This window comes from Roseomonas aerilata DSM 19363, assembly GCF_000711725.1.
In the GTDB taxonomy this organism is placed as follows: domain Bacteria; phylum Pseudomonadota; class Alphaproteobacteria; order Acetobacterales; family Acetobacteraceae; genus Roseomonas; species Roseomonas aerilata.
The window spans coordinates 1-56,355 of sequence record NZ_JONP01000013.1 but is presented as its reverse complement, the minus strand read 5'-3'; the positions used below and the strand labels follow the sequence as shown (position 1 = coordinate 56,355).

General features: G+C 71.3%; 48 protein-coding genes and 1 pseudogene (1 of these 49 only partly in view). 20 read left to right on the top strand and 29 right to left on the bottom strand.

Going from position 1 to position 56,355, the window contains the following annotated elements; all coding sequences use genetic code 11:
* A protein-coding gene (locus tag BO39_RS16100; protein ID WP_245615197.1) for an SLBB domain-containing protein crosses the window boundary here: on the top strand, positions 1–1,871 show its 3' portion. 961 nt of this gene lie to the left of the window's left edge; the window shows 1,871 of its 2,832 coding nt (coding positions 962–2,832); its start codon lies off the left edge, out of view; the stop codon is at positions 1,869–1,871.
* A 70-nt stretch (positions 1,872–1,941) separates the two neighbouring features.
* Positions 1,942–3,033 carry a methyl-accepting chemotaxis protein gene (locus BO39_RS16095; RefSeq protein WP_156963712.1) on the top strand — a complete coding sequence of 364 codons (1,092 nt, stop codon included), beginning with the start codon at positions 1,942–1,944 and terminating at the stop codon, positions 3,031–3,033.
* A gap of 8 nt (positions 3,034–3,041) precedes the next feature.
* Here the strand turns inward: BO39_RS16095 and BO39_RS16090 are convergent, their stop codons facing one another.
* A complete protein-coding gene (locus BO39_RS16090; protein ID WP_043835173.1) occupies positions 3,042–4,274 on the bottom strand; it encodes an MFS transporter in 1,233 nt (410 codons plus the stop codon).
* 54 nt (positions 4,275–4,328) lie between these two features.
* Between BO39_RS16090 and BO39_RS16085 the strand changes: the two genes are divergently transcribed.
* Together BO39_RS16085 and BO39_RS16080 are read left to right on the top strand one after the other, a co-directional pair.
* Positions 4,329–5,138 carry an AraC family transcriptional regulator gene (locus tag BO39_RS16085; protein ID WP_043835170.1) on the top strand — a complete coding sequence of 270 codons (810 nt, stop codon included), beginning with the start codon at positions 4,329–4,331 and terminating at the stop codon, positions 5,136–5,138.
* A gap of 207 nt (positions 5,139–5,345) precedes the next feature.
* Complete coding sequence (locus BO39_RS16080) at positions 5,346–6,293, top strand: class I SAM-dependent methyltransferase (protein WP_043835167.1); 948 nt, start codon at positions 5,346–5,348, stop codon at positions 6,291–6,293.
* 29 nt (positions 6,294–6,322) lie between these two features.
* Here BO39_RS16080 and BO39_RS16075 read toward each other — a convergent pair whose 3' ends face one another.
* Positions 6,323–7,147 carry an IclR family transcriptional regulator gene (locus BO39_RS16075; RefSeq protein WP_052402182.1) on the bottom strand — a complete coding sequence of 275 codons (825 nt, stop codon included), beginning with the start codon at positions 7,145–7,147 and terminating at the stop codon, positions 6,323–6,325.
* Positions 7,148–7,300: 153 nt separating this feature from the next.
* On the opposite strand from BO39_RS16075, the gene BO39_RS16070 reads away from it, so the two are divergent.
* Complete coding sequence (locus BO39_RS16070) at positions 7,301–8,629, top strand: NAD(P)/FAD-dependent oxidoreductase (RefSeq protein ID WP_043835165.1); 1,329 nt, start codon at positions 7,301–7,303, stop codon at positions 8,627–8,629.
* A 32-nt stretch (positions 8,630–8,661) separates the two neighbouring features.
* Positions 8,662–9,690, top strand: coding sequence for an amino acid ABC transporter substrate-binding protein (locus tag BO39_RS16065; RefSeq protein ID WP_052402181.1), 1,029 nt, complete (start codon positions 8,662–8,664; stop codon positions 9,688–9,690).
* A 256-nt stretch (positions 9,691–9,946) separates the two neighbouring features.
* Here the strand turns inward: BO39_RS16065 and BO39_RS31155 are convergent, their stop codons facing one another.
* The 5 genes from BO39_RS31155 to BO39_RS16045 all read right to left on the bottom strand — a co-directional run bounded on the left by BO39_RS31155 (position 9,947) and on the right by BO39_RS16045 (position 15,947).
* Positions 9,947–10,072, bottom strand: coding sequence for a DUF2474 family protein (locus BO39_RS31155; protein ID WP_084698163.1), 126 nt, complete (start codon positions 10,070–10,072; stop codon positions 9,947–9,949).
* Positions 10,053–11,102 (bottom strand): cytochrome d ubiquinol oxidase subunit II, encoded by a 1,050-nt coding sequence (gene cydB, locus BO39_RS16060; protein WP_043835163.1) that lies wholly within the window; start codon positions 11,100–11,102, stop codon positions 10,053–10,055. Before cydB ends, BO39_RS31155 begins: the two co-directional genes overlap by 20 nt.
* Positions 11,103–11,107: 5 nt before the next feature.
* On the bottom strand, positions 11,108–12,712 hold the full coding sequence (locus BO39_RS33655) for a cytochrome ubiquinol oxidase subunit I (RefSeq protein WP_043835161.1): 1,605 nt from the start codon (positions 12,710–12,712) through the stop codon (positions 11,108–11,110).
* A 70-nt stretch (positions 12,713–12,782) separates the two neighbouring features.
* Positions 12,783–13,097: a hypothetical protein gene (locus BO39_RS16050; protein WP_245615195.1), complete on the bottom strand. Its 315-nt coding sequence runs from the start codon at positions 13,095–13,097 to the stop codon at positions 12,783–12,785.
* A 444-nt stretch (positions 13,098–13,541) separates the two neighbouring features.
* On the bottom strand, positions 13,542–15,947 hold the full coding sequence (locus BO39_RS16045; RefSeq protein ID WP_052402180.1) for a mechanosensitive ion channel domain-containing protein: 2,406 nt from the start codon (positions 15,945–15,947) through the stop codon (positions 13,542–13,544).
* Between the two features lie 165 nt (positions 15,948–16,112).
* On the opposite strand from BO39_RS16045, the gene truB reads away from it, so the two are divergent.
* On the top strand, positions 16,113–17,159 hold the full coding sequence (gene truB / locus BO39_RS16040; protein ID WP_084698162.1) for a tRNA pseudouridine(55) synthase TruB: 1,047 nt from the start codon (positions 16,113–16,115) through the stop codon (positions 17,157–17,159).
* 24 nt (positions 17,160–17,183) lie between these two features.
* Positions 17,184–17,456, top strand: a complete 273-nt coding sequence (gene rpsO / locus BO39_RS16035; RefSeq protein ID WP_043835158.1) for a 30S ribosomal protein S15 — start codon at positions 17,184–17,186, stop codon at positions 17,454–17,456.
* A gap of 331 nt (positions 17,457–17,787) precedes the next feature.
* Here rpsO and BO39_RS16030 read toward each other — a convergent pair whose 3' ends face one another.
* A complete protein-coding gene (locus tag BO39_RS16030) occupies positions 17,788–18,204 on the bottom strand; it encodes a hypothetical protein (RefSeq protein ID WP_043835156.1) in 417 nt (138 codons plus the stop codon).
* A gap of 274 nt (positions 18,205–18,478) precedes the next feature.
* Between BO39_RS16030 and sppA the strand changes: the two genes are divergently transcribed.
* From sppA to BO39_RS16000, 6 genes are all read left to right on the top strand, one after another.
* On the top strand, positions 18,479–19,540 hold the full coding sequence (sppA, locus tag BO39_RS16025) for a signal peptide peptidase SppA (RefSeq protein ID WP_084698161.1): 1,062 nt from the start codon (positions 18,479–18,481) through the stop codon (positions 19,538–19,540).
* Positions 19,541–19,600: 60 nt separating this feature from the next.
* The gene (gene ihfB, locus BO39_RS16020) at positions 19,601–19,921 is read left to right on the top strand and encodes an integration host factor subunit beta (RefSeq protein WP_043835153.1); all 321 of its coding nucleotides are present in this window, start codon (positions 19,601–19,603) and stop codon (positions 19,919–19,921) included.
* Positions 19,922–19,945: 24 nt separating this feature from the next.
* Positions 19,946–20,305, top strand: coding sequence for a lipopolysaccharide assembly protein LapA domain-containing protein (locus BO39_RS16015; protein ID WP_084698160.1), 360 nt, complete (start codon positions 19,946–19,948; stop codon positions 20,303–20,305).
* A 25-nt stretch (positions 20,306–20,330) separates the two neighbouring features.
* Positions 20,331–21,371: a phosphotransferase gene (locus BO39_RS16010; protein WP_043835151.1), complete on the top strand. Its 1,041-nt coding sequence runs from the start codon at positions 20,331–20,333 to the stop codon at positions 21,369–21,371.
* A complete protein-coding gene (locus BO39_RS16005) occupies positions 21,368–22,702 on the top strand; it encodes an aspartate aminotransferase family protein (protein ID WP_043835149.1) in 1,335 nt (444 codons plus the stop codon). The genes BO39_RS16010 and BO39_RS16005 overlap by 4 nt, the downstream gene beginning before the upstream one ends.
* A gap of 347 nt (positions 22,703–23,049) precedes the next feature.
* Positions 23,050–24,234, top strand: a complete 1,185-nt coding sequence (locus tag BO39_RS16000; protein ID WP_043835147.1) for a fumarylacetoacetate hydrolase family protein — start codon at positions 23,050–23,052, stop codon at positions 24,232–24,234.
* Between the two features lie 238 nt (positions 24,235–24,472).
* Here the strand turns inward: BO39_RS16000 and BO39_RS15995 are convergent, their stop codons facing one another.
* The 17 genes and pseudogenes from BO39_RS15995 to BO39_RS15925 all read right to left on the bottom strand — a co-directional run bounded on the left by BO39_RS15995 (position 24,473) and on the right by BO39_RS15925 (position 42,674).
* Positions 24,473–25,492 (bottom strand): apurinic/apyrimidinic endonuclease family protein, encoded by a 1,020-nt coding sequence (locus BO39_RS15995; protein WP_043835145.1) that lies wholly within the window; start codon positions 25,490–25,492, stop codon positions 24,473–24,475.
* A gap of 291 nt (positions 25,493–25,783) precedes the next feature.
* Entirely contained in the window at positions 25,784–26,152 is a 369-nt protein-coding gene (locus BO39_RS15990; protein WP_043835299.1) for an acyl-CoA thioesterase, read from the bottom strand.
* A 23-nt stretch (positions 26,153–26,175) separates the two neighbouring features.
* Positions 26,176–26,619, bottom strand: coding sequence for a 30S ribosome-binding factor RbfA (gene rbfA / locus BO39_RS15985; RefSeq protein WP_043835144.1), 444 nt, complete (start codon positions 26,617–26,619; stop codon positions 26,176–26,178).
* Positions 26,620–26,701: 82 nt separating this feature from the next.
* Complete coding sequence (infB, locus tag BO39_RS35225) at positions 26,702–30,178, bottom strand: translation initiation factor IF-2 (protein WP_420493642.1); 3,477 nt, start codon at positions 30,176–30,178, stop codon at positions 26,702–26,704.
* A gap of 89 nt (positions 30,179–30,267) precedes the next feature.
* A complete protein-coding gene (locus tag BO39_RS35140; protein ID WP_084698159.1) occupies positions 30,268–31,233 on the bottom strand; it encodes an RNA-binding protein in 966 nt (321 codons plus the stop codon).
* 7 nt (positions 31,234–31,240) lie between these two features.
* A complete protein-coding gene (gene nusA, locus BO39_RS15970) occupies positions 31,241–32,983 on the bottom strand; it encodes a transcription termination factor NusA (RefSeq protein WP_084698158.1) in 1,743 nt (580 codons plus the stop codon).
* Between the two features lie 5 nt (positions 32,984–32,988).
* Complete coding sequence (rimP, locus tag BO39_RS15965) at positions 32,989–33,657, bottom strand: ribosome maturation factor RimP (protein ID WP_084698157.1); 669 nt, start codon at positions 33,655–33,657, stop codon at positions 32,989–32,991.
* Between the two features lie 241 nt (positions 33,658–33,898).
* Entirely contained in the window at positions 33,899–34,663 is a 765-nt protein-coding gene (gene trmB / locus BO39_RS15960) for a tRNA (guanine(46)-N(7))-methyltransferase TrmB (protein ID WP_052402178.1), read from the bottom strand.
* 165 nt (positions 34,664–34,828) lie between these two features.
* Positions 34,829–36,016 carry a methionine adenosyltransferase gene (gene metK / locus BO39_RS34445; protein ID WP_043835142.1) on the bottom strand — a complete coding sequence of 396 codons (1,188 nt, stop codon included), beginning with the start codon at positions 36,014–36,016 and terminating at the stop codon, positions 34,829–34,831.
* Positions 36,017–36,451: 435 nt separating this feature from the next.
* Positions 36,452–36,679: pseudogene (locus BO39_RS34440) on the bottom strand (transposase); the annotation flags it as partial.
* Between the two features lie 167 nt (positions 36,680–36,846).
* Positions 36,847–38,304: a HEPN domain-containing protein gene (locus tag BO39_RS32640; protein ID WP_156963710.1), complete on the bottom strand. Its 1,458-nt coding sequence runs from the start codon at positions 38,302–38,304 to the stop codon at positions 36,847–36,849.
* A 34-nt stretch (positions 38,305–38,338) separates the two neighbouring features.
* The gene (locus tag BO39_RS32635) at positions 38,339–38,869 is read right to left on the bottom strand and encodes a hypothetical protein (RefSeq protein ID WP_156963709.1); all 531 of its coding nucleotides are present in this window, start codon (positions 38,867–38,869) and stop codon (positions 38,339–38,341) included.
* Positions 38,870–38,967: 98 nt separating this feature from the next.
* Positions 38,968–40,020 (bottom strand): Ldh family oxidoreductase, encoded by a 1,053-nt coding sequence (locus BO39_RS15945; protein ID WP_043835138.1) that lies wholly within the window; start codon positions 40,018–40,020, stop codon positions 38,968–38,970.
* A 94-nt stretch (positions 40,021–40,114) separates the two neighbouring features.
* Positions 40,115–40,690, bottom strand: a complete 576-nt coding sequence (locus BO39_RS34985) for a lipid-binding SYLF domain-containing protein (RefSeq protein ID WP_043835137.1) — start codon at positions 40,688–40,690, stop codon at positions 40,115–40,117.
* A gap of 118 nt (positions 40,691–40,808) precedes the next feature.
* Positions 40,809–41,375, bottom strand: a complete 567-nt coding sequence (locus tag BO39_RS15935) for a DUF7002 family protein (RefSeq protein ID WP_043835135.1) — start codon at positions 41,373–41,375, stop codon at positions 40,809–40,811.
* 11 nt (positions 41,376–41,386) lie between these two features.
* Entirely contained in the window at positions 41,387–42,139 is a 753-nt protein-coding gene (gene dapB, locus BO39_RS15930; protein ID WP_043835133.1) for a 4-hydroxy-tetrahydrodipicolinate reductase, read from the bottom strand.
* 103 nt (positions 42,140–42,242) lie between these two features.
* Positions 42,243–42,674: a PRC-barrel domain-containing protein gene (locus tag BO39_RS15925; RefSeq protein ID WP_084698155.1), complete on the bottom strand. Its 432-nt coding sequence runs from the start codon at positions 42,672–42,674 to the stop codon at positions 42,243–42,245.
* Between the two features lie 310 nt (positions 42,675–42,984).
* Between BO39_RS15925 and BO39_RS15920 the strand changes: the two genes are divergently transcribed.
* Positions 42,985–45,216 carry a hybrid sensor histidine kinase/response regulator gene (locus BO39_RS15920; RefSeq protein ID WP_052402177.1) on the top strand — a complete coding sequence of 744 codons (2,232 nt, stop codon included), beginning with the start codon at positions 42,985–42,987 and terminating at the stop codon, positions 45,214–45,216.
* A 426-nt stretch (positions 45,217–45,642) separates the two neighbouring features.
* A complete protein-coding gene (locus BO39_RS15915; protein ID WP_084698154.1) occupies positions 45,643–47,997 on the top strand; it encodes a hybrid sensor histidine kinase/response regulator in 2,355 nt (784 codons plus the stop codon).
* Between the two features lie 30 nt (positions 47,998–48,027).
* Here the strand turns inward: BO39_RS15915 and BO39_RS15910 are convergent, their stop codons facing one another.
* On the bottom strand, positions 48,028–48,843 hold the full coding sequence (locus BO39_RS15910) for a creatininase family protein (protein WP_043835131.1): 816 nt from the start codon (positions 48,841–48,843) through the stop codon (positions 48,028–48,030).
* Positions 48,844–49,207: 364 nt separating this feature from the next.
* On the opposite strand from BO39_RS15910, the gene BO39_RS15905 reads away from it, so the two are divergent.
* Positions 49,208–49,492, top strand: coding sequence for a DUF3072 domain-containing protein (locus BO39_RS15905; RefSeq protein WP_052402176.1), 285 nt, complete (start codon positions 49,208–49,210; stop codon positions 49,490–49,492).
* Positions 49,493–49,502: 10 nt separating this feature from the next.
* On the opposite strand, the gene BO39_RS30035 is transcribed toward BO39_RS15905, so the two are convergent.
* Positions 49,503–50,111, bottom strand: a complete 609-nt coding sequence (locus BO39_RS30035; protein ID WP_169742774.1) for an FkbM family methyltransferase — start codon at positions 50,109–50,111, stop codon at positions 49,503–49,505.
* A gap of 387 nt (positions 50,112–50,498) precedes the next feature.
* Here BO39_RS30035 and BO39_RS15895 point away from each other — a divergent pair, with 387 nt between their 5' ends.
* Positions 50,499–51,761, top strand: a complete 1,263-nt coding sequence (locus BO39_RS15895) for an AmpG family muropeptide MFS transporter (protein WP_043835130.1) — start codon at positions 50,499–50,501, stop codon at positions 51,759–51,761.
* Between the two features lie 75 nt (positions 51,762–51,836).
* A complete protein-coding gene (locus BO39_RS15890) occupies positions 51,837–52,088 on the top strand; it encodes a hypothetical protein (RefSeq protein WP_043835129.1) in 252 nt (83 codons plus the stop codon).
* A 251-nt stretch (positions 52,089–52,339) separates the two neighbouring features.
* Here BO39_RS15890 and BO39_RS15885 read toward each other — a convergent pair whose 3' ends face one another.
* A complete protein-coding gene (locus BO39_RS15885; RefSeq protein WP_043835127.1) occupies positions 52,340–52,780 on the bottom strand; it encodes a DMT family transporter in 441 nt (146 codons plus the stop codon).
* 210 nt (positions 52,781–52,990) lie between these two features.
* Here BO39_RS15885 and BO39_RS15880 point away from each other — a divergent pair, with 210 nt between their 5' ends.
* A complete protein-coding gene (locus tag BO39_RS15880) occupies positions 52,991–55,072 on the top strand; it encodes a methyl-accepting chemotaxis protein (RefSeq protein ID WP_052402174.1) in 2,082 nt (693 codons plus the stop codon).
* Between the two features lie 15 nt (positions 55,073–55,087).
* On the opposite strand, the gene BO39_RS15875 is transcribed toward BO39_RS15880, so the two are convergent.
* Positions 55,088–56,068: a hypothetical protein gene (locus tag BO39_RS15875; protein WP_156963708.1), complete on the bottom strand. Its 981-nt coding sequence runs from the start codon at positions 56,066–56,068 to the stop codon at positions 55,088–55,090.
* Positions 56,069–56,355: the final 287 nt, after the last annotated feature.

Here is a 56,355-nt window from a genome sequence, read left to right as displayed (position 1 = left end):
CGCCGCTCGGCGGCGTCGTCGCCCTCGGCGGGGACATCACCCGCCCCGGCATCTACGAGCTGCCCGCGAATTCGGCCGGCGCCTCGGTCGCCGCCATGCTCGCGCTGGCTGGCGGCACCCTGCGCCCGGCCGGCAACCGCCTCCTCTCCACCGGCACCGATGCGGGTGGCCGCCGCGCCATGGCCGAGCTCTCGCCCCGCTCCACCGTCCGCCGCGGCGATGCCCTCATCATCTCCCCCGGGGTGGACGCGGTCTCGGGCGGGCTGCGCCTCGCGGGCCATGTCGTCGCCCCCGTCACCCGCGGCGTCGGGCCGCGCGGCGCCGGGCTGCGCGCCCTGCTCTCCGACCCCCGCGTGATCCGCCCCGACCCCTATGTCCGCATGGGCGTCGCCTGGCGCATGGACGAGCGCACCCGCGTCCGCCGCTTCATCGCCTTCGACCTCGGCCGCGTCATGCGGGGCGGGGCGGAGCTGCCGCTCCAGGAAGGGGACGAGGTCATCCTCCTTTCCCAGGCCGATGTGCTCTGGCTCGCGGCCCCGCCGGTCCAGCGCGCCCTCCGCGGCGAGGTTGCGGCAGCGCCGGCCATGCCGATGCCGGGCACGACAGCCGCGGCGGCCCCTGGCGTTGCCGGCAGCGCGAACCCCGGCATGGCCCCCGGCGCCGTCCCGATGGTGCCCGCCCCCGACTGCCCCGCCCTCACCGCCCTCGCGGTTGCCGCGCGCTCCAGCCCGCTCCGCTTCGCCCATGCCCGCAGCGCCGGCTTCCCCGACCTCGGCGCGGGCGGCTGCCCGCAGGTCTTCGTGGACTACCCCGCCCTCCTCCCTTTCCTGCTCGACCAGGCCGTGCTGCTGGCGGGGGAGGTCCGCCTGCCCGGCCTCTACCCCGTGATCGAGGACACCGGCCTCGACATGGTCCTCGCCGCCGCCGGCGGCACCGCGGACACCGCCGACCTCTCCGTCGTCGAGTTCGCGCGCGAACCGCTGGAAGGCGCGGGCGCGCTCCCCCTCTCCCGCGTCCAGCTCGATCTCCGCTCCCGCAACTTCGCGGCCATCCGCCTCTCCCCGCGCGACGCCGTCCGCGTTCCCCGCGGCTTCGGCGACCGCGACACCGGCCCCGTAGCCCTGGTGGGCGAGTTCCTCCGCCCTGGCACCTACGACATCCGGCGCGGCGAGCGCCTCTCGGAACTCCTCGCCCGCGCCGGGGGGCTGACCGCCCAGGCCTATCCCTACGGCGCCGTCTTCACGCGGGAAAGCGTGCGCCAGCGCCAGCAGGAGGGCTTCCAGCGCACCGCGCGCGAGCTGGAGACGAGCCTTATCCAGGTCGCCGCCGGCCAGGCCGTGGCAGGCAGCCGCGCCGGCAACCTCGACATCGGCGGCGCCATCAACGCGGGCCAGGCCCTCGCCGGCTCCCTGCGCGAGGCCCGCGCCGCCGGCCGCATGGTGGTCGAGGCCAACCCCGTGGTGCTGGCCGCCCGCCCCGACCTCGACGTGCTGCTCGAGCCCGGGGACCTGCTGGTGGTGCCCAAGCGCCCGAACGAGGTCACGGTCGTCGGCGCCGTGCTCAACCCGGGCAGCCTGCAATTCGCCAGCGGCTGGCGCGCCGTGCAGTACGTGCGCGCGGCCGGCGGCGAGCAGCGCTTCGCCGACATCTCCCGCGCCTTCATCGTGCTCCCGAACGGCCAGACCACCCCGGCCGGCCTCGGCAGCTGGCAGGCCGGCGGGCCGCCGATCCCGCCGGGCAGCCTTGTCGTCGTGCCCCAGGACCCCTCCCCCTACGAGACCTGGGGCTTCATCCGCGACATCGCGGGCGTCCTCGGCCAGCTCTCGATCAGCTCCGCCGCCCTCGCGGTCATCGCGCGCCAGGGGCGCTAGAAGCCGGGCGCATTCACCGCCCGTTCACCCCCCTGCCGCATCCTCGCGCCCTTCGAAGGAAGAGCGCGCGATGGACGGTTTCCCCCCTTCCGCAATGCGGGTCCCGCCGGGGCAGGCGAGCTCGCAGCCCGCCACGCCCGAGCGCGTGGTGCAGCTTGCCGATGCCGCCGCCGCCCTCGCCGCGGCGAAGGTGCGGGCCATCCAGGCCATCACCGGCCAGACCCGCATCCTCGCCCTCAACGCGACTATTGAGGCGGCGCGCGCAGGCGATCAGGGCCGCGGCTTCGGGGTCGTCGCCGGGGAGGTAAAGGCCGTCGCCACCGAGGTTGCCCGCCTCGCGTCCGAGATGGAGACCGAGCTGGGCGACGCGCTGGAGGGCCTGCGCGAGCTCGGCACCCGCATGGCCGCCGAGGTGCGCGGCCAGCGCCTGACCGATCTCTGCCTCAACGCCGTCGAGATCATCGACCGCAACCTCTACGAGCGCACCTGCGACGTCCGCTGGTGGGCGACGGACGCCGCCGCCGTCTCCCTCTGCGCCGAGCCCGACCCCGCCCGCGTGGCAGAGGCCGAGGCGCGGCTCGGCGTCATCCTCTCGGCCTATACCGTCTATCTCGACCTCTGGATCGCCTCGCCCGAGGGCCGCGTCCTCGCCCATGGCCGCCCCGACCGCTATCCCGGCCTGCGCGGCCTCGATGTCTCGAACGAACCCTGGTTCCGCCAGGCCCTCACCTCCGCCAGCGGGGACGACTACGCGGTAGCCGACGTCACGCGCTGCGCGGCCCTCGGCGGCGCGCCCGTCGCCACCTACGCCGCCGCCGTGCGGGAGGGCGGCACGGCGCACGGCCGCCCCATCGGCGTTCTCGGCATCCATTTCGACTGGGAACCCCAGGCCCGCGCCGTGGTGCGCGGCGTGCGCCTCTCGCCGGAGGAGAGCGCGCGCTCCCGCGTCCTCCTGCTGGACGCCCGCGGCCGCGTCCTCGCCGCCTCCGACGGCCGGGGCGAACTGTCGGAAATCCTCGCCCTCGACCGCCGCGGCCAGCGCAGCGGCGTGCGGGAGGCTCGGGAGGGCGGGCTCGTCGCCTTCCACCTCACCCCCGGCTACGAGACCTATCGCGGCCTCGAATGGGCGGGCGCCATCGTCCAGGCGCCGCCGGCCGGGTAGGCCGCGCCCTACTCCGCCGCCACGGCCACCGGCGCCCGTGCCCAGAGCTCCGGCCGCAGCTCCTCCGGCCGGTCGGGGAAGAGCAGCGCGCAGAGGAGGGTGATCAGCCCGAAGCCCGCCAGCACGACCATCACCGCGCCGAGGTTGCCCGTCGCGTCGTGCAGGTACCCGATCGCCGGCGAGGCCGCCGCCGCGCCGAGGAAGCCCACGAAGAAGCGGATCGAGTAGAGCTTCGCCCGTAGCGCCGGCGCCACGTAGCGCGCCGTCATCGTCTCGTTCACCGTCACCTGCCCGAAGATCGCTGCGGCCGACACCGCCGCCACCGGCAGCACCATCCAGCCCTGCAGGAAGGACAGCGCCAGCAGTGCCGGCACCAGCGCGAGCGCCAGGGGCAGGAACACGCGCTTGAGCGTCGTGCGGTCGATCAGCCGCCCCACCGTGAACTGCGTCAGCCCGCCGAACAGCGTGGCCGCGAAGGCGAGCGCGCCGACCAGCGGAAGCAGCCCCGGGCTGTCGGCCATCCGCTCCTGCATCAGCTTCGGCACCAGCAGGGTGAAGGCGTTGAACACGAAGCCTGTCGAGACCGCCATCAGCAGCAGCGAGACCACCGCCTGGCGCACCACCGCGCGCGGGATCTCGGGGAAGGGCCGGGCGCCCTTCGCGTGCAGGCGGGCATCATAGGGCGCCTCGCGCAGCCACATCACGCCGATCACAATCGAGGCGAGCCCCGGCACGATGAAGGCCCAGCGCCACCCCGCCTGCGCCACCAGCAGCGCCGTCAGGATCGGCGCGAAGGAGACGCCGAGATTGCCGAAGACGCCGTTGTTGCCCATCGCGCGCCCCACGCGCTCGCCGGCCGCCTCCACCAGCATCGCGGTGCCGATGGGGTGGTAGATCGCGTTGAACAACCCGGCCAGCGCCAGCGCCGCCGCCAGCCCCCAGGGCCCCGACACCGCCCCCGCCAGCACCAGCGACCCGCCGACGCCGAGGAAGAAAGCCGCCATCATCGCGTGCCGCCCCAGCTTCTCGGCCAGCCAGCCCATGGGCAGCGAGCCCATGCCGTAGAGCACGAACATCCCCGTGCCGAGCGCGAGGATCGGCCCGTACTCCGCCCCGAAGGTCGCGCCGTCATGCAGCACCATGCCGAGCACGGCCGTCGCCAGGATCAGCAGCATGTAGTGGCAGACGACATGGGCCGCGTTGATGAACCAGATCTGCCGCGTGGCCGGGTCCTGTGGCATTCGCATCTCTCCCTGGGTTCAGCCTATCCTGGCCGGAAGGAGACGTTCGGCCATATGCTGTCGAGAACCGGCCAAATCCCCTCTGCCCGCCACCCCCTGCCGCAAGACGCCGTGGACCGCCCGCTGGCCGCCTTCCGGCGCGACTACGCGGACGGCGAATCGACGGGCCGGCATAGCCACGCCCGCGCCCAGCTCCTCTTCTCCCTCAGCGGCGTCATGCGGATCGCGACCGACGCCGCGAACTTCGTCGTCCCCTCCGGCCGCGCCCTCTGGGTTCCCGCCGGGGAGCCGCACAGCGTCCTCGTCGCCGGCACCGTCCGCATGCGCGCCCTCTTCCTGCGCGAGGACGCGGCGCGCGCCGGGCCGCCGGGCGTCACCGTCATGGCCACCTCTCCCCTGTTGCGGGAACTCATCCTCGCGGCCTGCGAGGAACCCCTCGAATGGGACGAGCACGGCCGCGGCGGCCATCTCGCGGCCCTGCTGATCGATGAGATCCGCCGCGCCCCCGCCCTGCCCTTCGGCGTGCCCGAGCCGCGCGAACCCCGCCTTGCCCGGCTTGCGGCAGCGCTGCGGGCCGATCCCGCCTCCCCCCTCTCGCTCGAGGACTGGGCGGCCCGCATCGGCGCCTCGCCCCGCAGCCTCTCGCGGCACTTCCGCGCGGAGACCGGCCTCTCCTTCGGCGCCTGGCGCCAGGCGCTCCGCCTCGCCGAGGCCGCCGCCCTCCTCGCCCAGGGCGTGCCGCCGGCACGCGCGGCGGCCGCGGTCGGCTACGCCTCCGCCCCCGCCTTCGGCGCGGCCTTCCGCGCGGCCTTCGGGGTCACGCCGCGGGGAAGCGAAGGCAGGACGGCCCAGGATCGCCAGTAGAAGAAGTACAAGGCGGCACAACCTTCAGGAGTATCGCCGTCCTTTATTATAAAGTTGCAATACTTCCCTGGTGCGCGCGGCAGCGATGACAGCAACAGCCCGTCATGCTACGAATTCGCAACGATGTGACAGGACTGCGGCTTCATCTCCGTGGAAAACGCCGCGGCCGCGGTCCTCCGCTCACCGGATCCCAGAGGACGATGCTGGATGCTGAGCGACCAGGAAATTCGCGACGCCTACGTGTTCATTCTCGGCAGGGTGCCGGAAAGTCCTGAAATCTACCGCCAGAACCGCGAAGTCCCCGATCTCAACACCTTCCGCGAGACCCTCCTCCGGTCCGAGGAGTTCCGCGAACGCTACGCCGCCAATGCCAAGCCCGTCGCCCACTTCGCCTTCGCGCGCAACCCGGCCAGCTCCTCGCGAACCACGCCGGACATCCTCGACCGGTTCTTCCAGCGCATGCAGCAGGAATGGACCCGCTTCGGCCAGGAGGACCCCTACTGGTCCATCCTTACCCATGACCGCTTCAGAACCGGCAACATCGCGGCGAACCGGGACGAGTTCTACGCCACCGGCCTCGACGATGTCCGCGCCTTCCAGGCGGCGCTCCTCCGCAACAAGCTGGCCATCAGGCCCGGCAGCGTCTGCGTGGAACTCGGCTGCGGTGTCGGGCGCGTCTCCATGCACCTGGCGCCGCTGTTCCGCACGCTGCACGGCTACGACATCTCGCCCGGCAACCTCGCGATCGCGCAGCAGCACCTCGGCAAGCTGCGCATCGGGAACGCGGAGTTCAGTCTTCTCCGCTCCCTCGCGGACTATGCCGAACTGAAGCCCTTCGACGTCTTCGTCTCGAGCATCGTCCTGCAGCACAACCCGCCGCCGGTCTCGCGCTGCATCCTCGAGCACGTGACGACGCGCGCCAACCCCGGCGCCGTCCTCTTCTTCCAGATCGTCACCTACGGCTCGCAGTACCGCTTCGACGCGAAGGAATACCTCGCCTCCCCTCCGGGCGGCATGGAGGTCCACGCCCTTCCCCAGGCAGAGGTCTTCGACATCCTCCGCCGCGGCAACTGCCACGTCATCGAGGTGATGGAGGACAACGCGGTCGGATCGGAACTCTTCCTCTCGAATACCTTCGTGGCCGCGAAGCGCTGAAGCGTCGCTGCCCGCGGCCGGGCGAACCCTCAGCCGGCCCGCTGCATGGAAGCGCCGGGCCGGCGGAGCGTGGGGTCGAAGGGGTTGGAGGCGTCGCCGATCGCCGCCGCCTCCCGCTGCAGCATCTCCGCCATCGCCGCCCGCCGTTCCGGCGTGAGGCGCTCCAGCGTTGTCCCGATGCTGAGCGCCGCGATCACCTGCCCGGTCCTGTCCCGGATCGGCACCGCCAGGCCCGAGCTTCCGGGGATGAGGCCGTTCGCGACGTCGCAGTAGCCCTTCCGGGCCGTGTCCAGCAGGGCGGTCCGCAGCGCCGTCTCCTCCAGCCCGCCCCGCTCCCGGATGAGGGGAAGGTTGTGCCGCACGACCTCCTCCTGCTCCCCCGCCGGAAGGGAGGCGAGGATGGCCGTGGACCCCTGCCCCAGGCCGAGCGGCACCTTGCCCCCGATATCGCCGGTGAGGGAGCGGACCGGCAGCACGCCCTCGCTCCGGTCGATGAGGACAGCATCGTAGCCGGACCGCACCAGCAGGAAGACCGTATCCTCGAAGGCCGCGGCCACGCGCAGCATCGCGGGTCGCCCGAGGTCGCGCAGGTTGGACGGGTTGCCCGCCCGCGCGGCCAGGCAGAAGAGGTCGAGGCCCAGCCGGTAGGTCCGGCCCAAGGGCCCGTCCTCCACCAGCCCCTCCCCCTGCAGGGTCCTGAGGATGCGGAGCGCGGTGGGCTTCGGAAGGTCCGCCGCCTCCGCGATATCGCTCAGCCGCAGACCATCGGGCCCCGCTGCGGCCAGAGCCCGTAGGATCGCCACGGCCCGGGACAGCACGCCGTCCCGCCCCTCCGCCGCCGGCACCTTCCCCATCACGCCCTCACTTTCACTGAATGGAACTTTCCTACCACCACTTTCATTCAGTGAAAATAATCGTTGATGCCGTCCGGTACGATAGCTAGAGAGGCCGAGGGGGCGTGCGGCTGGCGAACTCCTCCCGGTTGCTTGCCGCCAGGAGAGGCGCCGATGCCGTCGAACGTGGATCCCGTCCAAAGCGACCCCGCGCTGCCCGCCGAGGCCGACGTGGTCGTCATCGGCGGCGGCATCGCCGGCATCGCCGCGGCCTACCACCTCGCGCGAAAGGGCCTCTCCGTCGCCGTCCTGGAAAAGGGCCGCATCGCCGCGGAGCAATCCAGCCGCAACTGGGGATGGTGCCGCCAGCAGAACCGCGACGAGCGGGAACTTCCCCTGGCGCGCTACAGCCTCGACCTCTGGGGCCGGCTGGCGGAGGAGATCGGCGCGGATCTCGGCTTCCGCCGCACCGGCCTGCTCTACGTCACCGATCGCCCCGCGGACCTGGAGGCCTGGGAGCGCTGGTCCGAGCTCGCCCGGAGCTACCAGGTGGAGAGCAGGATGCTGACGGCGCAGGAAGCCCAGGCGATGACGCCCGGCTGCGCCCGCCCCTGGATCGGCGGCGCCCATTCCCCGACCGACGGCCGCGCCGAACCCTCGATGGCCGTGCCCGCCCTCGCCGAGGCAGCGCGCCGGCTGGGCGTCACCATCCACCAGGGCTGCGCCGTGCGGACCCTCGAACGCACCGGCGGCACCCTCTCGGGCGTGGTGACGGAAGCGGGCCGGATCCGCGCGGGGGCCGTGCTCTGCGCGGGCGGGGCCTGGACATCGCTCTTCCTGCGCCACCACGGCATCGCCCTTCCCCAGGCCGGCGTGCGCTCCACGGTCTTCGCCACCACGGCGGCACCCGCGGTGACTGAGGGCGGGCTCTCCACGCCGAACTACGTCATGCGCCGCCGGCTCGACGGCGGCTACACCGTCGCGATCCGCGGGCGCGGCACCATCGAGCTGACGCCGCAGGGCTTCCGCTACGCCCGCGAGTTCCTGCCGATGTTCCTCAAGCGCCGCGAGGCCGGCGTGAAGGTCCGGATGGGCCGGTCCTTCCTCTCCGGGCCGGAAGCCCTCGCCCGCTGGACACCGGACGGGATCTCGCCCTTCGAGCGCACGCGCGTGCTCGACCCCGGCCCGGACATGGCGACGGTGAACGAGGCGCTGTCGATGCTCGTGGAATCCTACCCCGCCCTGTCCGGGATCGGCATGGCCCATGCCTGGGGCGGCTGGATCGACAACACGCCGGACGCCGTCCCAGTCATCTCGCCCGTCGCCGCGCTGCCCGGCCTCTTCCTCTCGACCGGCTTCAGCGGCCACGGCTTTGGCGTCGGGCCCGGCGCGGGGCGGCTGGCGGCCGACCTGATCGCCGGGGACGCGCCGGTCGTCGATCCCGCGCCCTTCCGCTTCTCCCGCTTCAACGACGGCTCGGACCTCCGCCCGGCCGCGATGTGACGTCCGCTCCCCCCCAAGCTGAAGGTGATCAGATGCTGAAGCATGTCATGGCGATCCTGGCCTCGGGGCTGATCGGCCTCGGGGCCGCCGCCCCGGCCGCCGCGCAGGGAACCGGCTCCGCCACCCTCGACGCCGTCCGGGCGCGGGGGATGCTCAACTGCGGCGTGTCCGGGGAATCGCCCGGCTTCTCCTTCCCCGACAACCGCGGCGTCATGCGCGGAATCGACGCGGACGGGTGCCGCGCCCTCGCCGCCGCGACCCTCGGCGACGCCGAGAAGGTCCGCTACGTCCATCTCAGCACGGTCAGCCGCTTCACCGCCCTCCAGGCCGGCGAGGTGGACGTCCTGATCCGCAACACCGGCTGGAGCCTGACGCGCGAGGCCAATCTCGGCCTTCTCTTCGCGGCCCCGAACTTCTGGGACGGCACGAGCATCATCGTGAAGACGTCCTCCGGGGTCACCTCGGTCTCCGGGCTGGGCGGCGCGTCGATCTGCGTCGCCAGCGGCACGAGCACCGAGATCAACCTCGCCGACTGGGGCCGCGCCAACCGCATCGAGTACACGCCCGTCCTCATCAGCGACGTTAACCAGCTGCGCGACGCCTTCCTGAACGGCCGCTGCGACGCCTACGCCACCGACACCTCCCAGGCCGCCGCCTTCCGCTACCGCCAGGGCCCCCAGGCGGGCGAGCTGACGATCCTGCCCGAGCAGCTCAGCTTCGGCCCGATCGCGCCCATGGTGCGCAAGGGTGACGACAAGTGGTTCGATATCGTGCGCTGGGTGCAGTACGCGCAGCTCCACGCCGAGAACCTGAAGGTGACGAGCGCCAACGTCGACACCTTCGGCGGCGCCTCCAACCCCGACATCCGCCGCCTGCTCGGCCTCGAGGGCGGCCTCGGCCAGGCGCTCGGGCTGGACAACCGTTGGGCCTATTTCACCATCAAGCAGGTGGGCAACTACGGCGAGGTCTTCGAGCGCAACATCACCCCGCTCGGCCTCGCGCGCGGGCACAACGCGCTCTGGACCGCGGGTGGGTTCCAGTTCGCGCCGGCCATGCGTTAAGTCGGGTGCAGCGCGGGTGGCACCAGAGAGGGCTCAGCCCTCTCCGGACCTCTCCCGCCAGGAGCCTGAGGCCCCTGGACCCCCTTCGGGCTGTCGCGGAACCTTCCTGTGAATGCCGTCGCCTCGGGTCCCTGACCCGAGGCGCACCAGCCGCCCAGCACTTCGAACTCGAAGAAGAAGATGATGGAGAGGGGTCCGGGGAGAGGAAGAATTCCTTCTTCCTCTCCTCGGGGCAGCAAGCGCCACCCGGCGGGCGCTAAACCCCCTTCAGCACCGCGCGCAGGATCATCGCAACCGCGCCGAGCGCGAGGATGCTCACGGCCCAGAGCCCCACGAACCAGAGCAGGCGCCGCCCCCACATCTCAGTGGTAGCCGCTCTCATGCGTCACCTTTCCGCGGAACAGCCAGTAGACATAGCCGGTGTAGGCCAGAATCACCGGGATCAGCACCGCGGCGCCCACCAGCAGGAAGCCCTGCGAGGCCGGCGGCGCTGCTGCTTCCCAGATGTTGAAGGCGGGCGGCACGATCATCGGCCACATCGACACGCCGAGCCCGGCATAGGACAGCGCGAAGAGGCCGAGCGCGAGCATGAAGGGCCGCGCGTCCACCATCCCGCCATGCCCGGTATCCTCGGCCAGCGCGTGGAAGAAGCGCCAGATGAGGAAGGCCACCAGCAGCGGCACCGGCGCCGCGAGGAGCAGGTTCGGAAAGCTCAGCCAGCGCGCGGCGAAGGCCGGCTGCAGGAAGGGCATGATGGCGGAGACAAGCGCGATCGCGCCCACCGTCGCCACTGCGAAGCGCCAGGCGAGCGACGCCGCGCGCGTGTGCAGCGGCCCTTCCGTCTTCCACAGCAGCCAGCAGGCGCCGAGCAGCGCGTAGCCCACCATCAGCGCCACCCCCGTCAGCACGGAAAAAGGCGAGAGCCAGTCCCACCACCCGCCGGCATAGGCGCGGCCCACGACCTCGATCCCCTGCACGAAGGCGCCGAGCGCGATCCCCTGCATGAAGGCCGCGAGCATCGACCCCCAGGAGAAAGCCCGGTCCCACCAGAGCTGCTGGGTCTCGTTCTCCGCCCGGAAGCGCATCTCGAAGGCCACGCCCCGGAACACGAGCGCGAGCAGCATGAGGATCAGCGGCATGTAGAGCGCCGGCAGCACCACCGCATAGGCGAGCGGAAACACCGCCAGCAGCCCGCCGCCGCCCAGCACCAGCCAAGTCTCGTTGCCGTCCCACACGGGGGCCACCGTGTTCACCGCCACGTCCCGCTCCGCCTTCTCCGGCATGAAGGGAAACAGGATCCCGATGCCGAGGTCGAAGCCGTCCATGCAGACGTAGAAGAACACGGCTAGCGCGATCAGCACCGCCCAGATCAGCGGCAGCCAGAAGGCCCAGCCCGTCAGCGCCTCTTCCATCGCTCCTACTCCGCCGGCTGGATGGCGGGCGCGGCACCCGGCGCCGCGGAGGGCGCGGGCGTGATCCCTGCCGTGCGGATCGGCTGGCCGGAGGGCGGCGCGCCCTCTTGCGGCCGCGGCGTCTGCTGGAACAGCTTGAACAGGTACCAGATACCCGCCCCGAACACGACGAAGTAGACCACCACGAAGGCCGCAAGCGAGGTCGCGACCGCCGGCAGCGCGATCGGCGAGGCGCTGTCAGCCGTGCGCAGCATCCCGTAGATCGTGAAGGGCTGCCGCCCCGCCTCGGTGACGATCCACCCGGCGGTCACGGCGAAGAGCCCCGCCGGCCCCATCGCGATCGCGGCCCGCAGCAGCCAGGGCGTGGTGTAGAGCCGCCCGCGCAGCCGCATCACGCCGCCCGCCACGCCGAGCGTGATCATCAGCAGCCCGAGTCCGACCATCACGCGGAAAGCCCAGAAGACAAGCGGGATGTTCGTCGGCCAGTGGTCGCGCGGGATGTCGTTCAGCCCGCGCACCTCGCCGTTCCAGTCATGCGTCAGGTAGAGGCTGGCGAGGTTCGGAATCGCGATCTGCATCCGCGTCTCCCCCGCCTCCGCGTCCGGCAGGCCGAACAGGATCGAGGGCGCGCCGCGCTCGGTTGGGAAATGCCCCTCCATCGCCGCCACCTTCGCCGGCTGGTGCTCGTAGGTATTGCCCCCGTGCAGATCGCCCAGCACCGCCTGGATGGGCGCCACGATGAGCAGCATCCACATCGCCATCGAGAACATCAGCCGCGCGCGCGGATTGGGCCCCGCCTCGCTCGCCTCGCGCCCGCGCTCCGCCCCGGCGCTGTGCGGGGCCGGCTCGGTCGGGACGGTCCCGCTCATCACGCCGTGCCCGGCGGCCGCCGTGCCGGTGCTGGCCGTCATGCGGGCACCCGACGCGCTCTCCATGCCCGCATCCCGCCGCGCGAACCGCCCCTGCCGCTCCCGCAGCAGGTGCCAAGCGCCCACCGCCCCCACGATCAGCGCCGTCGTCAGGTAGGCGCCCGTGACGGTATGCGCGAGGCGATAGGGAAAGGAGGGATTGAAGATCACCGCCCACCAGTCCTCGGGCACGAAGCGCCCATCCGGCAGCAGCGCGTAGCCCGCCGGCGTGTGCAGCCAGGAATTGGCCGAAAGGATCCAGAAGGCCGAGAAGAAGGTGCCGGTCGCCACCAGGGCGGTGGCCAGCATGTGCAGCCCCTTGCCCACCCGGTCCATGCCGAAGAGCATGACGCCGAGGAACCCGGCCTCCAGGAAGAAGGCGGTCAGCACCTCGTAGCCCATCAGCGGCCCGATCACAGCGCCGGCCTTGTCCGACAGCACCGACCAGTTCGTGCCGAACTGGTAGGACATCACGATCCCCGACACGACGCCCATGGCGAAGGCGACCGCGAAGATCTTCAGCCAGTAGCGGAAGGTGTCGAGATAGACGGCCTTGCCCGTCCACAGCCACAGCCCCTCGAGCACCGCGAGATAGCTCGCGAGCCCGATGGTGAAGGCTGGGAACAGGAAGTGCCAGACGACGGTGAAGGCGAACTGGAAGCGCGCGAGGTCGAGGGCGCTCGGCAGAAGGGCGTCGATCATGGGGCACGGACTCTCCTGGCGGAGAGGTGGGAACGACCGCCCGGGGAACCAAGCAGTTACGCGTGGCCGCTCAGCCGCCCCGCGAAACCCTTCCGTGCTCGACCTCGATCCGCGTGACGCCGACCACCGAGCGGATATTCCCTGCCACCAGCTCCACCACCGACTCCGGCAGCACCGCCGCGATCTCCACCCGCATCGCCTCGCCTTCCCGCGCCGCGCGGAACCGCTCCGGCGTCACGTCGCGCTTGGCCAAAGGCTGCAACAACCGCGGCAACAACCCGGGCGAAACCTCCGCACGGACAAGATAACGCACGGCCAGCACGCGCTCCTCCGCCTCGGCGGAAAGGGACGCAGGCAGAAGGGCACCGGGAAGGGCATCGAACATGGGGAAAATCTCTCTCGAAGGGGGGCGGAGGGCTCTGGCCCGGCCGCCCGCCCGCGACGCGGGGCATCGCCCGCGTGCCGGTCAGACGACCGGGAGGGTAATTCGGGGCATTCGGCGCCCGCCCTGAGTTCGAAGAGAAACCATGCGCCCCACCCTATGGCCGCTGTTGGGGAAGGCAAGCGCCAAGTCGCGGGGCTGCCATGCGCGGTGCGAGTGGCCTTGGGAGGGAGAAGGAATTCTCCCTCCCAAACCCTCCCTCATCTTTCTTTGTCTGGCTGACGCGAAAGGCTGAACAGCCGACCCGCCGACAAGAAAATCCGCCCAGCGCCGGCCCTGATCATCGTATCCGCGACAGCCAGAACGCTGGGGTCTGGGGACCCCCGTTGGGGTCCCCAGCGGAGGGGCCGGGGAGGCAGAGCCTCCCCGGGGCCACCAGCGCCGACCTCAGGCCGCGATCGCCGCCGCGTCATCTTCCGGCGTCGGCTCGGGCGTCTTGCGCCAGGGCGAGTTGATCTGGATGCCCTCCGCCTCGAAGCGCGCCTGGATGCGGCGATAGAGCTCCCGCGCCACCGGGTAGCGCTGGGAGGGATCGGTCTTCATCCGCGCCCGCATCACCACGCCCGTCTCCAGCAGCTTGTCCACGCCCATCACATCGATGTCGTCGCGGATGACGGCGGCCCAGCGCGGCTCCGCCCGGATCTCGGCGGAAATCTCCTTCAGCACCTTCGCCACACGGTCCGTGTCCTCGCCATAGGCGAGCGAGAGGTCCAGCACGGCGAAGGCGAAGTCGCGCGTCATGTTCGTGACGGAGGTCACGGTGCTGAAGGGGATGATGTGCAGCGATCCGTCCAGCGCCCGCAGCCGGATGCTACGGATGGAGAGCTGCTCCACCACGCCGGTCATGGAGGCGATCTGCACCGTATCGCCCACCGCGACGGCGTCCTCCAGCAGCAGGAACATGCCGGTGATCACGTCCTTCACCAGCGTCTGCGAGCCGAAGCCGATCGCCACGCCGACGACACCGGCACCGGCGATCAGCGGCGCCACGTTTACCCCGATCTCACTCAGGATGTTCAGCGCCACGAAGATCATGATGATGATCAGCAGCGCGGTGCGCAGCATCGGCAGCAGCGTGCGGATGCGGGCCGAGCGCGCCGCCTGCGTATCGCGGGAAAGCTTCGTCAGCCGCCGCTGGATGGCCGCGTTCGTCACCTCCCACACCGTGATCGCCGCCAGCACCGTCAGCCCGATGGAGACGAGGCTGCCAAGCAGCCGCGCGCCGAGCTGCCCGCGCCCGAACCAGGCGAAGGCGTCGATCCCCCAGGTCTCCAGCAGGAACAGGAAGGCGATGAGCATCACGATGCCCGAGACGATGCCCTTCAGCACCGGCAGGTAGCGGTTGGCCCGTTGCTCCAGTCCCGGATAGCGGCGCGCGAGGTCCGGCGTGATGCGGAAACCTCGCTCCAGCAGCCGCCGCAGCCCCTCGTCCACCAGCTTGGCGACCGCCAGCACCGCCAGCGTCATCGCGCTCGCCCGCAGCAGGCGGGGGAAGCCGTCCCGCACCTCCAGCGCCCAAACCCCCCAGAGCGCGAGGAGATAGAGGATCGCCAGCACGTGCCAGATCTCCGCCAGCCGGTCCCGCAGCGCGCGGAACAAGCGGCGGGAACGGTCGGGGTGGTCGCCCGGCTTCAACTCCGGCGCGCGCAGCTTGTCCGCCACCGCGTGCCGGTTCTGCATCACCACGATGATGAGGAACAGCGAGACGATGAGCAGCGAGAGCCGCGTGATCGCGTCGTAAACGGCCCAGGGCACGCCGAACAGCAGCCCCGCCTCGGCCACCGCCCAGCCCACCACCAGCACCGCCACGATCCGCCGCAGCCACACCGTGATGTAGGCCGCCGTCTCGTCCTGCATCGGCACGAGCCTGAGATGCGCCGAGTTGGGTGAGAACAGCATGCGGGAGGCGAGCATCACCGCGCGGATCGCGATGTAGGCGTTGTTCGCCAGCAGCAGCACCAGCTCCGTCGTCGGCAGCGGCTGCACCGCGCGGATCAGCCCGTAGGAGATGATCGCGAAGGCCCCGATCGGCAGCAGGTCGAGCGCGAGCCGCGCCAGCACGAAAGGAAGGCGCCGCAGCCAGTTCCACACCGTGGCCCGGCCGGGCTTGGGCGCGTCGGGCGCGCGCGCGTCCAGCCGGTCCCGCCAGCGCGCCAGGCCCCGCCAGACGATCCACTCCGCGATCAGCCCGAGGCCGAACAGCAGCGCGAGCTTCCAGGAGGCATCCACCACCCGCGCCTGCGTCACCGGGTCGCGCGCGACGCCCGAGGCCCAGGAGACGATGTTCGGCAGATCCGTCACCGCCTGCACGCCCGAGACGATCTGGTCCGACAGCAGCGCCAGCCGCTGGGAAGCGCCCATCATCAGTTGCGCGCCGAGCGTGTTGGGCGCGAGCAGCCCCGCATCCGCCGGCGCCTCCGCCGGGGCGGCGGGCGCCCCGCCGGCCGGCGCCGCGGCGCCAGGGGCGGCCGGCGTGGCAGCCGGCGTGGCCGGGGCCGCGGGCGCGGCCGCCCCATTCGGCGCCGCGCGCGACATCGCCGAGAGCGCCTCGAGGTTTCGGATCAGCTCCCCCCGCCGCGCGTCGTCGCGCAGCAGGCCGAGCAGCCGGTCCGCCTCCGCCCCCGTCGCCGGCGGGGCCGCCCCCGTCGCCGGCGAGGCCGTCGCGGGCGCCGTGCGGGCCGGCGCCGGCGCCTGGGCAAGGGCCTCCCCCCCGAGAAGGGTGAGCAGCGCAACAAGGAATGATAGGGCACACCTCATGATCGGGTTGGACCCCACCGCGTCCGCCCAGGTCAAGCGCCCTTGGGCGCGGCCTCGCGGATCGCACCGCGCAACCCTCTTCCGCGCGCATCCCCCGTGCGCCCCGCCGCGCCCGGTGCTAGAGGGCCGCCCTCCCCGACCGGGGAGATGGGGCATGGCCGCGCTCGCGCCGGTCCGGATGGCTGAAGGGACAGTTGGCGCATGGCGGGTCAGGACGGCGTGAACACGGGCGGCGTCGGCAAGAGGGCGCCCCGCGGCGCCGGCCCGAAGGGCGGCGGCCCGCGCGGACCCAAGGGCGGCCCGCGCGGCCGCAACCGCATCCCCAAGGGCCGCCCGCTCGACGGCTGGCTGATCATCGACAAGCCCACCGGCATGGGCTCCACCGACGTCGTGACGAAGCTCAAGCGCGCCTTCGACGCCCAGAAGGTCGGCCATGGCGGCACGCTGGACCCGCTGGCCACCGGCATCCTGCCCATCGCCTTCGGCGCGGCCACCAAGGCGGTGCCCTACGTGATGGACAGCACGAAGATCTATCGCTTCACGCTCAAGATGGGCGACGAGCGCGACTCCGACGACGCCGACGGCAAGACCATCGCCACCTCCGACCACCGCCCGACCAACGAGCAGATCGAGGCGGCGCTCCCCGCCTTTCGCGGCGACATCATGCAGGTCCCGCCCATCTACTCCGCCATCAAGGTCGGAGGCGAACGCGCCTACGACCTCGCGCGGGAAGGCCAGGCCGTGCAGCTCGCCGCCCGCCCCGCCCGCGTGGACCGCTTCGAGCTGGTAGAGCGCGTGGACGACGACACCGCCATCTTCCACGTGGAAAGCGGCAAGGGCGTCTACATGCGGTCGCTGGCCCGCGACCTCGCGCGCGCCGCCGGCACCGTCGGCCATATCGCGGCGCTCCGCCGCCTGCGCGTCGGCCCCTTCCGCGAGGAGCACGCGATTCCGCTGGACAGCCTCATCGTTACGGGGGATACCCCGCCCCCTTCCCCGGCGCTTCTGCTGCCGGTGACGACCGCGCTGGACGACATCCCGGCCCTGGCCGTCACCGACGCCGAAGCCGCCCGTCTCTCGTTCGGCCAGGAGATCTCCCTGGTCGAGTTCATGGGCCGGGTTCCTCAGGCGGCCCGGCCCGATGGTGGCCTCGTCCGCGTGCTGGTGGGGGAGCGCCTGATGGGATTGTGCAGGCTGGGGGATGGATTGATCCACCCCGAGCGCTGGCTCGCCCGCGGCGGATCCTGAAGCCCCCTACCTTAGGATATCCCGATGTCGATGATCACCCCCGAGCGCCGCCAGGCGCTCATCCAGGAATACGCGACCGCCCCCGGCGACACCGGCTCGCCCGAGGTGCAGGTCGCCCTGCTCTCCGAGCGCATCTCGTCGCTGACCGAGCACATGAAGGCCCACCCGAAGGACTTCCACTCCCGCCGCGGCCTCCTCGTGCTCGTCGGCCAGCGCCGCGGGCTGCTCGACTACGTGAAGAACAAGAACCACCAGCGCTACGAGAGCCTCATCGGCCGCCTCGGCCTGCGCCGCTAAGACGCGGCCGACCACGACCGGCAAAGGGGAGGGCAGCGATGCCCTCCCCTTTTTCGTGCCGCGCCAGCGCTCCCGGAGAGGGCGCTGCCCTCTCCGGACCTCCTGGGTGAACGCGCAACGTTCATCCCGCCCCGCCAAGGGCCTGACGCCGTTGGATCCTCATCTGGCTGGCGCGGAACCTTCCTGATCGTTCAGTCGCCTCGGGTCAGTGACCCGAGGCGCACAGACCGCTCAGTGATTCAGATTTGAAGAAAAAGATGATGGTGAGGGGTCCGGGGAGAGGAAGAATTCCTTCCCTCTCTCCCCGGGGCAGCAAGCGCCGCCGGGGCCCTTACCGCTGGCCCCGCCGCTGTGCCGCGACAGCTCCCGCCGGAGCCCCCACGCGCGTCGCCTGATCGTCACGCGCTCCCGTGATGTTCCCCGCGCAGGTCCCGTTCTCCGCCATCAGCCGGTAGCCGGAGGCCGTCGGCCCGCAGGCGCGGATCAGGTCGTCGCGGTGCGAGCCGCGGGCGTCGAAGACGTCACGCACGAACTTGTCCACCTCGGTATTCGCCTGCGCCCGGTCGGCCGGGGCTTTCGGCGAGGCGGCGATGCAGGCCCGCCAGGCAGCGACCGCGTCGTCGCAGGTTGCGTCCCCGGTGGAGGGCGGCGTGGTCGAGTTCGCGATCGCGCGGGAGCGGAGCTGGGTCTGCGCCTGCGCGGAGGGGGCGAGAAGCAGCACCGAGAGGGCGAGGAGGAGCAGACGCATCGGGAGGGGTTCCGTTCGCTTCGCGGGGCCGCGCCGCGCGTCCGGGCCGGGCGGCTTCCCAGGGCGCGGGGCGGCTGCCCGCGAGGTGGAATGACGCCGAAGACCCTAGTCTTTCGCATCGTTTCCGTCACGCGACATTCCCCGCGCCGTCGCCACCCCGTCTCAGCGTGTTACCGGCGCGACACCCTTGCGCGCCACCGCCCGATACCTTCGCACACCATCGGCACGACACCGGCCCCTGGCGCCGTTGCGCGGGCGCGCGCATATCCGGCGCATGGCCGACCCCTCCTCCCCATCCGCCCCCGCCGCGTCGCCCGGCGGGCCTACGGCCTCGTCCCGCGGGCCCGTGGCCTCGACCGGCGGGCTGGAAGCGGATCTCCTGCTCGACCGGCGCCGCCTCAAGCGCAGCCGCGGCCTCTGGCGGGCGCTCGCCGTGCTCGTCGTGATCGCCGGCGCCGCCCTCGCCTTCGCCGGCACGCGCGGGAACGGCCCCTCGGCCCTCGCGGATCTCGGCCTCGGCGGCCCGCACCTCCTGCGCCTGACCGTCTCCGGCACCATCACCGACGACCGCCCGCTGCTGGAGGCGATCGATCGCGCCAGGAAGTCCTCCTCCGTGCGCGGAATGCTGCTCACCGTGGACAGCCCCGGCGGCACCGTGGCCGGCGGCGAATCGCTCCACGCCGCCCTCACCCGCTTCCGCGATGCCGGCAAGCCCGTGGTCGCCCTTTTCGGCGGCACCGCCGCCTCCGCCGGCTACATGATCGCCATGCCCGCCGAGCGGATCTTTGCGCGGGAGAGCAGCGTCACCGGCTCGATCGGCGTGCTGCTGCAGTCCTTCGACGCCCACGAGACCCTCGAGCGCCTCGGCGTCCGGGCCGAAACCATCGCCTCCGGCCCGCTGAAGGACCAGCCCAGCCCCTTCCGTCCGCTGAGCGAGGAGGGCCGCGCGGCGCTCACCGCCGTCGTCTCCGACCTGCACGCCATGTTCATCCACATGGTCGCCGAGGGCCGCCACATGCCCGAGGACCGCGTCCGAGCGCTTGCCGACGGCCGCATCATGACCGGCCGCCAGGCGCTCGCCGCCGGCCTCGTGGACGCCATCGGCGGCGAGCCCGAGGCGCGCGCCCACCTCGCCGCCGCCCACAACATCCCCGCCGACATGCCCGTGCGCGACCTCCGCGCCCGCGACCTGCGCGAGCGCGCCTTCGGCGCCTCCTTCGGCGAGGCGCTGGGCAGCGGCGTGGCTTCCGTGCTGCGGGGGGCCCTGAAAAGCGTGATTTCAGAAGGGCTTGGCGTTGACGGCGCCTGGGCGGTTTGGCAGCCTTCCGGACGATGAGGGGCACCCTGCCCCCAGAGGACCGCCGCCCCCGATGACCGCACCCATGACACGCGCTGGATGACCAAGTCGGAGCTCATCGCGGCCCTCGCCGCCGCCAACCCGCACCTGCGCCAGCCCGACGTGGAGCTGATCGTGGCCACGATCTTCGAGGAGATCACGGCCGCCCTCTCCCGCGGGGACCGCGTGGAGCTGCGCGGCTTCGGCGCCTTTTCCGCGAAGAAGCGCGACGCGCGGACGGGGCGCAACCCGCGCACCGGCGAGTCCGTTGCGGTCTCCGGCAAGGCCGTCCCCTACTTCAAGCCGGGCAAGGAACTGCGCGAAAGGGTCAATGGCGGCCCGCTCCAGCAGTCCCGCCGCGTCGCCGCCGCCCGCGACTAGACCCCCCACCCGGGAGCTACCCCCATGCTGCGCTGGCTGCTCATCGCGCCCCTGCTGATCGTCCTCATCCTCTTCGCCGTGTCGAACCAGCAGCCGGTGGGGGTGTCGCTCTGGCCCTTCGACCTCACCTGGCAGGCGCCGCTCGCGACGGTCGTGCTCCTCTTCGCCGCCGTCGCCTTCCTCCTCGGCGCCTTCGTCTCCTGGGCCGCCGGGGCCCCTGCCCGCCGCCGCGCCCGTGCCCGCATCCGCGAGGGTGAGGCCGCCCAGGCCGAGCTGAACACCCTCCGCGCCCGCGAGGCCAAGCGCGTGGAGGCCGAGACGGTCGCCCGCGACGAGGCCATGTACGCCGACAACGGCAGCCGCGCGGTCCGCCTGGCCAGCTGACCGGGCCCGCGGCCGGTCATCGCCCATGCCCGCCAGCCCGCTGCCCAATCCTCTGAAAGACCCGCTGATCCTCGCCGCCCCGCCGGACATCGCCGTCCCGCCCCTGCGCGACGCCCTCTTCGCCCACTGGTCCCTCGCCGGCACCCTCCACCCGCTGGGCGGGGAGCGCGACCGCAACTTCCGCCTCGACCGGGATGGCGCCGAGCCCCTCCTGGTGAAGCTCGCCCATCCCGACGAGCCGCCGGCGATCACCCATTTTCAGACCGCCGCCCTTCTCCACCTTGAGGCTGCGGACCCGTCCCTCCCCGTTCCCCGCATCCTCCGCGCGGCGGGCGGCGCCACCGCCCTCCCCCACCCGGCGCGGGACGGCCGCCCCTGCCTGCTCCGCGTCCTCACCTATCTGCCGGGCGTGCCGATGACGGCCGCCGCCGGCCCGGCCCGTGCCCGCGCGCTCGGCAGCCTTGCCGCCCGCCTGAACCGCGCGCTTGAGGGCTTCTCCCACCCCGCCGACGCCCGCCGCCTCGTCTGGGACCTGCGCGAGGCGCCCCGCCTGCGCGCCTTCCTGCCGGATATCGCGGACCCCGCGCTCCGCACCCTCGCCGAGGCTGCGCTCGACCGCTTCGAGGGGCACGCCGCGCCGATCCTCGCCACCCTGCCCGGCGGCGTCATCCACAACGACCTCAACCCCCACAACGTCCTCGTGGACCCCGATGACCCCGCGCGGCTGACCGGCCTCATCGACTTCGGCGACATGCTCCGCGCCCCGCGCCTGCAGGAGGTCGCGACCGCCTGCGCCTACCTCCTCTCGCCCGAAGGCGACCCCTTCGCCGGCCCGCGCGCCTTCCTCGCCGGCTACCGCGCCGTCCTCCCCCTGCCGGAGGGGGAGGCCGTCCTCCTCCCCGCCCTGATCGCCACCCGCATGGCGATGACGGTGCTCATCACGGGCTGGCGCTCCCGCCTCCAGCCCGAGAACGCCGCCTATATCCAGCGCAACCTGCCCCGCGCCCGCGCCGGCCTCGAAACCCTCGCCCGCCTGGCCCCTGAAGGAATGGGAGCGGAAGCATGACCAGCCCCCCGCACGGCATGGCGATGATCAACGCCTTCGACCCGGCGGCCGCCACGGCCCTTTCCCCGCGGGAGCGCGCGATGGTCGAGCGCCGCCAGCGCCTCCTCGGCCCCGCCTACCGCCTCTTCTACGAGAACCCCCTCCACCTGGTTCGCGGCGAAGGCGCCTGGCTCTTCGACGCCGAGGGTCGCCGTTACCTCGACTGCTACAACAACGTCGCCTCCCTCGGCCACGCGCACCCCCGCGTGGTGGAGGCCATCGCCGCCCAGGCCGCGCGCCTGAACACCCACACCCGCTACCTCCACGACACGGTGCTCGACCTCGCCGAAGCGCTTCTCGCCACCCTGCCGCCGGCCCTCGGCCCAGGAACCGGCCACGTCATGTTCACCTGCACGGGCTCGGAGGCGAACGACCTGGCGCTGCGCATCGCGCGCGCCCATACGGGCGGCGAGGGCATCGTCGTCACCGCGCTCGCCTATCACGGCGTCACCGCCTCGCTCGCCGAACTCTCCCCCTCCCTCGGCGAGGGCGTTCCGCTCGGCCGCCACGTCGCGACAGTCCCCGCCCCCGACGCCTATCGCGGCGGCCCGGACATGCCCGCCCGCTTCGCCGCCGATATCGCCGCCGCCTTCGCCGGCCTCGCCCGCCACGGCATCCGGCCCTGCGCCCTGCTGGTGGACACGATGTTCACCTCCGACGGCGTCTTCCCCGACCCCGCCGGCTTCCTCGCCGAGGCCGCCGCCGCCGCCCGCGCCGCCGGTGCCCTCTTCATCGCCGACGAGGTCCAGCCGGGCTTCGGCCGCACCGGCGGCATGTGGGGCTTCGAGCGCCACGGGGCGGAGCCCGACATCGTCACCATGGGCAAGCCCATGGGCAACGGCCATCCCGTCGCGGGCCTGGCGATCCGCCCCGAGCTGCTGGAGCGCTTCGGCAGCCGCGCCCGCTACTTCAACACCTTCGGCGGCAATCCCGTCTCCGCCGCCGCCGCCCTCGCCGTGCTCCACGTCCTGCGCGACGAAGCCCTGCCCGCCAACGCCGCCACCATCGGCACCCGCCTCCTCGCCGGCCTCCGCTCCCTCGCCACGCGTCACGAAATCCTCGGCGATGTTCGCGGCGCCGGACTCTCCATCGGCGCCGAACTCGTGCAGGACCTCGCAACGAAGGAACCCGCCACCGCCGAGACCACCCGCATCGTCAACGCCCTGCGCGAGCGCGGCGTCCTCATCAGCGCCTCCGGCCCGGGCGCCAACATCCTCAAGATCCGCCCGCCCCTCTGCCTCTCGGCCGAACAGGCGGACCTCTTCCTGGACACGCTCGACGCGGTGCTCTGAGGCGGGGCGCTGCGGCCCCTGGAGAGGGCGCTGCTCTCTCCAGACCTCACCCGCCAAGGACCTGAGGCCCTTGGATCCCCATCAGGCTATCGCGGAACCTTCCTGAACAGGCCGTCGCCTCGGGTCATCGACCCGAGGCGCACCATCCGCGGAACATCCAAAGTTTGAAGAAAAAGATGGTCGAAGGCACTGCCTTCGACGGGGGCCGGGGGAGGAAGAATTCCTTCTTCCTCCCCCGGAGTCGCCGGCGCTGGCCAGCCAGGACCCGCCGAGGGGGCTTCAACCCCCCACGCCGCTCCTCCATCCTCCCCTTGCGCCACGCCGCGCCAACGACCCGAGGAAATCCCATGCCGAACATCCGGCTCGACCCCGCCCAGGTAATGCCCTCCGACTGGCGGGAGGCCGCGCTTGTCGGCCGCGCCTGGCGCCCCGAGTTCGGCGGCCCCTCCGTCGTCGCCCTCCGCGGAGAGGACGTCATCGACGTCACCACCCGTTTCCTCACCGTCTCCGCCCTCTGCGAGGAACCCGACCCGGCCGCCGCCCTTGCCGCCGCGGAAGGCGAGCGGATCGGCACCCTCACCGAAATCCTGGCCAACACGCCGCCCGACACGCGGGACCGGTCTCGCCCCTGGCTGCTCGCCCCGGTGGACCTGCAGGCCATCAAGGCCGCCGGCGTCACCTTCGCCGTCTCCATGCTCGAGCGGGTGATCGAGGAGCGCGCCCGCGGCAACCCCGCCGCTGCCGCCGCCATCCGCGAGGAGGTGGTGCGCCTCGTCGGGGACGACCTCTCCCGCCTCCGTCCCGGCTCGCCCGAGGCGATGCGCCTGAAGGAGGTGCTGGTCGCCCAGGGCGCCTGGAGCCAGTACCTGGAAGTCGGCATCGGCCCCGACGCCGAGATCTTCACCAAGGCCCCGCCGATGTCCGCCGTCGGCACCGGCATGGACGCGGGCCTGCACCCCTCCTCCTCCTGGAACAACCCGGAGCCCGAGGTAGCGCTCGCCGTCTCCTCCCGCGGCGCCATCGTCGGCGCGATGCTCGGCAACGACGTGAACCTGCGCGACGTGGAGGGCCGCTCCGCCCTGCTGCTCGGCAAGGCGAAGGACAACAACGCCGCCTGCGTCCTCGGCCCCTGCCTCCGCCTCTTCGACGGCCGCTTCACCCTCGACAGCAGCCGCCAGACCACCGTCACCCTGGTGGTGGAGGGCGACGACGGCTTCCGCCTGGAGGGCTCCTCCTCCATCGCCCTCATCAGCCGCGACCCCGCCGACCTCGTCGCCCAGATGATCGGCCCGCATCACCAATACCCCGACGGCGCCGTGCTCTTCCTCGGCACCATGTTCGCGCCCGTGGCCGACCGCGGCGCCCCGGGCAAGGGCTTCACCCACGCGATGAACGACATCGTCACCATCGCCGCGCCCCAACTCGGCGCCCTCGTCAACCGCATGCGCGCCACTAACGAGTGCGAGCCCTGGACCTTCGGTGCGGGCCATCTCATGCGCTCCCTCGCGCAACGGGGGCTGTTGCGCGGGTGACCCCGGGGAGAGGAAGAAAGAATTCTTCCTCTCCCCGAACCCCTCTCCATCATCTTTTTCTTCATGTTTGAAAGGCTTCACGGCCGGTGCGCCCCGGGTCCATGACCCGAGGCGACGATACGCGCATGATGGGCACCCCAAAGGCGGGTCCAGGGGCCTCAGGCTCCTGGCGGATCCGAGGCACTGCCTCGGATGTGCGGAGAGGGCAGAGCCCTCTCCAAGGCCGCAAGAACCAGCCCTAAGCCGGAACCGGAAAGCAGACCCGCGCGAATTCCGCGCTCGCCAGGTTCTTGTCCTTCGCCTCCACCTCGATATCCCCCCAGGCAAGGTGCCGCGCCGCCCACTCGGCATGCGCCCGGTTCCACAGCCGCGTCGCATGCGCCCGCAGGTCGCGCGCCGAGCAGCCAGCGGCAATCAGCGCCTCCCGGTCCGGCAGCACGTCGGGATCCTGCCCCGGCGCCAGCTCCGGCCGCGGCGCGCTGACATGCAGCACCGGCCGCGTCCCGCGCCAGGATTCGATCACGCGCGCGACACGCGGATCCTCCGGCTGGATGTACTCACCCGTCACCACCCAGTGGTGGTGCAGGTCGAGCACGATCGGCAGCGCATCCGCCAGCGGCAGCAGGTCCTCCAGCCCGTAGGCCGTCTCCTCGTTCTCGACCGTCAGCAGCCCCCGCGCATCCTCGGACAGCAGCGCCAGCCCCGACCGGAACGCCTCGATCCCCGCCGCCCGCGCGCCCGCATGCACGTTGATATGCGCGCCATGCGGATGCCATCCGCCGGCATGGCCGAGCAGCCGCATCACCTCCGTGTGGTACTCGAGGTCCGCCACCGCCGCCTGGCGCGTCCCCTCGCGCTCCGTTGCCAGCACCGTGTACTGCCCCGGATGCAACGAGAGCCGCACGCCCCCGCGGATCGCCGCCTGCCCCGCCGGCGCCAGGCTCGTCTCCACCAGCCGCCGCAGCGCCGGCTCGTCATAGAGCGGCCGGATCGCGGGGTGGCTGTAGGCCGGCAGCACGTTGCTCGCCATCCGCATGGCCCGCTGCCCCGGCGGCAGCCGCGCGGTGCGAGAGATCTGCGCCAGCAGCGTCTCCCCGTTCGTACGCACCAGCCCCATCAGCTTCTCGATGGCCGCCGACCGCTCCATCCGCTGCAAGGCGGTCACCGTCGTGTCCCGCAAGTTCAATGCGGCCTGCTCCTTCACGGGCAGGCTGGGGTCCAGCCAGTTGCAGACCCAGGCAATCCGAGGCGTGTCCATGCCCTCCTCAACGGCGCGGGGGCCGGGAGGTATCAGGGGGGAGGCCGGCACTTGTGGCCCTGGGGAGAGGAAGAAGGAATTCTTCCTCTCCCCAGACCCCTCACCATCATCTTCTTCTATCTGTTTGAATGGTTCTAAGGCCGGTGGGCCTCGGGTCATGGACCCGAGGCGACAACACGCTCAGAAAGGTTCCGCAACAGCCAGATGGGGATCCAAGGGCCTCAGGCCCTTGGCGGGAGAGGTGCCGGAGAGGGCAGAGCCCTCTCTGGCGGCCACAAGCACCAGCCCCTCTCAGCTCCCCTCCGCGGGCAGCGGCCTTGGCCGCCCGTCCGGATCCAGCGCGACGAAGGTGAAGGCCGCTTCCGTCACCCGCTCCCGCAGGTCCGAGTGCCGCTCGCGCCGCCAGGCCTCCACCTGCACGCGCAGCGAGGTCCGCCCCACCGAGAGGATGCGCGCGTAGAGGCTCACCTCGTCCCCGACGTGGACGGGCCGGTGGAAGGTCATCCCCTCCACCGCGACGGTCGCGCAGCGCCCCCGCGCGCGGCGGGAGGCGGCGTTGCCGGCCGCCAGGTCCATCTGAGCCATCAGCCAGCCCCCGAAGATGTCGCCCGCCGGATTGGTGTCGGCGGGCATGGCGATGGTCCGGATCATCGGGGCCATCTCGGGCGGCTGGTGAGGCTCGTTCACGGCGTCTGGTCGTCCTGCTCGATGTCGGGCTCGCCCAAGCTCGGGTCACGGGGGCCCAGGTCGCGCGCGACCTCGGGTCGACGCATCAGCGCGTCGATATGCATCGCATGATCGAGCGCCGTGTCGGCCTGAAAATGAAGCTCGGGCGCGAACTTCAGCCGGACGGTGCGCGCGACCTGCCGGCGCAGATCCGGTTGGTTCCGCCGCAGCAGGTCGAGCAGCGCCTTGTCCGCCGTCGCGCCCAGGCGCGAGACGAAAACGGTCATGTGCTTTAGGTCGGGCGAGGCGCGCACCTCCGTCACCGTCACCCGCGCATCCGCAAGCTCGGGATCGCGCAGGTCGCCGCGGGCGAAGACGGAGGAGAGCGCGTGCCGCACCTCCTCGGCCACGCGGAGCATCCGCTGAGAGGGGGCGGCCGTCTTGGCAATGTGCTTGGGCATAGTCAAAGAGCCTTAAAAGGGTCCGCCGCGCCCGGTTCGTACCGGGCGCGGCGGGATGGTCGTCCCGAAGGGGTGGGGCGGATCAGACCGCCGCCACCGTCTCCGTCTCGTAGCACTCGATCTGGTCGTCGACGCGGATGTCGTTGTAGTTCGCGAAGGACATGCCGCACTCGTAGCCGTTCGCGACCTCCTTCACGTCATCCTTGAAGCGACGCAGCGTGGAGAGCGTGCCCTGGTGGATGACCACGCCGTTGCGCAGCAGGCGGACACCCGCCCCGCGCTTGACCACGCCCTCGGTCACGCGGCAGCCCGCGATGTTCCCGAGGCGCTTGACCTCGAACACCTGCAGGATCTGCGCGTAGCCGAGGAACTTCTCGCGCTGGATCGGGGCGAGCTTGCCGCGGACCAGCTTCTCGATATCGTCGGCCACCTCGTAGATGATCGAGTAGTAGCGGATCTCGACCCCGTCGCGCGTCGCCAGCTCCCGCGCCTGCACCGTGGCGCGGACGTTGAAGGCGATGACCACGGCGTTGGAGGCCTTGGCGAGCTGGATGTCGCTCTCGGTGATCTGCCCGACCGCCGAGTGCAGCACCCGCACCCTGACCTCCTCGCGCGAGAGCTTGCCGAGGGTGACGCCGAGCGCCTCCGCCGAGCCCTGCACGTCCGCCTTGACGACGACCGCCACCTCCTTCTGCTCGCCTGCCTGGATGCGGGCCAGCATGTCGTTCAGCGTGCCGCGCGCCGCACCCGCCGCGGCGGTCTGCTTCTCGCGCGCCTTGCGCTGACGGAACTCAGTGATCTCGCGCGCCCGCGTCTCGTCCTCGACGGCCACGAAGGTCTCGCCCGCCGACGGCACGCCGGACAGGCCAAGGATCTCCACCGGCTCCGACGGCTCGGCACCCGTGAGCGGAATGCCCATGTCGTCGATGATCGCGCGGATGCGACCCCACTCGGCGCCGGCCACGACGATGTCGCCCTGGTTGAGCGTGCCCTTCTGGATGAGGACGGTCGCGACCGGACCCCGCCCCTTGTCGAGCTTGCTCTCCAGCACCGTGCCCTCGGCGGCGCGGTTCGGGTTGGCGCGCAGGTCGAGGATCTCGGCCTGGAGGATGATCGCCTCGAGCAGCTTGTCGAGGTTCGTCCCCTTGGTAGCCGAGACCTGGATCTCCTGCACGTCGCCGCCCAGGGATTCCACCACCACCTCGTGCTGCAGCAGCTCCTGCCGCACGCGGTCGAGGTTCACGCCCTGCTTGTCGATCTTGTTGACGGCCACGATGAGCGGCACCGCCGCCGCGCGAGCGTGGCGGATCGCCTCGATCGTCTGGGGCATGACGCCGTCATCGGCGGCCACCACCAGCACCACCATGTCCGTCACCCCCGCACCGCGGGCACGCATGGCCGTGAAGGCCTCGTGGCCGGGCGTGTCGATGAAGGTCACCCGATCCCCGCTGGGGATCTGGATCATGTAGGCGCCGATGTGCTGCGTGATGCCACCGGCCTCGCGGCCGGCCACGTCGGTCTTGCGCAGCGCGTCCAGCAGGCTCGTCTTGCCGTGGTCGACGTGGCCCATGATGGTGACCACCGGCGGGCGCGGCTCCAGCGCCTCCTCGGTGTCGGCCTCGCCCTCAAGGCCCTGCTCCACGTCGGCTTCCGAGACGCGGCGCACGCGGTGGCCGAACTCGGTCGCCACCAGCTCCGCCGTGTCGGCGTCGATGGACTGCGTGATGGTCGCCATCACGCCCATGCGGAACAGCGCCTTCACCACCTCGCCGGCGCGGGCCGCCATACGGTTGGCCAGCTCTTGCACGGTGATGACGTCGGGGATGACCACGTCGCGAACGACGCGCTCCTGGCCCGAACGCAACCGGGCAAGCTCCGCCTGCCGCCGCTCGCGCTCGCGGGCGCGGCGGACGGAGGCGAGGCTGCGGCCGCGGTCGTCGTCGCCCTCGATCGCCGCCTGGACGTCGATCCGGCCCTCGCGCTTGCGGTCGGTCTGGGTCAGGCCCTTCTTGGCGGGGGCCGGAACCGGCTTGCGGGCCGCGAGCGGGCTGGGCCCACCGAGGCGGCGCGGCGGCGGACGGCGGTTCTCGTCCTCCATGCTCCCGGGGGGCGGACCCTCGCCGGGGCCGCGCGGGCGCAGCGACAGCTTGGGGCCACCGGCCGGCAGGCTGCTCGGCACGGGGCCGGGGCGGCGCGCCGCGAGAGGCGCACCGGCACCGGCACCGTAGCCACCCGGGCCACCGGCGCGCGGGGCGTAGCCGGCGCGGTCCCCACCGGGACCGCCGGCAGGGCGCGGCGCGTAGCCGCGATCGCCGCCAGGGCCACCGGCCGGACGCGCCGCATAGCCGCGGTCGCCGCCAGGTCCGCCGGCAGGACGCTGCACATAGCCGCGGTCGCCGCCGGGACCACCCGCAGGGCGGGGCGCATAACCGCGGTCGCCACCGGGACCGCCGGCAGGGCGCGGCGCGTAGCCGCGGTCGCCACCAGGGCCACCGGCGGGGCGCTGCGCGTAACCGCGGTCACCGCTCGGGCCGGCCGCGGGGCGCTGCACGTAGCCGCGGTCGCCGCTCGGGCCCGCGGCGGGGCGCTGCACGTAGCTGCGGTCGCCGCTCGGGGCAGCCGCCGGCCGCTGCACATAGGCACGGTCGCCACCGGCCGCGGGGCGGGTCCCGAAACCACCGGGTCCGCGGTCCTCGCGCGGCGTGGCGGCGCGGGGCGCCTCCTCGGCCGGGCGCGGCGCGGGATTCGGGCGGGCGGCGGCGGGCGCCGGGCGCTCGGGCGCGCGCTCCACCGGCCGCTCGGGCGCACGGGGGGCCTCCGGCGCAGGGGCCTGAGGCTCCGGCGCACGGGCCTCCACCGGCGCGGGAGCTGGGGCTGGGGGCGGTGCCTCGGCCTGGGCGCGGCGCGCCTCCTCCTCGGCACGGCGCCGCGCCTCGGCGGCGCGCTCGGCGGCCTCCTCGGCCGCGCGGCGCTCCTCCTCCTGGCGGCGCTGCGCTTCCTCATTGGCGGAACGCACCAGCAGCGCCTGCTGCTCGCGCTCCTGGCGCTGACGCTCCGCCTCCTGGCGCCGCATCTCCTCCAGCACGCGCAGGCGGTTGGCCTGCTCGCCCTGGGTCAGCGGGCGGCCGGGGGCCGGGGCGGGGCCGGCCGCGCGGGCGGGGCCGCCGGCGCGGGGCGGGCCGCCGGCACGGGCGGGACCCGCGGCCTGCGGGCCGGGCGGGCGCGGCGCGGCACCGGACGCGGCGGGGGCGCCGCCCGGGCCGGTCGCCCGCTTCTTCACGACCTCGACCTGCACGGTCTTGCTGCGGCCATGGCTGAAGGACTGGCGCACGCTCCCGGCCTGCTCGGTCTTGCCGAGCTCCATGCGTCCACCGGGGCGCAGCGACAGCCGGCCCTTCGCCCCATCCTGCGTGTTGTCGTCACCCGAACCCGGGTTTTCCGTATCCAGCTTGCTGTCAGGCACACTCATCTCCAAGGCACCCGCCGGGTCCTGCCCCCGGGCGCCGGCCGCGCCCGAGGGGCGGCCCATCCATTCCATCGCGCCGTCAGGGGCGCGCATCCCCAGGGCCATGCCGTCGGCATGGCGCCTTTGGGGCCAGGGGGAAGCACCTTCCCCGCAACCCCGTTGCCGTCTGGCCGGCTAGCGGCTCATTGCTTTTGCGTCACTGGCACGGCCGGCTCCCCTCCGCGCCGAGGGCGCGCTTCCTGCCTGCCGTCCTTCCGGGACGCCGGGCCATGGCCACCGCGGGAGCTCTTCCCCCGGGTCGCCTCGTCAGGGCCGCCCGCTGCCGGGTGGCCCGATTCGCCCGTCCTCTGCGGACGGGCCCTTCCCGCGCCATGTGGCGCCTCGGAGGGCTCGGTGCCAGGGGCCTTGTTCCCCCGCTTGCCGCCCCTCGCCTCCGCCGGGCCATGCTTCGGCCCCGGGCCGCGCCGTGGCGCGGGGGCCGGTTCGTCGCTCAGCACGCCGGCGAGCCGGGCGGCCTCCGCGAGGATGCCCCCAGCCAACCGGCCCGTCGCCACCGCCACGTGGACCGCGTGATCCCGACCGAACACCGCACCCAGCTCCGCCGCATCGAGCACCGTGACGACGGGGACCGGATGGCCACCCACCAGCCGCGACCGCTCGGACGCGCTTCCATCCGCCGCCTCGACCAGCAGGGCCGCGCGTCCGGCCTGGAGCCATTCGCGCGCCTGCTGGAAGCCGACCACCGCCTGCCCCGCGCGCCGCGCAAGGCCGACCTGGTCCCGGATACGCCGACGCAACCCGTCCGCGATCGCCGCGCGCAGGTCGGGCATCGGATGCACCGGGCCGCGGGCGGCCCTCGTGAAGGCCCCGCGGCTGAGAGCGCGTTCTAGCACATCGCCGCGCGCGCTCAACCACATTCCCCGCCCGGGCATGCGCCCGCCGAGGTCCGGCACCAGCTCCCGCGCCGGGCCGAGCACGAAGCGGATCATCGCCTCCTTCGGCAGGCTCTCGCGCGTGACGATGCAGCGGCGCAGCGGCCCACGCTCCTCCGCGTCCGGCTGGCCCGGCGGGCCGGAGGCCTCGCCGGGCAGGCTCGCCGCCTCGGGGGGAGCGCCGGGCGGCACCTCGTCGGGGGTGCCGTCCGGCATCTGGGGATCAGGCCCGGGCGTCGCCGTTCTCCTCGCCGTCCTTGGCATTCTCGGGGGCGTCCTCGGGGGCATCGTCCTCGGCCACCGCTTCCGTCACGTCGCCATCAGCGGCTTCCACCGCGTCGTCGCCCTCGGCCTCCACCGCCTCGTCGTAGCCCTCGGCCTCGGCCAGCGCGGCGGCCTCGGCCTCGGCGGCGGCGGCGGCCGCCTCCTCCTCGGCGCGGGCCTGCTCCTCGGGGCCGAACCAGCCGGCGCGCTGACGGGCGGCCATGATGATGGCGTTCGCCGTCTCCTCGTCGACGCTGTCCGCGCCGAGGATCTCGATCAGCTCGTCCGCCGCCAGGTCGCCGAGGTCGTCGAGCGTCTTCACGCCCTTCTCGCCGAGCGAGACCATCATTGCCGGCGTGAAGCCGCCGACCTCGCCCACCTTGTCGTCCACGCCCATGGCGCGGCGCTTCTCGTCCAGCTCGTTGTCGCGGCGCTCGAGCGAGGCCTGGGCGCGGCGCTTCAGCTCCACGGCCACGTTCTCGTCGAAGCCCTCGATGTTCGCGAGCTCCTCGTCCTCGATCTCGACGATCTCCTCGAGCGAGGAGAAGCCCTCGGTCACCAGCAGGCCGGCGATCACGTCGTCCACGTCCAGCCCCTCGACGAAGAGGCCGGAGCGCTTGCGGAAGTCCTCCTGGCGCCGCTCGCTCTCCTCGGCCTCCGTCAGGATGTCCACGTCGTAGCGCGTGAGCTGCGAGGCGAGCCGCACGTTCTGGCCACGCCGTCCGATGGCCAGCGAAAGCTGGTCGTCCGGCACCACCACCTCGACCCGCCGCCCCTCGTCGTCGAGCACGACCTTCGTCACCTCGGCGGGCGCGAGCGAGTTCACGATGAAGGTCGGCATGTCGTTCGACCAGGGGATGATGTCGATCTTCTCCCCCTGCAGCTCCGCCACCACCGCCTGCACGCGCGAGCCGCGCATGCCGACGCAGGCGCCGACGGGATCGATGGAGCTGTCGCGCGAGATCACCGCCATCTTCGCGCGGGAACCCGGGTCGCGGGCCACCGCCTTGATCTCGATGATGCCGTCATAGATCTCCGGCACCTCCTGCGCGAAGAGCTTCGCCAGGAACCCCGGATGCGTGCGGGAGAGGAAGATCTGCGGCCCGCGCTGCTCCTCGCGCACGTCGTAGATATAGGCGCGCACGCGGTCGCCGTTGCGGAAGGCCTCGCGCGGGATCGTCTCGTCGCGGCGCAGCAAGGCCTCCGCACGGCCGAGATCGACCATGAGGTTGCCGTACTCGGTGCGCTTGACGACGCCGTTGATGATCTCGCCGACGCGGTCCTTGTACTCGTCAAACTGCTTCTTGCGCTCGACCTCGCGCACGCGCTGCACGATCACCTGCTTGGCGGTCTGGGCGGCGATGCGGCCGAAGTCGATCGGCGGCAGCGGGTCCACGATGTGCCCGCCGACCTCGGCGTCCGGCTTGAACTTGAGGGCGATGCGGAGCGGGATCTGCGTGTCCTCGTTCTCCACCGGCTCCTGGTCCACGATCTCGGTCCAGCGGGAGAGGCGGACCTCGCCGTTGCGGCGGTCGATGGTGGCGCGGATGTCCTTCTCCTGGCCGTACTTCGCGCGGCCGGCCTTGGACATGGCCTGCTCCATCGCCTCGAGCACTTCCTCACGCTCGATCATCTTCTCGCGGGCGACCGCTTCCGCGACCTGGAGCAGCTCCGGGCGGGCGATGGCAACGTCCACGGCCATGGTTCCTAGTTCCTCTCGGACGGGGGGCGACGCGGGGTGCGGGCGGGCTTCTCGCCGTCCTGCGTGCCGGTCGCGGGGGCACGCCAGCGCCGAGGCGCCTTCTTCGGGGCCTCCTCCGTACCGGCGTCGTCGGGTTCGGGCTGGGCGGTGGCCGCGATCAGCTCGTCGGTCAGCACCAGCTTCGCGCGGCGGATGTCGCGGCGGGGCAGCACCACCTCGGCGCCCTCGTCCAGCTTCAGCCGCACCTCATTCTCGTCCGCCGAGAGGATGCGGCCGCGGAAACGCCGCCGCCCCTCGTGCGGGATGGTCATCTCCACCGTCGCCACGTGGCTGGCGAAGCGCACCCAGTCCTTCGTCCGCATCAGTGGCCGGTCGATCCCGGCCGAGGAAACCTCGAGGTTCCACACGCCCGGAAAGGGGTCGTCCACGTCCAGCACGGCGCCCACCGCGTGGCTGATCGCCTCGCAGTCACCGACGCCGATGAGGCTGCCATCGGCGCGGTCGGCCATGACCTGCACGGTCGGCCGCTCACGGCCCTGGATCTGTACGCGCACGAGCTCATAGCCCATCGCACCCAAGGTGGGGGCAATGGCGGCTGCGATGCGGGCCTCGAGGCCCTCGTGCTGAGGAAGGTCGTCGCTCAAAAACGAAAAAAGGCGGCCCGTTAAGGCCACCCCCCTGAACCGGCGGATTGTCTTGTCAGCCCTTCATATAGCGGGGCGGGGCGAGTCCTACAAGCATTGCCTTGGTGGGCCGGCACGGGTGACTCCGGGGGAGAGAAGGAATTCTCTCCCCCGGCCCCCCACTCATCTTTTTCTTCAGGTTGAAGACCCTGGGCGGGCGGTGCGCCTCGGGTCGTGGACCCGAGGCGACGGCACTCACAGGAAGGGCCCCACAACTGCGGGTCCAGGGGCCTCAGGCTCCTGGCGGGAGAGGTCCGGAGAGGGCAGCGCCCCCTCCGGCTTCCGGCTCTCGCCGCCACACCCACCAGCGCGGCGAACGGCCCTCGCGCAGGGCCTTGGCCTCGTAGCGGGTGCGGGGCCAGCCGTTGGGGTGGGTGTGGTGGTGTTCCGCGAGAGTGAAGAAGGGCTGGGCGCCCATCACCTCGTCCACCCAGGCCTGGTAGGTCGGGTCGTCGCTGGCGATGCGCCACTCGGCGCCGGGGCGGAGCTTGGCTGCCAGGAGGGGCAGCAGGGCGGGGTGGGTGAAGCGGCGCTTGGCGTGGCGGGCCTTGGGCCAGGGGTCGGGGAACATCAGGAAGAGGCGGTCGAGCGAGGCGTCGGGCAGGGCGGCCAGGAGGTGGCGGGCGTCGCGGGGCCAGAGGCGAAGGTTAGGCGGCAGCGGGGCGGTGGCCTCCTGGCCCTCGGGGACGAGGGTGGTGAGGAGGGAGCAGAGGCCGTTCTCGAAGACCTCGGAGGCGATGAGGGCGGCGTGCGGGTTGTGGCGGGCGAGTTCAAGGGCGTGCTCGCCGCCGCCGAAGCCGACCTCGAGCCAGAGGGACTCGGCGGCCATCGGGAAGGAATCGCGCGGGGTGGCGGGGGTGGCCAGGGTGATGCGCGGGAGGGTGAGGTCGAGGAGGCGCTGCTGGCGCGGGCGGAGGGGGTGGCCCCGGCGGCGGCCGTAGAGGCGGTCCGGGATGCCCTCGGCGGGGGGAGCGGGGCGGGTGTCGTCGTGGGGCATCGAGGGGGCCTGAAAAGGGGAAGGGCCGCCCCGCGGGGGAGGCGGGACGGCCCTTTATTGCCTGATCAGGCCTTTTCCACCTTGGGGGAGGTGGGCCGGACGAGGGGGGCGTCCGGTGAGAAGGAACCTAGAACAGGTGAGAACAAAACGTCAACAGATTCCTGCTCAGCGGTTAAAGGCGCGCTTCAGGTCGGCGGCCAGGTCGGTGCGCTCCCAGGTGAAGGTGCCGCGCTCGGCGTCCGGGGTGCGGCCGAAATGGCCGTAGGAGGAGGTGGGGACGTAGATGGGGCGGTTGAGATGCAGGTGCTCCCGGATGCCGCGGGGGGAGAGGTTCACCATGTCCTGAACGACCTTGGCGAGCTTCGCCTCGTCCACGTCGTGGCCGGTGCCGTGGAGGTCGAAGTAGACCGAGAGGGGCTTGGCGACGCCGATGGCGTAGGAGACCTGGATGGTGCAGCGGTCGGCGAGGCCGGCGGCGACGACGTTCTTGGCGACGTAGCGGGCGGCATAGGCGGCGGAGCGGTCGACCTTCGTGGGGTCTTTGCCGGAGAAGGCGCCGCCGCCGTGGGGGGCGGCACCGCCGTAGGTGTCGACGATGATCTTGCGGCCGGTGAGGCCGCAGTCGCCGTCGGGGCCGCCGATGACGAAGGTGCCGGTGGGGTTGACGTAGATCTCGTCGGCGGAGGGCATCCAGCCCTGGGGGAGGCTGGTCTCGATGAAGGGGAGGACGAGGGCGCGGACGGCGTCCTGGGTGAGGCCTTCCTCGTGCTGGGTGGAGACGACGACGCTGGTGGCGCCGACGGGCTTGCCGTCCACGTAGCGGAGCGTGACCTGGGACTTGGCGTCGGGGAGGAGGCCCTTGGCGGTGATGTCCTCGTTGCGGCGGGCCTCGCTGATGCGGCGGAGGATGAGGTGGGCGTAGTAGAGGGGGGCCGGCATCAGCTCGGGCGTCTCGCGGCAGGCGTAGCCGAACATGATGCCCTGGTCGCCGGCGCCTTCGTCCTTGTTGCCGGCGGCGTCCACGCCCTGGGCGATGTGGGCGGACTGGGCGTGGAGGTGGCATTCGACGTGGGCGTTGCGCCAGGAGAAGCCTTCCTGGTCGTAGCCGATGTCGCGGACGGCGAGGCGGGCGGCGTGCATCAGCAGCTCGGGCGTGATGTCGCCGGGGCCGCGGGTTTCGCCGGCGATGATGATGCGGTTGGTGGTGACCAAGGTTTCGCACGCGACGCGCGCGTAGGGGTCGGCCTCCAGGAAGGTATCCAGGACCGTGTCGGAGATGCGGTCCGCCACCTTGTCGGGGTGGCCCTCGGAGACGGATTCCGAGGTGAACAGGTACTCGCCCTTGTCGCGCATGGCGTGATTCAGCCTCTTGTCGCGTGGATGGAAGCCGGGACCCCGGTTTCCGGGCGGCGGGGGGGTATCGCTTCCATGCGCGGGGGGGTCAAGGCGGCGGTCATTGCGGGATGAGGGAGGCTGGAATGCGGCGGCGGCCCTCCGCCGTGCGGAGGAGGCGGATGCAGTTGCGGAGGTAGGGGCGGAGGGACCTCGTGAGGGGCTGGGAGAGGGCCCAGAAAACGCAGCGGTGAACCATTTCGGACAAATTCGGGTCGGGGAGCATCCAGGAGGGGCCTGGGAGGGCCTGGGGAGGTTTAGGCGTCGGGCGAGGGCGAGGACCGGCAGGCCGAGGATGCGGTAGGTGCGGCGGTGGCAGGCCGAGAGCCAGTCGATGAGGCGGCGGAGGGTTTTGGAGGCGCGCTTGCGGGCGGCGAGCTTCAGGAGGCGGGACCAGAGGCCGGCATGGGCCCAGCGGCGGAAGGTGCGGTGGACCGTATCCGTGCGGGCGTGGGCGCTGCGGGTGTGGCGCCAGGGGAGGGTTGAGGTGACAGCCTGGAAGATGGCGTCCAGCCGGGCGCGGGGGTCGGCGATGGGGCGGCCCGGCCCGGTGAGGGGGAGATGGGGGGCGAGGAGGGCGTATTCGACGTCGGTGAGGGGGGACCAGGGGCGGGAGTGGGGCATGGGGGGGCTCCTGGAGTGCCCTTAGACTAAAACACGAGCGTTACAGGAAAGCAAGGATTATTTTCCTCAGAGCCGGCTTTGTATACCCCTCTGAAATACCATTCGTGGCTGGCTAAGCCGGTCAGCCATAAGCGGGGCACGCAGACGTAGAACGCAAACAGCAGATATTAATTTCTTCTTGCAAAGTTTCTGAATGCTAGATCACTCCATGCCTCCTCCACAAGTTCACGAAGGGCAAGCTGGTTCTGCGTCATGCCATCTCTATCAAGTTGTCGGAACAATTCATGTAAATGCTCGATTGATTCTACCTGACGAAGCTTCTCATCACTCCTCCGGCTCGCCGTGATCGACCTGAGAGAGTTTTCCAGTTCAGCGGAGTTTGGATTTTCAGCTTCCAAGAGAGTTTCGGCGGCGCTACGAACGGCGGCGAATATAATATCGAACGGCACGGGACCACTCTCAACGAACTTAAATTTTCGCAGGAGACGAACAATGGTTCGAACTGCAGTCAGTTTATGCTCAGCAGGATCAGTCTTCAGTTTGAGTGCGCGGCAGATGTCATGGTAGCGCTCTTCATTAGACACGAACTTCTCGCGTAACTGCGCTCGTTCAGCTAGATCGGCACCTACCAAGAGAGCTTCCACACAAAGTTGAAAAACTTGACGTGCGTAGAGCATAAGGGAGCCAAACTGGGATGAAAGCCGTCCGCTTCGCGAAGATTCGGACGGTCTATAGTAGTATTCACCGAGGTGGCCTTCGTGTGCAACACGGGACCGCGCAGCATAAAACTGCCGAGCCCAATCATCCAGTCGCTCTGTTCTTCCAAGTAGGAGAGAGATGGAATCTACCAAACGATCGGTTTTGGAAGCTTCAGGAAGTTTCAGCAAAGCTTCAAAGGCGATGGCGAGGTTCAAAATGGCTCTGTCCGGCCCTGAAGTAGATTCATTTGCAACGTTATACCACTGAACCGACTTGATGATTCGACGCCATGCTTCATTTGCCGGCCTTCCAAGCAAGTCAAACATGATGCGGAGGTCCATTCTTTGTTCAGCACCCGCAGTGACATCTCGGTATAGATTTTGTGAAATATTCAGAGTCATTTGCGGCTTAGGACCGTAAATACGCGAGCCACGTGCAACCCAGAAATGGCTGCGGAAGTTGTAAAGGCCATAGTAGCCTGATAAATCCTCGGGCGCTCGTGAAGGTATTCCGTTTTCCGATATTGCCAGATGAGTATGGTGTTCAGGGCTTACGAGAAACCTGCTCACTCGAGCGGGTGAGAAGAGGACCATACTGATCTCTTCAGGATCGAGAAAAAGATGATCAAATATCTCGTGAGGTGAGGAGTACATATAAGCGACGACCGCCCTTATGTCTGCCAATGTTTGGAATACCGGTCCTGGGCGCTCCATCTCCAAGAATGGCAAGATAGCGTAAGCAGACGAGTCTATGCGCAGCTGATCTTTAAGGAAAAGCATTGCCGCCACTTCCGTCACAGCTGATGCTTGGTCCTCGGGAAGGCAGGTGACATCCTCGGTCGAACGGAACGTGATATTTCCGAGCTGGACAGCTTCCGATGTTTTCAAGAAAGGGAATACGGCAATACTAAATGACTGTTTAGTCATGCATCTTCCTCAGGACGATGAAAGTCGGATTTCTTTAGGTGGTGCCTTCGGGGTTTGTTGGCCACACAGTCGTTTGGTAATGCGGAAACCCTTTCCCGATCCGCTTGATAAAACCTGCCGGAATCACTCCATCGTACAGCCACCACTCATCGCGATTACCGCCTCCAGACCGCAAAAAGCTTAGATACTGCTTTTCACTAAATCCAAGCTGAAGAGCAGATTTCTTGGTGAATTGAACAAGCTTTTCGTCGTCGATGTCGAAAACTACTTCGACGCGATTTTCGGCGGTGTTGGAAGTGTAAATAGGGGCCTCCACTGATGTTATTCCAAATTTTCTTTTATAATATTCCAAGTTATCTCCATGGAGCGGGCTTCCATCCGTCAGTGACTTATCTATGAGCCTCTCAGGATTCTTGGCAGACGTAAGAGAAACTACGGGCTTTGTTTGTCTTTCGGATTCAGGAACAGCTAACGGCCGAGGAAGGATGCCATCTAGCAAAATGGAATGAATATGTTGATCGGCCGTATAGTGATAAAGTTTAATCTTCTTCATTTTATGGATCATGTTCGATCTTCTAATTGCCAATGACTTCGTTGAACCTTATGCAATTAAGGAATTATCAACTCTGAACACAAGATACCTTGCACGATTGTTTATATAATTCATGCCTGAGTCTTCAAAATGAACGCCGCCCCACTCTCCGCACAGACCCCCCTCACCTCCTCCACCAGCGTCGGCACCATCGGAATCCCCCCTTCCCGCCGCCGCACCGTCTCGTCGTGCTCGGGGTCGCCGGGGATGAGGACGGGCTGGGCGGGGTCGATGGGGGCGATGCCGCGCATGCGGGTCAGGAGTTCTTCCAGGTCTTCCTCGAAGGCTTCGGCGGTGCGGAAGGCGGCGGGGTCGAGGGCGAGGAAGAAGTGGCCGGTCTCGTTCCGGTTCATGCGGGCGCCGGTGAGGGTGGCGCAGAGGATTTCGACCATCAGGGCCAGGCCGTAGCCCTTGTGGCCGCCGAGCTTGCGGGTGCCGCCGAGGGGGGAGAGGCGGCGGGCGATGGCGGCCGCGGCGGAATCGGTCTCGGGGGTGCCTTCGGGGGTGAGGGCCCAGCCCTCGGGAATAGGTTTGCCGGCGCGGCGGGCGATGGAAACCTTGCCGTAGGCGACCGCCGTGGTGGCCATGTCCAGCAGGACGGGGCGGGCCTTGTCGCGCGCGGGGGCGGCGAAGGCGATTGGGTTGGTGCCGAGGGCCGGGTCGCGGCCGTTGATCGGGACCAGGAGGGGGGGCGAGTTGGTGAGGGAGATGGCGATGAGGCCGTGGTCGGCCGCCATGCGGGCGTACCAGCCGGCCGCGCCGTAGTGGGTGGAGTTGGTGACGGCGGTGACGCCGATGCCGTGCTCCTTCGCCTTGTCGATGGCGGTGGTCATGGCGAGGTGGGCGGCGACGTGGCCGATGCAGTGGTGGCCGTCGATGAGGGCGGCGGGGCCGCGGTCGTTCGCGATGGTGGGGGTGGCGCGGGGGTCGAGGCGGCCTTCGCGGACGGCGATCTGGTAGTAGGGGAGCATGCCGACACCGTGGGAATCGACGCCGGAGAGGTCGGTTTCGACCATGATGGTGGCGGCGGTGTCGGCGTGGTCGGGGTTCATGCCCCAGGTGGTGAAGACCGTGGTGAGCTGCCGGTGGAGCAGTTCCGCGGGGACGGTGAGGACGTTTTCCATCCGCGCATTAGATCGCGGGGTCCGGGGGGTGCGTCCACCCCCCGGCGGAGGGGTATCGGGGAGGCAGCGCCTCCCCGGGCCGCCAGAGCGGAACTTAGGACGGCCGGATCTGGGTGATCTTGGTGCCGTTGAGGGCGATGGAGGCCATGAGGCCTTCCTGGTTGAAGGTGACGGCGTAGACGGGTTCGCGGAGCGTGGTGGAGGTGGCGTTGATCTGGGCGCCACGGTCCAGAACGACGACGGTGGGGCCGGTGCCGATTTCCCAGCCCTCGGCGTTCATGAGGGCGCGGAGGCTTTCCTCGGTCATGAAGAACATGGCGAGGCCGGAGGCCTGGGCGCCGATGAGGAGGCCGAAGGAGGCGCCGGCGATGTTGAAGTAGCCGCGGGTGGTGCCGCGCTCGAGGAGGGCGCCTTCGCCGTACTGGCCGCCGACGACGAAGCCGCCCTGGATGATGCGGGGGAAGATAAGGGTGGCGCGGGCCTGTTCGAGGAGGGCGCGGGGCTGGGGGAGGTTGCGGAGGCGGGTGAGGGCGGCCGCGACGTCGGCGTCGATTTCCGCGCGGGTGGCGGCCTGGGCGGGGGTGGGGCGCAGGAGGGGGGTGGCTGCCGCGAGGGTGAGGGCGGCGGGGAGGAGGCGGGTCGCGAGGGTGCGGCGGGTGTGGTGGGTCATGGCTGGGGGTTCCGTTCGGGGCCGTTGTGGAGGCCGGGGACGGAACGCGGGGCCGGGGCGGGTGGCTGCGGGGGTTACGCCATGTCGGGCGGGTGTTTCATTCTGAAAAGTCGGGCCGTCAGGCCAGGGGTTCGAAGGGGATGCCGGCGGGGATTCCGCCGAAGGCCGTGATCTCGCCGAGGTTTTCGCCGCGGCGCCAGAGGGCGGCGGGGCGGTAGTCGTCGTAGCTGCGGAGGCGGCGCGCGGTGGCGGGGGTGCGATCGAGGTAGCCGTTGTTCCAGCGGCAGGTGAGGAGGGCGCAGCCGGCTTCGACGAGGGCGGCGGTTTCGAAGCGGAGGGTGATCTGGTCCCTCTCGGTGTCGCGGGGGCTGGCGGCGAGGCGGCGGGCGTCGGCCTCGCTGGCGAAGAGGAAGACCATGCTGTTGATGAAGAGGCGCCAGGCCGCCGGGGGGATGGCGGGGTGGAGGCGCGTGGTGATGGGGGCTTCGGGCATGTTCTGCCAGCGGAGCCAGGCGGTGGTGGTGCCGTCGGGCGCCGGGGTGGGGGTCCAGGCCTCGCGGTTCTCGGTGGTGGGGGCGCCGGTCGCGAGGGTGGCGGTGGGGAGAAGGCCGTGGGCCTGGATACTGGGCAGGGCCGAGCGGTGGGTGACGTGGAAGAGGTGCGGGTTGTGGCGGGCGAAATCCATGCGGGGCGCCGTCAGGCCATGTTGAGGACGTGCTTCATCCCGTAGAGGCCGGGGGGTTGGGTGAGGGCCCAGAGGGCGGCGCGGACGGCGCCGGTCGCGTAGACGCGGCGGTCGAAGGAGCGGTGGGTGAGGGCGATGTGTTCCTCTCCGGAGGCGAAGAGGAGGGTGTGCTCGCCCACGACCTGGCCGGCGCGGAGGGCGGCGAAGCCGATGGCGCCGGGCTTGCGAGGGCCGGTGTGGCCGTCGCGGCCGGATTCGATGCCGGCCTTTTCGAGGGTGGTGTGACGGCCGGCGGCGACGGCGCGGCCGAGGGCGAGGGCGGTGCCGGAGGGGGCGTCGATCTTCTGGCGATGGTGGGTCTCGAGGATTTCGGCGTCGTAGGTTTCGCCGGGCAGGGCGGCGGCCATGCGTTCGGCGAGGGCGAGGAGGAGGTTCACCCCGGGGGCGAAGTTGGCGGCGTAGACGATGGGGATGGTCTTCGCGGCCTCGTGCAGGGCGGCTTCCTGGGCGCGGTCGAGGCCGGAGGTGCCGAGGATGAAGGGCTTGCGGGCCCCGGCTGCCGCCTGGATGTGGGCGGGGGCGGCGGCGGCGGTGGTGAAGTCGATGAGGGCGTCGCTGACGCGGGCGAGGGCGTGGGGGTCGCTCGGCCACTGTTCGCCGCGGCGGGCGGTGCCGCCGGCGAGGGTGGCGCCGGCGGCCGTTACTTCCTCCGCCAGGAGCTGGCCCATGCGGCCGGAGATGCCGAGGATGCCGATCTTGGCCATGGCGTCGTGCCCCCGTTGAGGTGTGGTGAGGGGGTTTTCGGGCGGAAGGGCCGCGGGGGGAAGGGGGTCAGCCAGGGTCGGACCCGAAGGGCCCGGCCTTGTGTCAGCCAGGGTCGAGCCAGAAGGGTTCGGCCTTGTAGTAGTCGTAGACGCGGCGGCCGTGGGTGTCGCTGAGGTCGTTCTCCTCGTCGTCGGTGTCGTGGGTGGGGGCGGCGGCGAGTTGTTCGCGGGTGAGGTCCACGACGTAGCCGCCGCGGTCGGTGTCGTAGGTGAGGACGGACCAGGGCAGCGGGTGCTGGCTCTCGCCGATGCCGAGGAAGCCGCCGTAGGACATGACGGCGAAGGCGACGCGGCCGGTGACCTTGTCGATCATCAGGGTGTCGATGGTGCCGAGGTGCTCGCCGGCGCGGTTGTAGACGGCGGTGCCCTCGACCTTGTCGGCGGAGATGAGGCGGCGGGCGCGGGCGGGGCCGGTGGCGGGGTCGTTGCCAGGGCCGGTGCCAGGGCCGGTACCGGACGCGGGGGGGTCGGACATGGGTGTTCCCTCGGGCTGCCGCGGGAACGCGCGGGCGGGCGGGGTGGTTTGGCCGGCGGGGCTGGGCAGGGCGGCGTTTTCTTCTTGCCGGCCGCGGCGGGCGGGGGCATTCCACGCCGGTCCGGTGCCGTCCAGGTCAAACCCCGGTCGAACCCCTCCAGGCCCAGGGCCGGGGCGGGCGGCGCGGCCTTTTCGGCGCGGTCGGGGCGGGCGCAATCCTCGCTTGCGGGGGACGGGCGGTGCCTCGATGATAAGACGTCGTAACAAGGTCGGCGGTCCAGGGGGACGCCGTGCCGGTGGAAGAGCCCTCATGCCCTCCCTTCGCCTGCACCGCGTGCTTGTCGCGACCTCGGTGCTGATGCCGCTGGGGCTGTTCGCGGCGGCGGCGGCGCATAACCGTGCCGACGTGCTCCGACAGGGCGAGGCGGCCGTGGTGCGCACCGTGACCGTCATGGACGAGCACGCGCGCAAGGTCTTCGAGACGGGCGAGCTGCTGCTCGGGCGGGTGGACGACCGGATCCGCGGGATGGGCTGGGACGAGATCGCCTCTCCTGCCACGAGCGCCTTCCTCGCGGGGCTGCAGGCGCCGCTGGAGCAGGTGGTGTCCATCTGGGTGACCGACGCCCAAGGAATGGTGCGGGCGGGCAGCCAGCCCTGGGATGCCAGCCTATCGATCGCCGGCCGGGAGTTCTTCCAGGTGCAGCGGGAGGCCGATGCGGGGCCCTTCATCAGCGCCAGCTTCCTCGGGCGGGCGACGCGGGTGCCGAGCTTCGCGCTCAGCCGGCGGCGCTCGACGGAGGACGGGCACTTCGACGGGATCGTGCATATCTCGCTCAGCCCGGAATACTTCACGCGCTACTACGAGGCCTCCGCGCCCGAGGCCTCGCTCGTCGCGGCGCTGCTGCGGTCGGACGGCGCGGTGCTGGCGAGGGTGCCGGAGCGGGAACCGGCGCCGACGCGGCTGCCGCCCGACAGCCGGCTGCTGCGGCGCTTCGAGGCGCAGTCCGCCGGTGGCTCCTTCCTCGGCGTCACCACGCCGGACGGGGTGGAGCGCGCCTATGCCTACCGGCGCGTCGGGAACTATCCGCTCTACGTCGCCTTCGGGGTGGACAAGGCGGCAATGCTGCAGCGCTGGCGCGGCAACATGGTGCTGTTCGGCGCGGTGTCGGGCGCGGCCTCCTTCATGCTGCTGCTGGTTTCCTGGCTGGCGCTGCGCGGGGTGCAGACGGAGCGGGCGACGCTGCAGCGGCTGCGCGCCGCGCTCGAGAACCTCCGGCGCGAGACGCGCCAGCGCGAGGCGGCCGAGCAGCGCGTGCGCCAGGCTCAGAAGATGGAGGCGGTGGGGCAGCTCACGGGCGGGATCGCGCACGATTTCAACAACCTTCTCACCGCCGTGCTGGGCAGTTTGCAGCTGTTGAGAAAGCGCCTGCCGGCGGGGGACGAGCGGGCCACGCGGCTGCTGGAGAACGCCTTCCAGGGGGCGCAGCGCGGCGCCTCCCTCACGCAGCGGCTGCTCGCCTTCAGCCGCGGCCAGGCGCTGCGCCCGGCGGCGGTGGACCTGGTGGAGCTGGTGCGGGGGATGTCGGACCTGCTGCGAAGCTCGCTGGGTGCCGGGGTGAAGGTGGAGACACTGTTCCCGCTCGGCCTCGCGCCCGCGCATGTGGACGCGAACCAGCTTGAGCTGGCGCTGCTGAACCTCGCGGTGAACGCGCGCGACGCCATGAGCGGCCAGGGGAGCGGCCAGGGGAGCGGCCAGGGGAGCGGCCAGGGGGGAGGCCAGGGGCAGCTGACGATCTTCGCGCGCGAGGAGCGGGTGCAGGAGGGCGGCGAGCTGCCGGAGGGGCACTACGTCGTGCTCGGCGTGACCGACAACGGCGTGGGGATGGACGAGGCGACGCTGGCGCGCTGCGTCGAGCCCTTCTTCACCACCAAGGGGATCGGCAAGGGGACGGGCCTTGGCCTCTCGATGGTCTATGGGCTGGCCGCGCAATCGAACGGGCGGCTGGTGCTGCGGAGCCGCGTCGGGGAGGGCACGACCGCCGAGCTCTGGCTGCCGCGGGCGCAGCCGGTGGCGCCCTCCCTGCCCGAGCCGTCGGCGGCCGAGGCGGCGCGGCCGCGGCCGGAGGGCTTCGGGCGGCGGACGGTGATGGTGGTGGACGATGACCCGCTGGTGCTCTCCAGCACCGCCTCCATGCTGGAGGACGTGGGGCACGCGGTGGTGGAGGCCTCCTCCGGCCGCCAGGCGCTGGAGATCCTGCGCGCGGGCGCCAAGGTGGACATGGTGCTGACGGACCAGGTGATGCCGGGGATGACCGGCGTGCAGCTGGGCGCGGAGCTGCGGCGGCTCTGGCCCGGGCTGCCGGTGCTGCTGGGGACCGGCTATGCCGAGCGGACGGAGCTGCTGGGCTCCGGGCTGCCGCTGCTGGGCAAGCCCTTCCAGCAGGCGGAGTTGGTGGCGGCGGTGGAGGCCTGTCTTGCACAGGCCGGGCCGGTCCCGGGGGCCGGAAGGACGGTGGTGCCGTTCCGGCCGGTCGGGGGGTGAGCTGGGGCGGTGTTGCCGATCCGGCGGCTGAGCGCAGCCCTGGGTCTGAAGAGCGCGTGAGTTCGACGGCCGCCAGGCGCTTGTCCGGTCGCCCGGGCGCCTTTGTCATCATGCCGGGCGGGGACGCGTTGCGGATCCTCGTCGGGCCGTGACCCCGCGCAGCCGGCGGCCCCGGGAGGCGCCGGCACCGGTCCCTGCCGGAGGGAATCCCGATGCGAGGAGGGATGCGCACAGGGCGAACCGCGGCGGCCAGCGCCCCGTTCGTGCGGTTCTGCGGCGGATCGGCAACGCCTTTGTGAGCAGCCGCTGTGAAGACCTTCCTTCCCGCAGCCACTAGGTAGATGTTGCGGAACGTCAAGGTTTTTAGCTTGCCGGGATCGGGAAGAACTGGTGGAACGGCGGCACCGGAGGGGAGTGGGCGAGCGAATGGAACGCGATCCGGCGGTAGACGATGCGAGCTATCGCCTGTTGGTCGAGGCGGTCGTGGACTACGCGATCTACCTTCTCGACCGGGATGGTCGCGTCCGGACCTGGAACCCGGGGGGCGAGCGGCTGAAGGGCTACCGCGCCGAGGAGATCATCGGGCAGCCCTTCACTCTCTTCTTCACGGAGGAGGACCGTCGCCGGGGGCTGCCCGAAACCGCGCTCGAGACAGCCCGGCGCGTGGGGCGCTTCGAATCCGAGGGTTGGCGCCTGCGCAAGGATGGCAGCCGGTTCTGGGCGCTCGCGGTGATCGACGCCGTGCGCGATCCCGCGGGAGAGGTCATCGGCTTCGCGAAGATCACGCGCGACATGACGGACAGGTACGAGGCGCAGCGTGCCGTGGTGGAAACGGAGCGCCGCTTTCGCCTGCTCGTCGAGGGCGTGACCGACTACGCCATCTTCATGCTCCACCCCAACGGCACGATCGCCAACTGGAACGCTGGGGCACGCCGCATCCACGGCTACGAGGCCGACGAGATCGTGGGCGAGCACTTCTCGCGCTTCTACACGGAGGAGGACCGCGCCGCGGGCCTTCCCGCCCGCGCACTGGCCGAGGCGCGGACGACCGGCCGGTTCGAGGTCGAGGCGTGGCGGATCCGCAAGGATGGCAGCCGGGTCTGGGCCGGCGTCGTGATCGACGCCATCCGGGACGAGGCGGGCGAGGTCATCGGCTTCGCGAAGATCACGCGCGACCTCTCGGAGCGCCGGCGCGTGGAGCAGGCCCTGCAGGAGAGCGAGCGGCGGTTCCGGCTCCTCGTGAACGGGGTGACGGACTACGCCATCTTCATGCTCGACCCGAACGGCGCCGTGGTGAACTGGAACGCCGGGGCCCGGCTCATCAAGGGCTACGAGGCGGAGGAGATCGTCGGCCAGCACTTCTCGCGCTTCTACACGAAGGAGGACAGGGAGTGGGGCGTGCCGTGGCGCGCGCTCGCCGAGGCGCGCAGCGCCGGCCGCTTCGAGGCCGAGGGCTGGCGCGTCCGCAAGGACGGGTCGCGCTTCTGGGCCAGCGTCGTCATCGATGCCATCCGCGACGACGACGGGGCGATTATCGGCTTCGCGAAGATCACGCGCGACATCACCGGCCGGCGGGAGTCCCAGCTCGCGCTCGATGAGGCTCGCCAGCAGCTGGTGCAGGCGCAGAAGCTCGAGGCCCTGGGCCAGCTGACGGGCGGGGTGGCCCACGACTTCAACAACCTGCTGCAGGTGATCTCGTCCGGCATCGACATGGCCGAGAGGCTTGCCGGAGGCGACCGGCGGCTGGGCGGGATCCTTGCGGAGGTCCGCAACGCGACGAAGCGGGGCGCCGAGCTCACGAGCCAGCTCCTGACCTTCTCCCGCCGGGCACCCCTGCGCCCGGAGGTCGTCGGTACCGAGGACTGTCTCAAGCAGGCAGTGGGCCTCATCCGGCGATCGCTTCCCCCGCAGGTCTCGCTCAGGACCGCCCTCGACGGGGGCCTCTGGCCCATCCGGATCGATGTCGGCCAGCTCGAGGTGGCGCTGCTCAACCTCGCCGTGAATGCGCGGGACGCGATGCCCGGCGGCGGGACGCTGACCCTGCGGGCGCGCAACGCCGAACTCTCGGGGGAGCCGCAGGGCCTGTCGGGGCCCCATGTCGCGATCGCCCTCCGGGACACGGGGGCCGGCATCCCGGCCGAGGTGCTCCTCCGCGTCTTCGAGCCCTTCTTCACGACGAAGCCGATCGGGAAGGGAACGGGGCTCGGCCTGAGCCAGGTGCACGGCTTTGCCGAGGGGGCGGGGGGCAGGGTGACCATCCGGAGCGCGCCGGACGAGGGCACCGAGGTCACCCTGTTCATTCCCGCGCTTCCCGGCGCCGAGGCGGACCGGCCGGAGGACGGGTTGGCCCAGGCCGACGGCTCCCAGCGCCTTCCTGCCGGGCTGCGCGTGCTCGTGGTCGACGACGACCTCGCGGTGGCACGGCTCACGGCCGGGATGCTCGAAGCAGCCGGCTGCCGGCCCGAAACGACGAATGATCCCCGGAAAGCGCTTCGCTGGCTGGAGGCCGGCCGGACCTTTGACATGCTGCTCCTGGACGTCGTGATGCCCGGCAGCATGAGCGGCCTGGAACTCGCCAAGGAGGTTCAGCGGCGCTGGCCGGGCGTGCCCATCCTGCTTGCCACGGGATACACCGCGGACGAGGGCGCGTTGACGGGCAAGTTCGATCTCCTGCGCAAGCCGTTCACCGCCCTCGAGCTCACCCGTACGATGACGGGGTTGGGGATAGGGGCGCCGGCTCCGGGTGCGGGTGCGGGTGCGGGTGCGGGTGCGGGCGGCTAGCACGGGAACGCGCGGGAGGGGCCGGGCGCATTACCCTGGCCGCCCCTCCCCGCCCCACCCCGCGAGGTGCCGGACGAGGCCGGCGCCGATGGCCACGAGCCGCTCCACCAGCGCCGCCCCCGTCTCCGCGCTGCACAGGCGCGGGTCGCCGGGGCCGATGCCGTCGGGCGAGGGGCCGTCGTACTCGGCGGGGACGTTCACCTCCGCGCCCTCGAAGGATACCGCGCCCCAGCCGGCATAGGGCAGGCCGAGCATCGTGCCCGGTGGGGTGGGGCGTTCGGGCAGCAGGTCCATCCGCATCCGCTCGGGCGAGAGGTGCATCGCGATGCTGCCCAGCGGGTCCGCCCCGTGGCCGGCGGAGCGGCGGGCCAGGTCCGGCCCCACCACCTCCGGCAGCAGCGCGCCCGCCACCTTCCAGAGGTAGAAGGAGGGGAAGATGCCGCGCCCAGCGAGCATGAAGCGCTGCGTCACGTCGTGGATGACGGGCGCGTTCCCGCCATGGCCGTTCAGCACGAGGATGCGGTCCAGCCGGTGGCGCAGCAGGGCCTCGATCATCTCCGTCAGCACGAGCGAGAAGGCCTCGTGCGACAGGGCGATGCCGCCGGGCATGGCGCCGAAGAAATCCGCCTTGCCGAAGGGGAGCACGGGGGCCACCACCGCCTCGGTCCCGGCTTCGTGGGCGCGGCGGGCGATCCGCTCGGCCACCATCTCCGCGAGCAGGTAGTCGCCCATGGGGGCGTGCGGGCCCTGGTCCTCGTGGCTGCCGAGCGGCAGCAGCACCACGGGGCGGCGGGCATACAGCGCCCGCGCCTCGGCGCCGGTGAACTCGCCCATGCGAACCTTCATGCGGGACTTCTCCTTGTGGCTCCCAGAGAGGCCTCTGCCCTCTCCGGACCTCCCGGGCAAACGCGCAGCGTTTGTCTCGCACCCGCCAAGGGCCTGAGGCCCCTGGACCCCCATCTGGCTTCCGCGGATGCGGTGATTGGGGGCGGTTCTTTTTCGGTGCCCTTCCTGGCGTGCAGTCGCCTCGGGTCCATGACCCGAGGCGCACCGGCCGTAAGGCATTTCAAACAGGTAGAAAAAGATGAGTGGGGGTCCGGGGGAGAGAATTCCTTCTCTCCCCCGGAGGCTGCAAGAGCCACCGCATCCCGGCAGGCAACCCTCCCCGCACCCGAACGTTTAGGGAACACCAAACGAGGAGAGAGCCGGCATGACGAAGCAGGCCGACAAGACCCACGACAACCATGCCGCCGGGAAGTCCGGGGCGCATCACGCCACGGAGCACAACCCGAAGACCGATCCGGAGCCCGGGTCCAACACGATCAAGGATCCGTCCGACTGGACGACGGGGGACCAGGCGATGACGGGGGCGCAGGCCTCCTACCTCAAGACCCTGTCGGAGGAGGCGGGCGAGGAGTTCGACGAGGGGCTGAGCAAGGCCGATGCCTCCCGCCGGATTGACGAGTTGCAGAACAAGACCGGGCGCGGGACCTGAGGCCTAGGCTTCAGGGCATGTAGCCGAACTCATTGGTCGGGGGGCGGAAGGCGCGGTCCGGGTGGCTGCGCCAGTCCCTTGCGACGAAGAGGGCGGACCAGGCGAGCTGGCAGACCGGCAGGTAGCCGGCGGCGCGGAGGAAGTGGTCGAGCTCTCCCGGGTCGCCGCCGTCGCGGAAGGCGTCGTAGCGGGCGAAGTCCTCGACCATGATGACGGTGGGCCGCATTTCCTCGAGGCGGGCGGAGCGGAGGACGTCGAGGTCCAGGCCCTCGCAATCCACCGTGAGGAGGTCCACGCGCCGGCCCGGCAGGTGCTGGCGGACGATGTCTCGCAGCGGCAGGCAGGGGATCCGGCGCTCGGCGACGGGGCGGGTGCCCTCCGCCGTGAGCTGCGCCGCGCGCTCGGGGGAGAGCGTGTTGAAGACGTTGTTCTCGAACTCGAAATAGGTCAGCTCGGCGGGTTCGAGGGCGACGCCCATGGTCAGGAAGGTGTCCTGCGGGCGCGCCTTGCGGAACTTGGGGGCGAAGACGGGGTTCGCGTCGATCGCGAGGCCGGTCCAGCCGAGGGAGTAGAGGTAAGGCGGTGTTCGAGCCCTCCAGCGGCTCGTTCGCGCCGACATCGACATAGGTGCCGGTGCTGCGCGGCTTGAGGAGGCGGAGCAGGGCGTGGTCCTCCCCGAACTGGGAGAAGGAGGGGAGCAGGCTGCGCCAGGCATTCGGGGGCAGGTGGGTGAGCTGGCGCGCGCGGCGGTAGAGGCGGCCGCCGATGTCCTGGATCCCCATGCGGCGCCCTCTCTCGCCGGGTTCAGCCCCGTTGTGGGTGGCCCCTGCCGGATGCGACCGGGCCTTTAGGGGGAGGAGAACAGCGAAGTCATTTCGAGGCAAGCACCTATTCCCGCCGGGTCGCGCGAGGTGGCTTCCGCGGTGCTGCCGCGTCACCTTCCCCGCAGCGCGTCGCCGCGATGCCCCTCCCACGGCGGGCTGCCGCGTGGCAGGGTCGGTGGGCCATGCACCCCTTCCGCGACCGCCGCTTTCCGATCCTTCTCGCGCTCGGCTTCTCCGCCGGGGTGCCGCTGCCGCTGGTGGCGGGCGGGGTGCTGCGGCAGTGGTTCACGGAATCCGGGCTCTCGCTGACGGATATCGGGCTGACGGCGCTGATCGGGCTCTCGTACTCGCTCAAGTTCCTCTGGTCGCCGGCGCTGGACACGGTGGCGCCGCCCTTCCTCTCGCGGCTCGGGCGGCGGCGGGGGTGGTTGCTGCTGATCCAGCCCTTCCTGCTTCTCGCGATCCTCGCGACCGGATTCAGCAACCCGGCCACGGGGCCCTTCGGGACGGCGATGCTGGCGGCGCTCGTCGCCTTCCTCTCCGCCAGCCAGGACATCGTGGTGGACGCGCATCGGATCGAGATCCTGGAGGAGCGGGACCAGGGCTATGGCCTGGCCTGCTATGTCTGGGGGTATCGGCTTGCGCTGCTGGCGAGCGGCGGGGGCACGCTGTGGCTCGTTTCCGCGCTTGGCTGGGGCGGGGCCTATGCCTACGCGGCGGCGCTGATGCTGGTGGGGGTGGTGGCCACCCTCGCCTCCCGCGAGGGGCCGGCGGAGGCCAGGGCGCCGCTGCCCTGGGGGGAGCGGCTGCGGCTCTCGGTGGTGCGGCCCTTCGCCGACTTCATGGGGCGGCCGCACTGGCTGGCCATCCTGCTTTTCATCGCGCTCTTCAAGCTCGGCGAGGCGCTGGCGGGGATCATGACGACGCCCTTCTACCGCTCCCTCGGCTTCTCGCGGGACGAGGTAGCGGCGGTGGGGACGGTCTTCGGGCTTTTTGCCACGCTCGGAGGAGCGCTTGCCGGCGGATACGTGGTCGCGCGGCTCGGCACGGCGCGGGCGCTGGTGATCACGGGGCTCGGGCAGATGCTGTCGAACCTCATGTATGTCGCGCTCGCCTCGGCCGGCTACGACCTGCCGATGCTCTGGCTGCAGGTGGGGATCGAGAACTTCACGGACGGGTTGGCCGACGCGGCCTTCGTGACCTACCTCTCGGGCCTCACCAGCCGGGCCTTCACGGCGACGCAGTACGCGCTGCTCTCCTCCCTCGCGGCCGTGCCGCTGCGGACGCTGGGGGCCTCCTCGGGCGCGCTGGCGGAGGCGATGGGATGGCCGGGGTTCTTCCTGATGACCACGGCGGCCGCGCTGCCGGCCATGGGGATCATGCTCTTCCTGCTGTGGCGCCTGCCGCCCGCGGAGCCCGCGCCGCTGGCCGAGCCAGCCGGCTGAGGCGCATGGCGTCTCTTTAATGTGTCGCCGCGCGTGCCCGCGCGTTCCGCTAGGCAGCAAGCAAGGGAGCCCAGCATGCGCGCCACCATCCTCTCCGCCGCCCTCGCGGCCGGCCTCGCCCTCGCCGCCCTTCCCGCCCAGGCCAAGACCGGCGGCTGCGTGAAGGACGGGGCGGTCGGCGCGGTCGCCGGCCACTTCGTCGGCAGCGGCCACGCGGTCGCCGGCGCGGCGGCGGGCTGCGCCGTCGGCGTCCACCGCCGGAACCGGGCGGAGCGGCAGAACGCCCAGCAGCAGCCGCCGCAGAACCAGCCGAACGCCGGGCGGTAGCGGCGGCTCACGGAGAGGGCTCCGCCCTCTCCGTACCTCTCCCGCCAAGGGCCTGAGGCCCTTGGATCCCCGTCTGGCTGGCGCGGATACGATGATGGGGGCTGGTTCTTCTTCGTGCCTTTCCTGCACGTGCAGTCGCCTCGGGTCACTGACCCGAGGCGCACCGGCCGCCCAATATTTCCAACTCGAAGAAAAAGATGAGTGGGGGTCCGGGGAGGAGAATTCTTTCTCTCCCCCGGTGCGCCGGCCGTTCAGAACCGCGCCACCAGCCCCACCCCCGCCACCATCATCACGCCGCCAAGGATCCGGAGGGCGGTCAGGGGCCGGACCTCGAAGCCGAGCAGGCCGTAGTGGTCGAGGAGGAGGCTGGTGACGATGGCCGCGGTCAGGGTGATGGCGGTGAAGGCGCCGGCGCCCATGGCCTTTGCTTCCGTCAGCGTCACGACGACGTAGAAGGCGCCCATGGCGCCGCCGATCCAGCCCCACCAGGGCACATCCCCCACGCGCCCCATGATCCCGGAGAGGGGTCGGCCGATGAAGGGGGAGGCGACGAGCACTGCCGCGATGCCCGTGAGGTAGACGACCAGGGCCGGGGCGACGGGCCCGGCGTTCAGCTTCTCGTTGAGGGTCGAGTTGCTGCCGGACTGGAGCATGTTCAGCACCCCGGCGATGATCGCGAGTAGATAGGCCACGCCGGTCTCCTGTTTCGCACGATGGAATAACGCCGCGGCGCTGCGCCGGGTCCGGGCGCGGATCGCCGGGGTGCGGAAAATCTGCGCCCTTGCCCCTCGCGAGTGCTTTTCCCTCCCTCCTGATTGACGGTGCCTTCACCGAATTCACCGATCCTCCAGCGGCACAGGCGGACCGATCCGCATGGCGGCTTTCGCCCGAGGAGATCATCGATGAGGATCCGGCTCTCGCTTGCCCTGCAGCTCGGCCTGTTGATCGGCGCCCTCTGCGTCCCGCTCGTCGGCAGCTCGGTCTGGCTCTTCTTCCGGACCTCGCAGGACCTCCAGGCAGCGACGCGCGCCGTCCTCGTCGCCGATGCCACCCGCCTGGCCTTCGTCGCCCTGCAGGCCACGCGGGTGGAGCGCGGCCCGTTGCGGACGGCGCTGCGTGCCGCGGCCCCCGCCGACCCGGCGCTGCTGGAAGGCGTGCGCCAGGCGCGCGCCCGGGCCAATCCCGCGCTCGATTCCCTCGCGGACGCCTGCGCCGCCATCACCTGCGCCGGCGGCGACGTTCCCGCGCGGCTCGCCGCGGCCCGCAATGCCCTCGACGCCGTGCGGCGGGAGGGCGAGCCGGCCCTTTCCCTGCCCCTGCCGCAGCGCCCGGCGGCCATCGGCGACCGCTTCAACACGGCCGCCACCACCCTGGTGGACCTTCTGGAGGAGGTGAGCAGCGCGCTGACCGCGCAGGTCCGCGGCATCGACGGGCCGAGCGCGACCCTCGCCCAGGTGAAGGACGCGGCCTACGCCACGCGCGACGCGGCGGGGCTGGAGCGCGACTTCCTCGTCGCCGGCATCACCAATCGTGCCGTCACCGCGGCCGAGAGGGTTTCCATGACCCAGCTTCGCGCCCGCATCGGGGCGACCTGGCCGCTGGTGGTGGGCGTCGCCCCGATCGTCCCGGCGCCGGTCCGCGCGGCGATCGAGGCCGTGAAGGAGGAGTATTTCAGCCGCTTCGCCGCCCTGCGCGACGGCGTGGAGAAGGCCCTGGCCGAGGGCCGCCAGCCCGCCGTGACCCCCGCCGAGATGAATGCCGCCGTGGACCGGTCCACCGGCCGCATGGTCGAGGTTGCCGAGGCCGCCCTGGTGAGCGTGGGCGACCTCGCCCGCGCCCGCGCCGCCTCGCTGAAGCTCTGGCTCGCCGGATCGGCCGCCGCGGCCGTGCTGCTCTGCGCGCTCGCGCTCGTGGCGAACGTGATGGTGCGCCGCCGCCTCACCCGCCCGCTGCTGCGCCAGCGCGACGCCATGCTGCGGCTCGCCCGTCGGGACTACGCCTTCGAGCTGCCCGACGCCCTGCGCGAGGACGAGATCGGCGAGATGGTCCGCGCGACCGAGGCCTGCCGCAACGGGCTGCGCGAGGCCGACGGCCTGGCCGCGACCCGGGCCGAGGAGGAGCGCGCCAAGGCCGAGCGCGCGGAGCGGTTGGAAGCGCTTGTGCGCGGCTTCGAGGCGGAGGCGGGGGAGGTCCTGCGCGGCGTTGCCGCCGCCGCCACCAGGCTGGACGCGACGGCGGGCGAGATGGCCGCCACCGCGCATGACGGGGTGGAGCGCGCCACCTCCGTCGCCGCCGCCTCCGAGCAGGCGAGCGCGAACGTGCAGACCGTCGCCGCCTCCACCGAGGAGCTGGCCGCCTCCATCGCGGAGGTCTCTCGCCAAGTGACGAACTCCGCCGATGTCGCGCGGCGCGCCGCCGGGGACGCGCGCTCCACCGACAGTGCCGTGGGACGCCTTTCCGAGGCTGCGCGCAGCATCGGGGACGTGGTGCGGCTGATCGGCGACATCGCGGGGCAGACGAACCTGCTGGCGCTGAACGCCACGATCGAGGCGGCGCGGGCGGGCGAGGCAGGGCGCGGCTTCGCGGTGGTGGCGAGCGAGGTGAAGACCCTGGCCGCCCAGACCGCCAAGGCGACCGAGGAGATCGGCGCCCAGATCTCGGCCATGCAGGGCGAGACCGAGCGGGCCGTGCAGGCGATCGGGGGCATCGTGCGCACGATCGAGGAGATGGGCGGCATCACCACGCAGGTGGCGGCCGCGGCCGAGCAGCAGAGCGCCGCCACCCAGGAGATCGGCCGCGCCGTGGCCGAGGCCGCGAGCGGCACCCAGGACGTGTCGCGCCACGCCTCCGGGGTTACTGCGGGCGCCGAGCGCACCGGGGTTGCCGCCCGGCAGGTGCGCGCGGCCTCGGGCGAGCTGGCGCGCCAGTCCGAGACGCTGCGCGAGAAGGTGGACGGCTTCCTGGCGGGGATCCGCGTGGCCTGAGGCGCCCTCCCTTCCCTACTCCTCCTCCACCTCGCCCGGACCGCGCTCGAGGCGGCTGCGGACTGCCGTCAGTTCCTCGAGCCAGCGGTCGAGCATGGCGCGCAGCCCTTCGGGGGTGACGCCTTCCACGCTGTCGAGGCGGGAGACCACCACGCGGCGTTCCTCCGGCAGCTCCACGCGGGCCCATCGCGTGAGGCCGTGCAGGGCGAGGGCCAGGGCCAGGGCGTCGCCTTCCTCCACGCTGATCGCGAGGGAGAAGACGATGGTGCCGTAGTGCCAGGCGAGCGCCGGGGGGTCTTCCTCCTCCACGGGGTCCACCAGCTCCACCTGGAACGGCAGGGGCGCGCCGTGCTGGACGAGGAAGGCGGGCGCCTCGTCGTCGTCCTCGGGCTCGCCCTCGATGATCTCAAGCCCGGCCTCGCGCAGCAGGCCCTCGACATGGATCGGGCGCAGGCCCTCGAGGAAGGCCTCGGATTCGCCCAGCGCCGTTTCGTGGATCACCGAGGCCTGGAGGGGGATGGAGGGGTTCCAGCCGAAGGCACCGATCAGCGCCTCCATCACCGTGTGGGCGAGGGAGGCGCAGCCGGCCTCGTCCAGCGGCGGCAGGTCGCGCGACCAGTCCTCCCGGCCCTGCGGCGGCAGGGTGAGGCCGAGGTTCTTCAGCACGCCGGCGCGCTTGCGGGCGGAGACCGGCAGATTCGCGAAGACCCCGCGCGGGGCGAAGCGGCCGGAGGCGACCTCCACCGCGCTGCTGGCGAAGGGCGCGGAGAAGACCTGGGCGTAGGCGGCCTCCCCCATCTCCGGCAGCATCGCCGAGACCGTGAGGAAGCGCATGTCGCCCAGCGCCCAGGAGATCCCCTCCTCCTCCGGGTCCCAGAGGCAGGTGGACATCACCGCGCGGGTGAGCTTGCGGAGCACTTCGGCCTGGGCGGCGGCGGGCGTGCCGCGTGCGGTGCCCCCCCGGTGCAGGGTCCAGCCCCGATTGCGTCGTTCCATCGTCATGGGGCCATTCTTCGCGCGGGCGGGCGGATCGCCAAGGGGCTGGGGGTGGTTCCGATGGCCCCGGAGAGGGCGCTGCCCTCTCCGGACCTCCCGGGTGAACGCGCAGCGTTCATCCCACCCCGCCAAGGGCCTGAGGCCCCTGGACCCCCATCTGGCTGTCGCGGAACCTTCCTGAACCTGCAGTCGCCTCGGGTCCAGGACCCGAGGCGCACCGGCTGTCCAGGATTTCCAACCCGAAGAAAAAGATGAGTGGGGGGTCCGGGGGGAGAGAATTCATTCTC

Excerpts from the sequence above, each read along its gene's own strand:
- BO39_RS16090 (WP_043835173.1), bottom strand. The coding sequence starts at position 4,274 with ATGCCACAGGACCCGGCCACGCGGCAGATCTGGTTCATCAACGCGGCC.
- BO39_RS16095 (WP_156963712.1), top strand. The coding sequence starts at position 1,942 with ATGGACGGTTTCCCCCCTTCCGCAATGCGGGTCCCGCCGGGGCAGGCG.
- nusA (WP_084698158.1), bottom strand. The coding sequence starts at position 32,983 with ATGGCCGTGGACGTTGCCATCGCCCGCCCGGAGCTGCTCCAGGTCGCG.
- trmB (WP_052402178.1), bottom strand. The coding sequence starts at position 34,663 with ATGCCCCACGACGACACCCGCCCCGCTCCCCCCGCCGAGGGCATCCCG.
- dapB (WP_043835133.1), bottom strand. The coding sequence starts at position 42,139 with ATGGCCAAGATCGGCATCCTCGGCATCTCCGGCCGCATGGGCCAGCTC.
- BO39_RS15890 (WP_043835129.1), top strand. The coding sequence starts at position 51,837 with ATGCGCGCCACCATCCTCTCCGCCGCCCTCGCGGCCGGCCTCGCCCTC.
- rpsO (WP_043835158.1), top strand. The coding sequence starts at position 17,184 with ATGTCGATGATCACCCCCGAGCGCCGCCAGGCGCTCATCCAGGAATAC.
- sppA (WP_084698161.1), top strand. The coding sequence starts at position 18,479 with ATGGCCGACCCCTCCTCCCCATCCGCCCCCGCCGCGTCGCCCGGCGGG.
- infB (WP_420493642.1), bottom strand. The coding sequence starts at position 30,178 with ATGCGCGCCCCTGACGGCGCGATGGAATGGATGGGCCGCCCCTCGGGC.
- BO39_RS15990 (WP_043835299.1), bottom strand. The coding sequence starts at position 26,152 with ATGGCCCCGATGATCCGGACCATCGCCATGCCCGCCGACACCAATCCG.
- BO39_RS16050 (WP_245615195.1), bottom strand. The coding sequence starts at position 13,097 with ATGTTCGATGCCCTTCCCGGTGCCCTTCTGCCTGCGTCCCTTTCCGCC.
- BO39_RS31155 (WP_084698163.1), bottom strand. The coding sequence starts at position 10,072 with ATGAGAGCGGCTACCACTGAGATGTGGGGGCGGCGCCTGCTCTGGTTC.
- BO39_RS32635 (WP_156963709.1), bottom strand. The coding sequence starts at position 38,869 with ATGATCCATAAAATGAAGAAGATTAAACTTTATCACTATACGGCCGAT.
- BO39_RS16085 (WP_043835170.1), top strand. The coding sequence starts at position 4,329 with ATGCTGTCGAGAACCGGCCAAATCCCCTCTGCCCGCCACCCCCTGCCG.
- BO39_RS16005 (WP_043835149.1), top strand. The coding sequence starts at position 21,368 with ATGACCAGCCCCCCGCACGGCATGGCGATGATCAACGCCTTCGACCCG.
- BO39_RS15875 (WP_156963708.1), bottom strand. The coding sequence starts at position 56,068 with ATGGAACGACGCAATCGGGGCTGGACCCTGCACCGGGGGGGCACCGCA.
- ihfB (WP_043835153.1), top strand. The coding sequence starts at position 19,601 with ATGACCAAGTCGGAGCTCATCGCGGCCCTCGCCGCCGCCAACCCGCAC.
- BO39_RS15880 (WP_052402174.1), top strand. The coding sequence starts at position 52,991 with ATGAGGATCCGGCTCTCGCTTGCCCTGCAGCTCGGCCTGTTGATCGGC.
- BO39_RS15995 (WP_043835145.1), bottom strand. The coding sequence starts at position 25,492 with ATGGACACGCCTCGGATTGCCTGGGTCTGCAACTGGCTGGACCCCAGC.
- BO39_RS15945 (WP_043835138.1), bottom strand. The coding sequence starts at position 40,020 with ATGGAAAACGTCCTCACCGTCCCCGCGGAACTGCTCCACCGGCAGCTC.
- BO39_RS15910 (WP_043835131.1), bottom strand. The coding sequence starts at position 48,843 with ATGAAGGTTCGCATGGGCGAGTTCACCGGCGCCGAGGCGCGGGCGCTG.
- BO39_RS15915 (WP_084698154.1), top strand. The coding sequence starts at position 45,643 with ATGGAACGCGATCCGGCGGTAGACGATGCGAGCTATCGCCTGTTGGTC.
- BO39_RS16010 (WP_043835151.1), top strand. The coding sequence starts at position 20,331 with ATGCCCGCCAGCCCGCTGCCCAATCCTCTGAAAGACCCGCTGATCCTC.
- BO39_RS34985 (WP_043835137.1), bottom strand. The coding sequence starts at position 40,690 with ATGACCCACCACACCCGCCGCACCCTCGCGACCCGCCTCCTCCCCGCC.
- BO39_RS16000 (WP_043835147.1), top strand. The coding sequence starts at position 23,050 with ATGCCGAACATCCGGCTCGACCCCGCCCAGGTAATGCCCTCCGACTGG.
- BO39_RS15925 (WP_084698155.1), bottom strand. The coding sequence starts at position 42,674 with ATGTCCGACCCCCCCGCGTCCGGTACCGGCCCTGGCACCGGCCCTGGC.
- BO39_RS16075 (WP_052402182.1), bottom strand. The coding sequence starts at position 7,147 with ATGGGGAAGGTGCCGGCGGCGGAGGGGCGGGACGGCGTGCTGTCCCGG.
- BO39_RS35140 (WP_084698159.1), bottom strand. The coding sequence starts at position 31,233 with ATGCCGGACGGCACCCCCGACGAGGTGCCGCCCGGCGCTCCCCCCGAG.
- BO39_RS16070 (WP_043835165.1), top strand. The coding sequence starts at position 7,301 with ATGCCGTCGAACGTGGATCCCGTCCAAAGCGACCCCGCGCTGCCCGCC.
- metK (WP_043835142.1), bottom strand. The coding sequence starts at position 36,016 with ATGCGCGACAAGGGCGAGTACCTGTTCACCTCGGAATCCGTCTCCGAG.
- BO39_RS15935 (WP_043835135.1), bottom strand. The coding sequence starts at position 41,375 with ATGGATTTCGCCCGCCACAACCCGCACCTCTTCCACGTCACCCACCGC.
- BO39_RS33655 (WP_043835161.1), bottom strand. The coding sequence starts at position 12,712 with ATGATCGACGCCCTTCTGCCGAGCGCCCTCGACCTCGCGCGCTTCCAG.
- cydB (WP_043835163.1), bottom strand. The coding sequence starts at position 11,102 with ATGGAAGAGGCGCTGACGGGCTGGGCCTTCTGGCTGCCGCTGATCTGG.
- BO39_RS16065 (WP_052402181.1), top strand. The coding sequence starts at position 8,662 with ATGCTGAAGCATGTCATGGCGATCCTGGCCTCGGGGCTGATCGGCCTC.
- truB (WP_084698162.1), top strand. The coding sequence starts at position 16,113 with ATGGCGGGTCAGGACGGCGTGAACACGGGCGGCGTCGGCAAGAGGGCG.
- BO39_RS32640 (WP_156963710.1), bottom strand. The coding sequence starts at position 38,304 with ATGACTAAACAGTCATTTAGTATTGCCGTATTCCCTTTCTTGAAAACA.
- BO39_RS16015 (WP_084698160.1), top strand. The coding sequence starts at position 19,946 with ATGCTGCGCTGGCTGCTCATCGCGCCCCTGCTGATCGTCCTCATCCTC.
- rbfA (WP_043835144.1), bottom strand. The coding sequence starts at position 26,619 with ATGCCCAAGCACATTGCCAAGACGGCCGCCCCCTCTCAGCGGATGCTC.
- BO39_RS15920 (WP_052402177.1), top strand. The coding sequence starts at position 42,985 with ATGCCCTCCCTTCGCCTGCACCGCGTGCTTGTCGCGACCTCGGTGCTG.
- BO39_RS16080 (WP_043835167.1), top strand. The coding sequence starts at position 5,346 with ATGCTGAGCGACCAGGAAATTCGCGACGCCTACGTGTTCATTCTCGGC.
- BO39_RS15895 (WP_043835130.1), top strand. The coding sequence starts at position 50,499 with ATGCACCCCTTCCGCGACCGCCGCTTTCCGATCCTTCTCGCGCTCGGC.
- BO39_RS16030 (WP_043835156.1), bottom strand. The coding sequence starts at position 18,204 with ATGCGTCTGCTCCTCCTCGCCCTCTCGGTGCTGCTTCTCGCCCCCTCC.
- BO39_RS15905 (WP_052402176.1), top strand. The coding sequence starts at position 49,208 with ATGACGAAGCAGGCCGACAAGACCCACGACAACCATGCCGCCGGGAAG.
- BO39_RS30035 (WP_169742774.1), bottom strand. The coding sequence starts at position 50,111 with ATGTCGGCGCGAACGAGCCGCTGGAGGGCTCGAACACCGCCTTACCTC.